The organism is Frateuria sp. (genome assembly GCF_035695185.1).
Taxonomy (GTDB): Bacteria; Pseudomonadota; Gammaproteobacteria; order Xanthomonadales; family Rhodanobacteraceae; genus Frateuria_A.
Map to the genome: position 1 here is coordinate 1 of NZ_DASSES010000178.1, position 53913 is coordinate 53913.

The following is a 53913-nucleotide window of genomic DNA, read 5'->3' on the forward strand; positions in this document are numbered from 1 at the left end:
GGCGCACGACTTCAACAACCTGCTGCAGGGCATCATCGGCTCGCTCGAAGTGGTCGAGATGCGCCTGGCCAGCGGTCGCCAGGACGTGGGTCGCTTCCTCGGCAACGCGCTGGATTCGGCCAAGCGCGCCGCCACGCTCACCCACCGCCTGCTCGCCTTCGCGCGGCGCCAGCCGCTGGCGCCCAAGAGCGTGAGCCTGAACGAGCTGGTCGCGCAGATCGCCGAGCTGCTGCCGGCCACGCTCGGCGAGCGGGTCGAGCTCAAGCTCGAGCTGGCGCCCGCACTGGTGCCGGTGTTGTGCGATCCCAACCTGCTGGAAAGCGCGATCCTCAACCTGGCGATCAACGCGCGCGACGCGATGCCCGACGGCGGCCGGCTGACCATCCGCACCGGCTCGGTGCCGCCGGGCGAGGGGCCGCTGCGCCGGCCACACAGCCTGCGCGACGCACCCACGCTGCTGCTGCAGGTGATCGATACCGGCGCCGGCATGTCGCCGGAGGTGCGTGCGCGCGCCTTCGACCCGTTTTTCACCACCAAACCGAAGGGTCGCGGCACCGGCCTGGGGCTGTCGATGATCCACGGCTTCGTCAGCCAGTCGCGCGGTGCCATCGAACTGGACAGCGAGCCCGGGCGCGGCACCACCGTGTCGATCTACCTGCCCAGCGGCGAGCGGCGCAGCGTGCGCGCGCTGGAGGAGCGCGGTAGCGGCGCGCGCTGGGAGCCGAGCGCCGGCGAGACCATCCTGCTGGTCGAGGACGAGGACGTGGTGCGCGACCTGGTCGCCGGCAAGCTGCGCGAACTGCGCTACCGCGTGCTGGAGGCGCGCGACGGCCACGCCGGGCTCGCCGTCATCGAGTCGACCGAGCAGATCGACCTGGTCGTCTCCGACATCGGCTTGCCCGGCCTCACCGGTCTGCAGATGGTCGAGGTCGGGCGGCACCACCGGCCCGAGATGAAGGTGCTCTTCATGACCGGCTATGCCGAGACCATGCCGGAGGACTGGACGCTGGACGCCCATACCGACCTGCTGACCAAGCCGTTCGAATTCGACGCGCTGGTGCAGCGCATGCGCGCGCTGCTGCCCGGCCCGCTGAAGCAGGCAAGCTCTCCGTAGGGCGTCCCCCGCACGGGCAGGCGCCCCACGCCCAACCGCCTGTAAAAACTGCCGCGACCGGTAAAACCTGCAAGCATTTCCCGCACGGCCGCGCTCGCCCGGGCTTGCGGGCAGGGTTGGCACGTCGCTTGTATGACCCGGGATGTCCCTCCTCCACGAGGCATCCCATGCACCAGTTCCTGCCCTGCCCGCCGCTCGTCAATCCGATCCGCGTGCCGCGCATGCCGCCGCCAGGCTGCATGGTGCCGTCCAAGCCGGTCGGCGATCCCGAATCGCTCCCGCCCGACCCCACCCCGCCACAGCCCTACGATCCGGGCGATCCGGTGCGCGCGCCCAGGCCGCGCGAGCCGGACCTGCCCGCGATCGACCCGCATGAGCCGGGCATCCCCGTGCCACGCATTGGCGAGCCGGGCATCCCGCTGTGCCGCTGGCTGAACTGACGCAAAACTTGGCACGGCCGCTGCAAATTTTTCGCCGAACCTTCCCAGACGGAGTCCCCATGAGCCGACACGACGACCGTTACGACGACCGCTCACGCTACCGCACCCGCGACGACCGCATTCGCGAGCGCAACCAGCGCGCTCCCTACGAAGCCGACCGCCAGGTCCGCACCTACGGCAGCGACGACGACTACGCCGCCGCGCACCCCTGGCAGGCGGCGCATCCGCGCAGCGACTTCGAGGGAAACCGGCCGCCCGACTGGCGCGAACAGCCGGTTCGCTACGGCGGCGGCTACCGCGACGACGAGGAACTGTGGTCGCGCCCGCGGGGAACGCGCGGCGATGCCCGCTACGGCCTGGACACGGATGCGGAACGGCATTTCGTGGAGGGCTACCAGGACGAAGACAACCGCCACCGCGCGCACGGCTACGGCCGCCACGCCGACACCTGGCGGAACGAGCCGCGCCACGGCCAGAGCAACAGCGGCTACGACACCGCCCGCGCCTACGGCGAGGGCAACCGGCAGGACGATGCGCGCAGCGACCGCATGCACGCCAGCTGGACCCAGGAGCACGACTACGAAGGCCCGCGCTACGGTGCCGGGGAGCGGCGCGGCGGCCCCGGCAGGGGCGCGATGGGCAGCCAGTATGCGCATACCGATACTTACGGCGGCGCCGGCTTCCGCCAGCAGGGCAAACGCTACTGGTTCGACGAGGGCGACCAGCGCGGGCAGTTCCGCGGCACCCGGCCGCGCGGCTACGAACGAAGCGACGAACGCCTGCGTGAACTCGCCTGTGAGCACCTGACGGAGGCGGATCTGGACGCCAGCGACATCGAGGTCAAGGTGAGCCAGGGCACCGTCACGCTCGAGGGCAGCGTTCCTGCGCGCTGGATGAAGCACTCGGCGGAAGACATCATCGACGACCTCGGCGGGGTGCAGGACGTCCAGAACCACCTGCGCGTGCGCCGCGGCGACATCGGCACGGGTCCCCAGCAGTCTGCGGGGACAAGCGCCACCCCATCGCCAGGCAGCAGCACCGGCGCCGCGCCTGGTAGCGGATCGACGACCGCCGCCTCGAACACCGGCCCGGCGGAGGGTCTGGCCGGCCAGGGCAACGGCGATATCGGTGGACGCAGCAGGCACTGATCCGGCGCGGATGCAGGCACGCGTGCGGCATCGGCCACACGCGTGTCGGGCATCCCTTACAACTTGGAACATCTCTTCGACGCTACTTGCACTTCGCATGCGGCATCGTCGGTTTCGTCCACGCCGACCTGCCGAGCGCTACACAGCGCCACTTGTCGCGGTGGATGCACGGGCGCACCAGCGACCCGCTCCCTCCACGAGACAGCCTGGGGTCGATGACCCCTCCCCGGTGAAATTGTGCCGACGACCGCTTCCATCCTGCTCGTTGACGACGATCCTCAATTCCTAGACGTGGTAACCGCCTTCGCCGAATCGAAAGACTGCCTGGTCACCGGTGCCGCTAGCCTGGCGCATGCGCTGAAGCTCACCGCCGAACAGCGTTTCGACCTGCTCCTGCTCGATCTGTCGCTGCCGGACGGCAACGGCCTGGAATTGATCGGCCACCTGGACCCGCAGCAGACCGGGCAGGCCGTCGTGGTGACCGGACACCCTACGGTGGAGACCGCCGTGCGTGCGTTGCAACTGCCCGTGCTCGACTACCTGATCAAGCCGATCGAGGGCGCACAGCTGAACCGCCTGCTCGATCAGGCGGTCGCCGCGGCCAAGTTGCGTGCGGCCTCGCAGCAGGAGTCCGAGCGCTGCGGCGAGCTGATCGGCGCCAGTGCGGTAATGCAACGCCTGTTCGACAAGATCCGCCGGGTCGCGCCGCTGGACGTGACCGTGCTGATCCACGGTGAAAGCGGTACCGGCAAGGAACTGGCCGCGCGCGCGCTGCACCAGTACAGCGAACGCAGCGGCCGCTTCGTCGCGGTCAACTGCGGCGCCATCGCGCCGGATCTGCTCACCAGCCAGCTGTTCGGCCACGAGCGCGGCAGCTTCACCGGCGCGGTGAAGGACCACGCGGGCTTCTTCGAGCAGGCGCAGGGCGGCACGCTGTTCCTGGACGAGTGCACCGAGATGCCGCTGCAACTGCAGACGCACCTGCTGCGCGTGCTGGAGGAGCGCGACGTCACCCGCGTCGGCGCCAGCGCCAGCAAGCCGGTCGACGTGCGCGTGATCGCGGCGACCAACCGCGATCCGCTGCAGGCGGTGCGCGATGGGGTGCTGCGCGCGGATCTCTACTACCGGCTGATGGATTTCCCGCTCGCGATGCCGCCCCTGCGCGAGCATGCCAGCGACATCCCGCTGCTGGCCCAACGCTTCCTCGACCGGCTCAACGAGCGCTACGGCACCAGCCGCCGCTTCGCACCGGACGCGATGCGCCGGCTGCTCACCTACGACTGGCCGGGCAACGCACGCGAACTCAAGCACGCCGTACAACGCGCCTGGGTGATGTCCGGCGACGAACTGGACATGCACATCGCGCAACAGCCGCAGCACCCGCTGCACCAGGCGCACGACCACGGCAGCATGCCCTTCCGCGTCGGCATGACCATCGAGGAGATGGAAAAGCAGATGCTCCTGCGCACGCTTGCGCATTTCGACAACGACAAGACGCGAACGGCCGAGGCGCTGGGGGTCAGCCTCAAGACGATCTACAACAAGCTGTCGCGCTACCAGCACGAAGACCGCGAATGAAATGAACGCACGACCGGCCAGCTCAGCCATCACCCCCATCCCCCTCCCGCTGCCGACCACGTTGCAAGCGCTCGACGCCTCCTCCGCGGAGGAGGCGATCACCCGCCTGCTGCAACACGTGAGCCTGCAATGGCATGCCGAAGTCTGCCTGCTGGTGGCGCCACACCGGCCCAGCGGGCAGGGTCGCTATTGCTGGCAGTTGCCGGCGCCACCGGTCTCGCGGCGCGAGGCGCGCGCGCTGGCCGGGCAGGTCGCCGCGCAATCGCTGCGTTCGGCGCTCACCGTCGAGCGTAGCGATGCACGCGAGCGCGCCGGCAGCCCGCGCCTGCGCGCGATCGCCCTGCCATGCCGCCGCGCGCGCCGCCCCGCCGCCGCGCTCGGGCTGGCGCTGTATCGCCCGCGCATGCTCGATGCCGAGGAACGCGCCGCGCTGGCCCACGTCGGCGCCTGGCTGGCGGTGCTGCTGCAACGCGAACGGCGCGAAGCCGTCGAACAGGAACAGAGCGCCGACCCGGTGCCCGTCGTGGACGCCATCAACAACGCGCTCAACGTCATCCTGATGCGCACCGACCTGGCGGCGCTCATGCTCGAGCGCAAGGAACACGCCGGCGTGCTCGCCGTGCTCAACCAGATCGGCAGCGGCTGCCTGCGCTGTGCCGAACTCGCCCGCGGCCTGCTCGCGGACCCGCGCCCGCTGCGTCGCTCCGAGCTCAACTGACCTGCACGGATCTTGCGCTCCTGCCGCAGGGACCGGCCCCTGGCGGGACGCCGGCAGCCCCGGGATGAAGACGCTGGCGACGCAACGTTTGCACCGCCGCCACGCAACGTCTAGCCCCATTCCACGCGGTCGTCACCGCACCTAGCTGCCCACCTCGGCAACTTTTCCAAGCGGCTTTGTAGTTTTGCCGCGACCGCTTGCGAGCAGGCGCGACAGCACCCTACCTGTCGACGACGTTGGCCGCGGAACGGCGGCGTTCGGCGCACTTCCAGACTGGCATGGATGTTGCCACCGCACGGCAGCCGCCGCGCAACGCGGCGCGCCGTCGAGCCCCACTGCTCGACGTCCCCCCGAACGCACATGAAGAGAGCATCGACATGTCCAGCAAGAACCCAGGCAGCGGTACCAGCAAGCGCGGATTCGCCAGCATGGACGAGGAGCGCCAGCGGGAGATCGCCAGCGAGGGCGGTCGCGCGGCGCACGCCAGCGGCCATGCCCATCAGTTCACGTCCGAGGAAGCGCGCCGTGCCGGCCAGAAAGGCGGCGAGGCGGTGAGCGCCAACCGCGAACACATGGCCGCCATCGGCCGCAAGGGTGGCGAGGCCAGCCACGGCCGTCGCGGCGAGGGCGCGCAGCAGGCCAGGGCCAGCCGCCCGGCCCAGCGGAGCGAGGAAGAGGACTGAGCGACCGACGCCCGCGCAAGGCCCGCAAACCATCCACGAGGAAACCGACATGAACGCACGACGTATCGGTCGGATGCTCGGCACCTTGTTGCTGGCCGGTGTGTCCTGCGCGACGTTCGCGCAGGACACGGCCGGCCAGGGCGCCGGTGACCGCATGGGCCACGGCATGAGCCCGAGCAGCGAGCACGACGCCATGTTCATGCGCCACGCCGCCGCCGACTCGCTCGCCGAGATCCGGCTCGGCCGCATCGCGCTGGACAAGTCGTCCTCGGCGCGGATCCGGCGGCTGGCGCAACGCATCATCGATGACCACACCAAGGCCAACAACCAGCTCATCAGCATCGCCCAGCGCAAGCAGGTCACCCTACCCACCGAGCCGATGCCGATGCAGAAGCAGGAGGCCGACCACCTGCGGACGCTCAGCGGCAGCGCATTCGACCGGGCCTATGCCGACAGCCTCGTCAAGGACCATCGCAAGGCGATAAAGATGTTCGGCATCGAGGGCCAGCGCGCCGCCGACCCGGACCTGAAACAGTTCGCCCGCACCACCCTGCCGGTGCTCAAGCAGCATCTGCAGATGGCCCAGCAGGCCGCCAGCGGCAAGGGTTCGATGAGCCTGCCGGTGTCGGCCAGAAGCACGCCCTGACCCATGAACGCGACCGCCAGCCAACGCTGCGCCCATCCGGCCTGCCGCTGCAGCGTGCCCGTCGGCGACACCTACTGTTCGGAACACTGCCGCCAGGCCGTGGACGAACCTGCCGAGGGTCCCTGCGGTTGCGGGCATGCCCCGTGCGAGCCAAGGAATCCGCCGGGGCAACCGCCGGCCTGACGGCGGACGGCAGCGGAATCCCCCTACGCGCCCGCGCCTGGCAGGGTGCGTCCCAGCCACGCCTCCAGGTCCGCCAGGACGTGGCCGCGCGCCGGTTCCGCCTCGTTGAACAGCTCGTGGAAGAGGGTCTCGTACACCCGGGTCGTGAGCTGGCCACTGGGCTGGGCGGCCGCCGCGAAGGCGCGGCTGCCGCGCGCATCCACCAGCCGGTCGGCGCCCGCCACCAACAGCAGCGTGGGTAGCGGCAACGATGCCGCCCGGGCGATGCAATGCCGCCCGCTCTCGAAGATGAAGCGCGCCAGCCGCGGGGTGATCCAGCCCGAGCGCAGTGGATCGCTGCGATACGCCGCCACCACCGCCGACTCGTGCGACAGCGCCTCGAACGGCAGCCCGCTGCGCAAGGGAAGGTTCGGCAGCACGCGCACGAGCCGCGCGGCGAGCGCCTGCTCCCACGCCGGCGTCCAGGCGCGCAGCGCCGGCGAGGAAAGCACCAGCGCGCGGGGGTCCACGCGCCGATCCAGTACCGCGCGCAGCGCGACCAGTCCGCCCATGCTGTGGCCCAGCAGCACCGGCGGCGCCGGCAGCCCGGCCGCGAACCGGGCGTGGACCTCGGCCAGGTCGTCGAGCAGTTCGAGCGGACGCGACAGCGCGCCGCGCCGGCCGGGGGAACGGCCGTGCCCGCGCTGGTCGTAGCTGCGTACCGCGTAGCCACGCGCGTTGAACCAGGCAGCCAGGCGGCCGTAGCGACCGGCATGTTCGCCCAGGCCATGCACGATCAGCACGCCGGCGCGGGCGTCGGCCAGTGGCCAGTCGTGCACGCACAGCCGGCGGCCATCGGCCAGGGCCAGCCAGTCGAACGTTCCCCCGCTTGCCTGCACCATTGCGTCCACGCCTTTTCCCCGCCGTTCCAACCCTAGCCCGCCGGCGACTTCCTGAACAGGCTCGAAGTATGAGACGGGCGCCCCTATATCATCGGGACACGCCGCACCCGCCGCCGCCATGCCGCTCGAACATTTCCATCCCGCCGTCGCGCGCTGGTTCCAGCGCAGCTTCCCGGCGCCCACTGCGGCGCAGGCAGGCGCGTGGCCGAATATCCACGCCGGTCGGCACACGCTGGTGGCCGCGCCGACCGGTTCCGGCAAGACGCTGACCGCTTTCCTCGCCGCCATCGACGCACTGGTGCGCGAGGGCCTGGCGCACGGCGGCGCGTTGCCGGACGAAACGCGGGTGGTCTACGTCTCGCCGCTGAAGGCGCTGTCGAACGACATCCACATCAACCTCGAGGCGCCGCTGGAAGGCATCCGCGCCGAACTGGCCGCCGAAGACCTGCCCGACGTGGCGATCCGCACCGCGGTGCGCACCGGCGACACGCCGCAGGCCGAGCGCGCGCTGATGCGCAAGGTCAGCCCGCACATCCTGGTGACCACGCCGGAGTCGCTGTACGTGCTGCTGGGCTCGGCTTCCGGCCGCGAGATGCTCAAGAGCACGCGCACGGTGATCGTGGACGAGATCCACGCGCTGGCCAATTCCAAGCGCGGCACCCACCTGGCGCTGTCGCTGGAGCGGCTGGAGTCGCTCTGCCAGCGGCCGCTGCAGCGGATCGGGCTGTCGGCGACGCAGAAGCCGATCGAGGAAGTGGCGCGGTTCCTGGTCGGTGCGAGGGACCAGGCGCCCTCTCCCCTCCGGGGAGAGGGCTGGGGTGAGGGGCGGGGCTTGCCCGAGACTTTCCAAGAGCGGACTGCAGGCAACTTCCCCGCGAGCCCCGGCCCCTCATCCGACCCTTCGGGCCACCTTCTTCCCCTGCTCTTATCAAGTCCGGGGGAGAAGGAAGCAGCGCGCTGTGCGATCGTGGATGTTGGCCACACCCGCCCGCGCGACCTCGCCATCGAAGTCCCGCCGGTCCCGCTCGAAGCGGTGATGTCCAACGACAGCTGGGACACCGTCTACGACCGCCTGGCCCAGCTCGCCCGCGAGCACCGCACCACGCTGGTGTTCGTCAACACCCGCCGCATGGCCGAGCGTGCCGCACGCCACCTGGCCGAACGACTGGGCAGGGAGGCGGTCGCCGCGCACCACGGCAGCCTGGCCAAGGAACTGCGGCTGGACGCCGAACAGCGGCTCAAGCGCGGCGAGCTGAAGCTGCTGGTCGCCACCGCCTCGCTGGAACTGGGCATCGACATCGGCGACGTCGACCTGGTCTGCCAGCTCGCCTCGCCGCGTTCGATCGCCGCGTTCCTGCAACGCGCCGGCCGCTCCGGCCATGCGGTCAACGGCACCCCCAAGGCGCGCCTGTTCCCGACCAGCCGCGATGACCTGCTCGAGTGCGCCGCGCTGCTCGACTGCGTGCGCCGCGGCGAACTCGACGCGCTGGTCCAGCCGGTGCAGCCGCTGGACGTGCTGGCCCAGCAGCTCGTCGCCGAGGTGGCCTGCCAGGAATGGGACGAGGACGCGCTGTATGCGCTGGTGCGCGGCGCGCATCCCTACCGCGAGCTGCCGCGCGAGCAGTTCGACGCGATCGTGCGCATGCTTGCCGAGGGCTTCAGCACCCGCCGCGGCGCGCGCGCGGCGTACATCCATCGCGATGCCGTGCATCGCCAGCTGCGTGCGCGCCGCAATGCGCGGCTGACCGCGGTGACCTCCGGCGGCACGATCCCGGATACCGCCGACTACCTGGTCGTGATGGAGCCGCAGAACACCATCATCGGCTCGGTCAACGAGGACTTCGCGGTCGAGAGCCTGGCCGGCGACGTGTTCCAGCTGGGCAACACCAGCTACCGCATCCTGCGCGTGGAGCGTGATCGCCTGCGCGTGGAAGACGCGCACGGCGCGCCGCCGAGCATTCCGTTCTGGCTGGGCGAGGCGCCCGGACGCAGCGACGAGCTGTCCATCGGCGTGGCACGCCTGCGCGAGGAGGTCGGTGCCTTGCTCGAGGCCGGTGGCGTGGCCGCGGCGCTGGCGTGGCTGCGCTCGACACTTGGCATGGGCGAGGCCGCCGCGCAGCAACTGGCCGATTACCTGCACAGGGCCAAGGTCGCGCTCGGCGTCTTGCCGACCCAGCACACCATCGTGTTCGAGCGCTTCTTCGACGAATCGGGTGGCACCCAGCTGGTGATCCACACGCCGTTCGGCAGCCGCATCAACCGCGCCTGGGGCCTGGCCCTGCGCAAGCGTTTCTGCCGCCAGTTCAACTTCGAGCTGCAGGCGGCGGCGACCGAGGACGCCATCGTGCTGTCGCTCTCGACCAGCCACAGTTTCCCGCTGGAGGAGGTCGCGCGCTACCTGCACTCGAACTCGGCCGAGCACGTGCTGGTGCAGGCGCTGCTGGACGCGCCGCTGTTTCCCGCGCGCTGGCGCTGGAACGCGGTCACCGCGCTGGCGCTGCCGCGCTACACCGGCGGCAAGAAGACGCCGCCGCAGATCCAGCGCATGAAGAGCGAGGACCTGCTCGCCACCGTGTTCCCCGACCAGGTCGCCTGCCTGGAGAACATCGTCGGCGAGCGGCAGATTCCCGACCATCCGCTGGTCAACCAGACCCTGCACGACTGCCTGCGCGAGGCGATGGACGTCGATGGCCTGCTGCGCATCCTGCGCGGCTTCGAGACCGGCGCCATCGCCGTGGTCGCGCGCGACCTCACCGGCCCCAGCCCGCTCGCCTCCGAAGTGCTCTCCGCCGCGCCCTACGCCTACCTCGACGACGCACCGCTGGAGGAGCGCCGCACGCAGGCGGTGCAGAACCGGCGCTGGAACGCCGAGGACGCGGACGACCTCGGCCGGCTCGATCCGGAGGCGATCGCCGCCGTGCGCGAGGAGGCCTGGCCGCAGGTGCGCAGCGGCGACGAGATGCACGAGGCGCTGACGTTGCTGGGGTTCGTCACGAGCGACGAAGTCGCCGGCAACGCCGGTTGGCAGGAACGCCTGAAGGCGCTCGCCAGGCACCACCGCGCCACGCGCCTGGCCTTTGCTCCCCCTCCCGGGGGAGAGGGCCGGGGCGAGGGGCCGAGCGTGCGGGGGACCTCCCAACAGCGATCCGCAGGGGACCTCCCCGCCAGCCCCGGCCCCTCATCCGACCCCTTCGGGGCCACCTTCTCCCCCCTCTTTGATCAAAGCCGGGGGAGAAGCAGCGCAAGCGTGTGGGTCGCGGCGGAGGTGTTGCCGCTATGGCAGGCGATCCATGCCGACGCCACGCCGCATCCGCCGATCAGCGCCCCGCCCGACTATGCCGCCCAACCCTGGACCCGCGACGACGCCGTGCTCGAACTGGTCCGCCGGCGCCTCGGCGGCCTGGGCCCGACCACGCCGTCGGTGCTCGCCGACTCGCTCGGGGTCGACCCGGGGGATGTCGAGCCCGCCCTGCTGCGCCTGCAGTCGGAGGGCTACGTCATGCAGGGCCGCTTCACCCCCGACGCGCCGGCCACCGAGTGGTGCGAGCGCCACCTGCTCGCGCGCATCCACCGCTACACCATCGGCCGCCTGCGGCGCGAGATCGAGCCGGTCAGCCGTCGGGACCTGATGCGCTTCCTGGCCGACTGGCAGCACCTGACCCCGGACACGCGGCTGGAGGGCCCGGACGGCCTGATCGCCACGCTGCACCAGCTCGAAGGCTACGAAGCCGCCGCTGGCGCCTGGGAGACCGAACTGCTCCCTGCGCGCGTGGGCGACTACACCAGCCGCTGGCTGGACGAACTGTGCCGTGCCGGCCGCTTCGGCTGGAGCCGCCTGCGCGCCGGCGGCGGCAGCGCCGGCCCCGTGCGCGCCACCCCGATCGTGCTGCTGCCGCGCCGGCAGATGGCCATCTGGACGGCCGTGGCCGCCGACGAGCTGCCGCAGGAATCGCTGCTGTCTTCGCGCGCCCAGGCGGTGGCCGACGCACTGGCCGACCATGGCGCGCTGTTCTTCGACGAGCTGCTCGACGCCACGCGCCTGCTGCGCACCGAACTCGAGAACGCGATCGGCGAACTGGTCGCGGCCGGCCGCGTCACCGCCGACAGCTTCGCCGGCCTGCGCGCGCTGCTGCTGCCCGCGGCCAAGCGCGACTCGCGCCCGCACCGGCGGGCAAGGCGGCATGCGTTGAGCGAGATCGAGGATGCCGGGCGCTGGTCGCTGAGCCGCTCCTTCCTTCCCTCCACCGGGGAGAAGGTGACTGTGGGCGGGTCGGACGGGGGGGCGGGGCACGCGGGAGCATCTGCCGGTGGTTCGAGGCAAGAGCGGCCCCTCCACGCGATCCCCTTCGACAAGCTGGGGCCGGGACTCCCCCCGGCGGCGGGAGGAAGCAAGGGAGGCGCTTCGCGCCGGCCTGACGCCGATGAAGTGGAGCACGTTGCACGTGTCCTGCTTCGCCGCTACGGCGTGGTGTTCTGGAAGCTGCTCGAGCGCGAAGCGCCGTGGCTGCCCTCCTGGCGCGAGTTGCTGCGCGTCTACCACCGGCTGGAAGCGCGTGGCGAGATCCGCGGCGGCCGTTTCGTGGAGGGCCTGGTCGGTGAGCAGTTCGCCCTGCCGGAGGCGATCGGCGCCCTGCGGGCGGTGCGCCAGCGGCCGCCCGCACAGCAAGTGGTCTGCGTAAGCGGCAGCGATCCGCTCAACCTGGTCGGCACCGTGCTGGCGGGCGACAAGCTGCCGGCGCTGGCCGGCACCCGCGTGCTGTACGAGGACGGCGTGCCGGTGGCCGCGCTGGTCGCCAACAAGCCGCAGTTCCTGCAGGAAGCCGATGGCGCCACCCAGCAGCGCTGGCGCAACGCACTGCTGCGCCGCGCCGGCAGCGAAGCGCACGGGATCGGCCTGGCCGTGTGAGGGCACGGTCGACTGGCGCGCCTTGTTGCGGCCCCCGCTGCGGCTTCGGCCGGCCGTCGGCTTTCAGTCGCTGATGTCGGCGATGTGGATCAGCAGGCCGTCGTGCACCCGGAACTCGCTGCGCCCGTTCAGCGCAATCGCCTGTCCGGCACGCGCACCGTTGGGCAGGTCCATGGCAAACACGCCCTCGAAGGCGATATCCACATGCGCTATGCCGTTGCTCTCGGCGTAGCGGGTGATCGTCTGCCGCCGCCGCGCGAACAGCGGCAGCGTGCTCTGCGCCAGCCGGCGGAAGGCCTCGATGCCTTGCGTGTGCACCGTGGTGACGCCCGCGGTGACGTTTTCGAACGTCACCTGCGGGTGCAGCGTGGCCAGCATGCCGTCCACATCCAGTCGGTTGTAGGCGTCTATGTAGCGGTCGATCAGGGCGCGCATGGGACTTCACCGGAAGGGACGCCGGGAGCATAGCAAGCGCGCCACGCAAAGCCCTTCTACGGTCGGGGAGGGAACGCAGGTCCGGCGGCGCGGGATCGCCCGCACCGCCGGGACCTGCCGTCCTCGTGGGCGCCCTCTCCGGGGAGAGGGACGACCCTTACTTCACGTTGTCGGTCTGCTCGATGAAGCGCGCCACGTTGTCGTGCAGCAGCTTCAGCGACGCCTCGTGCGCATAGACCATGTGACCCGACGGGTACCAGGCGTAGGAGATGTTCTTCTGCAGTGCGTCCGGGATCGGCAGATGGCTCATCTCGTACTGCGCCGCGAAATAGGGCGTGGCCAGGTCGTAGTAGCCGCCGTTGAGGAACACCTTGAGATCCGGATTGGTCTTCATCGCGACCGCCAGGTCCGGCATCACGTTGGTCGACTGCTGCAGCGCGCCGCCGTGCACACCCGGCGCCTTGTGCGAGAAGTCCCAGTGGTCGATGTCGGCGAACAGGCGGTACTGCATGTTCTGGCCGAACTTGAGCTGACGGCGCACGTAGTCGTTGAACGCCGAAACGTACGCCGAGCTGATCGCCGAGGACTGCGGGTCGTACTCCGAATCCTTGCCCAGCGGGTCGAGCGCGGGGCCGGAGAAGCGGCTGTCCAGGCGGCCGGTGGCGAGGCCGTTGTCGAACTGCAGTTCGTGCTCGAACATGCCGCCGGTCACGCGCAGGTTGGCCTTGACCAGGTAGTCGACCGGCAGGCCGGTGTACTGGTGGAGCTTCTCGGCCACGGCGCGCTTGCGCGCCGGATCCAGGTGCGAGCCCTGCATCAGCGCGCTGGCGTAGTCACCCAGCGCGTACTGCTCCACCTCGTGCAGGAACGGCTCCAGCTGTGCCGGCGCCTGCGGCAGCTTGTGGTGGTAGTACGCGGTGGCGGCGAAGGTCGGCAGCGCCAGCGCGTAGGGCAGGTCCACGCCCGGGTTGAACTCGGGACCGTCGATGCTGGTGTCGAAGGAGAGGATCTGCGAGAGCAGCACCACGCCGTTGAGGTCGACGCTGTCCTCGTTCTCCAGGATGTTGGCCAGCACCGCCGAGCGGGTGGTGCCGTAGCTCTCGCCGAACAGGTACTTGGGCGAGTTCCAGCGACCGTACTTGGACAGGAACTGAGTGACGAACTGGGCAAAGGCATGGCCGTCGCCGTCGACGCCGTAGGTGGCCTTCTTGCGCGCCTTCATCTGCTCGTCGCGCTTGGACTTGTCCTTGTCGCCGGCCACCAGCCGCGAGAAGCCCGCGCCGGGCGCATCGATGAACACCAGGTCGGAGGCATCGAGCAGGCTGTAGTCGTTGTTGACCAGCCCGTAGGGCGCCGCCGGCGTGTGGCTGTCGTCGCTGGTGACCACGCGCTTGGGCCCGAACGCGCCCATGTGCAGCCATACCGTGGCCGAACCGGGACCGCCGTTGTAGATGAAGGTGATCGGGCGATGCCCCGCCTCCGCGCCCTGCTTGAAGTAGGCGGTGTAGAACATGCTCACCGTCGGCTCGTCGCTCGGGTCGCCGTGCTCGTGCAGCACCAGGGTCCCGGCCACCGCCTTGTAGTCGATGCGCTTGCCCTCGACGCTGACCGACCCGGTGGTCTCGGAACTGTGGGGCTGCGCCAGCGCGGCATCGGGTCCGGCCTCGCCGGAGGCCTTGTCCTTGTCGGCGGCGAACGCGCCGGGGGCGATGAGCAATGCGGTCAATGCCGCGACGAGGGGGAGCTTGCGCATGGAACGACCTCACGTAACACACGGAAAGCCTCGAGCATAGGCGTGCCCGACCGCCCGTTCATACCCCCCAGAAGTCACACTCATCCCCGCGCGAGCAGGACCACCGCCAGGACGCTCAGGGCCAGCCCGACGAGGTTGATCCGCGAAAGCCGCTCGCGGAATACCGCCAGGCCCGCCACCGCGCCGAGCGCGACCACGCCCAGGTTCATGCCGGCAAACACCAGCGCCGGCCGCCCTGGCAACGCCTGGTGCGCACGCAGGTAGAACAGGATGTTGCCGAAATTGAGCAGGCCGAGCAGCAGCCCGGCGGCGGCACTGCGGCCACCGGGCCGCACCGTCCCGCGCGCCAGCCGCCAGCCCTGCAGGGCCAACGACACCAGCAGCGCCAGCATGAACATGGCCAGCAGCGCGGCACCCAGCGGCACGCCGGCCTGGGCCACGCGCTTGAACAGCACGTCGATCAGGCCGAAGCCCAGGAACACCAGCAGCGGGTAGGTCCAGCGCGCGGCACCGGCGGACGTTTCGCCGGAACCGCCGGGTGGGCGCCACACGAGGGCACCCAGCGCCACGAAGCCGGCCACCATGCCCCATCCCTTGGTGGCGCCGAGCGGCTCGCCGAACAGTACGAACGCGGCCGTCAGCGAGATGAGCAGCGACAGCCGCTGGGCCACCTCCGAGCGCACGATGCCGGCGTGGCGGACCGAGCTGGCCAGCGCCAGGAAGATGGTCGGCAGCAGCAGGCCCAGGCCGAGCAACGCCGGCCACACGGCGAGGGCGGCCTGCATCGCCGGCAGCGGCGGTGCGAATGCCAACGCACTGGCCGTGGCCGCGACCACGTAGTTCCAGGCGATCGCCTGCCCCACGTCGACCGCCAGCCGGCGCGCGAGCTTGAGCAGCACCGAGACCAGCACGCTGCACAGCGCGGCCGCCAGGAGGAAGTGCATGGTGGGTATCCGAGGGGCAAAACCCGAAGGATAAACGCATGCGCGGGACAGCCGGCGGGGCCTCCCCGCGGGAGAGGGCGCCAAGGTGGCACGGCTGGGCGCATCATGTGCCTCTTTGACCGGAGCCTCCCATGCTCGAGCTGCGCCCGACCTGCGAACACTGCAACAAGTCACTGCCGCCCGCCTCGACCGAGGCACGCATCTGCTCGTTCGAATGCACCTTCTGCCACGAGTGCGTCGAGCGCGTGCTGCAGGGCGTGTGCCCCAACTGCGGCGGCGGCTTCACGCCGCGACCGGTGCGGCCGGCCCGCGACTGGAAGAACGGGCACTCCCTGGCGCGTTATCCGGCCACGTCGAAGATCACGCACAAGCCGGTGGACGGGACGGCCCACGCCGCGCTGGTGGCGCAGCTGGACGGCCTGCCCGCCGAGGCGCGCTGAACCGCCGCGGGCGCCGCGACTAGGGCCGGAGGCTTGCCGCGGCGCAAGCCAGTGCTTCGATCCCGGCCCAGTCGCCGGCGGCCAGCTTGTCCGCCGGCGTAAGCCAGGAGCCACCCACGCACAGCACGTTGGGCAGGGCCAGGAATTCGCCCGCACTGGCGGCACTTATGCCGCCGGTGGGGCAGAAACGCAGTTGCGGCAACGGCCCGGCCCAGGCCGCCAGCAACCTGGCGCCGCCCGCCGGCACGGCCGGGAAGAACTTCAGGTGGCGGTAACCACGCTCGAGCAGCAGCATCGCCTCGCTGGCGGTGGCCGCGCCAGGCAGCAGGGGCAGGGGCATGTCCTCGGCGGCATCCAGCAGCCGCGACGTGGCACCGGGCGATACGGCGAAGCGGGCGCCCGCCTCGTAGGCCGCACGCAGGTCGGCTTCGGCCAGCACCGTGCCGACCCCGACCACCGCGCCCTCGACCTCGGCGGCGATCGCCCGCACGGCCTCGAGTGCGGCGGCGGTGCGCAGGGTCACTTCGATCGCCGGCACGCCGCCGGCGACCAGGGCGCGCGCCATCGGCACGGCGGCGCTGGCGTCCTCGATCACCACCACCGGAATCACCGGGGCGAGGCGCATGATGCGTTCGATCTGCTGCTGCCGGTCCATCAGGTTCATCAGAGCACTCCGGCGCCGAGGTCGGCGTTCATGGCGTTGCGACGGAACATCTCGAAGAGCTCGCGGCCGGTGCCGGCCTGATGGGAGCCCTGGCTGCCGGCAGCAGGCTCGCGCGTGGCCAGCTCGGCGGCATCCACCAGCAGCTCCAGGCGGCCGCCGGTGCAGTCCAGGCGGATCATGTCGCCGTCGCGCACGCGCGCCAGCGGACCGCCGGCGGCCGCTTCGGGCGTCACGTGGATCGCCGCCGGCACGCGGCCGGATGCTCCGGACATGCGGCCGTCGGTCACCAGTGCGATGCGGTGGCCGCGGTCCTGCAGCAGCGCCAGCGTCGGCGTGAGCTTGTGCAGTTCCGGCATGCCGATGGCCTGCGGTCCCTGGAAGCGCACCACCGCCACGAAATCCCGGTTGAGCTCGCCGCGTGCGAAGGCGGCGCCGACCGCATCCTGGTCATCGAACACGATGGCTGGCGCCTCGATCAGCAGGCGATCCTCGGGCACCGCCGAAATCTTGATCACCGCCCGCCCCAGGTTGCCCTTGAGCAGGCGCAGGCCACCGTCGGGGCGGAACGGCTCGCCGGCGCCGCGCAGCACGCCGCGGTTGCCGCTTTCCTTGGCGACCGGGCGCCAGGCCAGCCGGCCGTCCCCGTCGAGCTCCGGCACGAAGGTGTAGGCGGCCAGGCCCTTGCCGGCCAGGGTCCGCACGTCGGCATGCAGCAGGCCGGCGTCGAGCAGCTGATCGATCAGGAACGCCATGCCGCCGGCCTCGTGGAACTGGTTCACGTCGGCGTAGCCGTTGGGATACACGCGGGCCAGCAGCGGCACGACCGGGGAGAGCGCGTCGAAGTCGTCCCAGCTGAGCTGGATGCCGGCGGCACGCGCCATCGCGACCAGGTGCAGCAGGTGGTTGGTCGAGCCGCCGGTGGCATGCAGGCCGACCACGCCGTTGACGATCGCGCGCTCGTCGACGATGTGCCCCAGTGGCAGGCGCGAGGCCGGATCCGCGTGGGCCACTACCGCCTGCACGGCCGCGCGGGTCAATGCGTCCCGCAGCGGCGTGTCCGGCGCGACGAAGCTGGAGCCGGGCAACTGCAGGCCCATGATCTCCATCAGCATCTGGTTGGAGTTGGCGGTGCCGTAGAAGGTGCAGGTGCCGGGGCTGTGATAGGACGCCGCCTCGGCTTCCAGCAGCTCCTCGCGCGTGGCCTTGCCCTCGGCGTAGGCCTGGCGCACCTTGGATTTCTGTTCGTTCGGGATGCCGCTGGGCATCGGCCCGGACGGCACGAAGGCGCCCGGCAGGTGGCCGAAGCCGAGCGCACCGATCAACAGGCCCGGCACGATCTTGTCGCAGATGCCCAGGTACAACGCGCCGTCGAACATGTCGTGCGACAGCGCCACGGCGGTGGCCATGGCGATCACGTCGCGCGAGAACAGCGACAGCTCCATGCCGGCGCGCCCCTGGGTGACGCCGTCGCACATCGCCGGCACGCCGCCGGCGACCTGGGCGGTGGCACCGAACTGGTGGGCGAGCTCGCGGATCAGCGCCGGGTAGCGCTCGTAGGGCCGATGTGCCGAGAGCATGTCGTTGTAGGCGGTGACGATGCCCAGGTTCGGCGCGCGCCCCTCGCGCAGCGCGGCCTTGTCCGGCGCGCTGCAGCCGGCGAAACCGTGGGCGAGGTTGCCGCAGGACAGCTGCGCGCGGTGCGGGCCGTCGCCGCCCGCGGCCGCCTCGATGCGCGCGAGGTAGGCCGCGCGGGTTTCGCGGCTGCGCTCGATCAGGCGCGCGGTGACTTCGGCGACGACGGGATGCAGCGGACTCATTTGCAGATCACTCCAACGGACGGGCCGGACGGACGTGCCGGCGATGACGATCGATCAGGGACACCAGTACACGGCCACCGGCACCGGTGAGCGCACCAGCACCGCACGCACCGGATAGTGGGCGGCCTCGCCCAGGCCCAGCCGGGCCTGCGCCAGCACCTCGCGCTTGGCCTCGCCCTCGATGTGCAGGAACAGGTGGCGGGCCTGGAGCAGGGTGGGCAGGGTCAGGGTGATGCGCGGCTCGCCGGCAGCGGGCGCGCGCATCGGCAGCACGCCGCTCGGCTGGTTCGGATCCAGCGCCGCGGCCAGCTGGTCGCCACCGGGGAAGAACGAGGCCGTATGGCCGTCCTGGCCCATGCCCAGCACGACCGCTTCGAACGGCAGCGGCAGCGCATGGATGCGCCGACCGGCTTCGGCCTGGCCCTCTTCCGGCGTGGCGGCACCGGTGTACAGCGGCACGAATTGGGCGGCGGCGGCGTTGTGCTGCAGCAGGTGCGCGCGCACCAGGCGTGCATTGGAGCGCGGGTCGCCCTCGTCCACCCAGCGCTCGTCGACCAGCGTCACCTGCACCCGGGACCAGTCCAGCACCGCCTGCGACAGCAGTTCGAAAAAGCGCACCGGCGTGCGCCCGCCGGACACCGCCAGCAGCGCGAAGTCGCGCTCGAGCAGACCCGCGCGCAGGCGGTCGGCGACGCGCTCGGCGAGGGCGCTGGCGAGGGCCTGGCAGTCGGTGAAGCTGTGGGTGGTCACGTTGAGCGAAGTGGTCATGGGCACGCTGGCGGTGGAAGGTTCGACAGTGTCGGCAGCACGTTGCCGGCGTCGGGTGAAGCGATTACTCGCTGTCCTCGTTCCAGGTACGCCCATCGCGCTCGATCAGCGCCACCGCCGCACTCGGTCCCCAACTGCCGGCCGCATACGGCCGTGGCGGCTCGCCGACGCCACCCCAGGCGGCCAGGATCGGGTCGATCCAGCGCCAGGCCGCTTCGACCTCGTCGCGACGCATGAACAGCGTGGGATTGCCGCGCACCACGTCCAGCAGCAGCCGTTCGTAGGCGTCCGGCTGCTGCACGCCGAAGGCCTCGACGAAGCTCATGTCCAGCGGCACGTGGCGCAGGCGCAGGCCACCCGGGCCCGGATGCTTGATGGTCAGCCACAGCTTGACGCCCTCGTCCGGCTGCAGCCGCAGCACCAGCCGGTTCTGCGCCAGCGGACCGGCGGAGGCGTCGAAGATCGAATGCGGTACCGACTTGAACGCCACCACGATCTCGGACAGGCGCGTGGCCAGGCGCTTGCCGGTGCGCAGGTAGAACGGCACGCCCGCCCAGCGCCAGTTGGCGATCTCCGCCTTCAGCGCGACAAACGTCTCGGTGCCGGACTGGCCGTCGTCCAGTTCCTCCAGGTAGCCCGGCACGCGCTCGCCGTCGATCGCGCCGGCCTTGTACTGGCCGCGCACGGTCAGCTGCGTGGCGTTGCGCATGTCGATCGGCTTCAGGGCATGCAGCACCTTGAGCTTCTCGTCGCGCACCGCGTCGGGCGAAAGCGAGGCCGGCGGCTCCATCGCCACCATGCACAGCAGCTGCAGCATGTGAGTCTGCACCATGTCGCGCAGCGCGCCGGCGCGGTCGTAGTAGCCGGCGCGCCGGCCCAGGCCCAGCGTCTCGGCCACGGTGATCTGCACGTGGTCGATGTGGCCGGCGTTCCACAGCGGCTCGAACAGCGCGTTGCCGAAGCGCAGCGCGAGCAGGTTCTGCACCGTCTCCTTGCCGAGGTAGTGGTCGATGCGGAAGGTCTGCGCCTCGGAGAACACGCGCCCGACCGCCTCGATGATGCACATGGCGCTGGCCAGGTCGCGGCCGATCGGCTTCTCCAGCACCACGCGCGAGTTCGGGCCGTTCAGGCCATTGGCACCCAGCCGGTCGCAGATGTCGACGAACAACTCCGGCGAGGTGGAGAGGTAGAACACGCGGATGTGCCCGGGCTGCTCGTTCACCAGCGCGGCGAAGGCGTCCCAGCCCTCGTCCTTGCGCGCATCCAGCGGCAGATAGTAGAGCTGCGGCAGGAACTCCTCGATGCGGTCGGCCGCGGCGCCGCCGTCGGCCAGCACATCGCGCACCAGGCCACGGTAGCCGGCATCGTCCAGACCTTCGCGCGCCACGCCGATGATCCGGCTGGCGGGGGGCACCTGGCCGTCGACGAACCGGTGGAACAGCGCCGGCAGCAGCTTGCGCAGGGCCAGGTCGCCGGTGCCGCCGAAAATCACCAGGTCGAACGGGTCGACGGGCGGGGGGGAAGCCGTCACGGTTCACCTCGATTGCGTGTTGGGCAGACGGAATGGGCCATCCCGCCTAGGCGCCGGGGATGGTACCAGTGAAATACCAGATTACGCAGCATGGCGTGGAGGCTATGCATACGTTTTCATGGCGGCTTGCCGCAAATGGTGTGAGATTGGTATGGTTTCGGCATGGAGACCGCGCTCGCCACCGAATACCGCCGCCTCTGCGAAAGCCCCGATACGCGCCAGCCCCTGGCCTATCTCAGGCTGCGCCGGGCCATCCGCACCGTGGTCGAGCATCGCGACATCGAGCCGGGCCAGGCGCTGCCCAGCGAACGCGACCTTTCGCAGGCGCTGGGGCTCTCGCGCGTGACCGTGCGCAAGGCGATCGCCGGCCTGGTCGAGGAAGGCCTGCTGACCCAGCGCCACGGCGCCGGCACCTTCGTCGCCGAGCGCATCGTCAAGCCGATGTCGCGGCTGACCAGCTTCACCGAAGACCTGCGCGCGCGCGGCCTGAACCCGCGCTCGGAGTTCTTCGAACGCGGCATCGGCGAGGTCACGCCGGAGGAGGCGATGGCGATGAACCTCTCGCCCGGCGCGGCGGTGGTGCGCCTGCACCGCGTGCGCTATGCCGGCGACGAGCCGCTGGCGATCGAGCGCAGCGTGGTCCCGGCCAGCGTGCTGCCCGACCCGATGCTGGTGCGCGATTCGCTCTACGAGGCGCTGGAGCAACGCCATGCCCGGCCCCGCCGCGCGCTGCAGCGACTGCGCGCGGTCTCGCTGAGCGCCCAGCACGCCCGGCTGCTGCACGTGGCCACCGGCAGCGCCGGCCTGAGCATCGAGCGGCGCAGCTTTCTCGACGATGGCCGCGTGGTGGAGTTCACCAGTTCCTGGTACCGCGGCGACATCTACGACTTCGTGGCGGAATTGCACACCGACTGAGTGACTGCGGCGGCAGCCTGCGCAAGGGCTCTACAATCTCCGGATGAATTCCGACGCCAGCGTTTCGCCCGCCCCGTCGCCCTGCAGGCAGGCCCAGCGGCTGATCGCCGAAAAACAACCGGCGCAGGCGCGCGTGGTGCTGGAAGCCCACCTCGCGCTGCAGCCACGCGATGTCGAGGCACGGGTGCTGCTGTCCGGTGTGCTGCTCGACCTCGGTGACCTGCGGGCCGCGACGGCGCAGTTGCTCGAGGCCGTACCGGCGCTGCCTGACGAGCCGGCGCTGATCGCCAAGCTGGCCCGTTATCTGTTCCTCGCCGGCGAATCGGTCGCGGCCCGCGCCTGTTTCGACCATCCGACAGTCGCGGCGACCCGTTCGGGACCGGCGCTGGCCAACCTCGGCTACGTGCGACAGATGCTGGGCGAGTCGGCCCCCGCGCTCGAACTGATGGAGCGCGCCCATGCGGCCGGTGTGGACAGCGCCGACTTGCATTACTACCTGGGGCTGCTCTGCGATTTCAACGGTCGGCCGGAACAGGCCGCCGATCACTTCCTGACCTGCCTGGCGAAGGATCCGTCCGACGGCAGGGCCATGCTCCAGTGGGCGCGCACGCAGCGGGTCACCCCGGCGACCCAGCACCTGGAGGCGATCCGCCTGGCCCTGCGCTCGGTGGAGCCGGGTAGCGTCCGGCATGCCTCGTTCGAGTTCGCCCTGTACAAGGAGCTGGAAGACCTGGGCGAATACGACGAAGCCTGGCGCGCGCTGCATCGCGCCAACGGCATCATGCGCACGCGCAACCCCTACAATCCGCGCTACGAGGCGGCCTTGACGGATGCCATCGTGGCGCTGCCGCTGGGCGAAGCGGGCGGCGCCGATCGCCCGCCGCCGCCCGGCCCGACGCCGATCTTCATCGTGGGCCTGCCGCGCTCGGGGACCACGCTGCTGGAGCGGGTGCTGGGCAACCACTCCAGCATCCACCCCGCCGGCGAGCTCACCGACTTCTACCGGCAGCTGCGCTGGATGACCAACCGGCATGGCCACCGCACGATCGACCCGGGCGTACTCGGGCGCTGCACGGAAATCGACTTTGCCGAGCTGGGCCGGCGCTACCTGCAGCAGACGCAATGGCGTGCCCAGGGCAGGGCGTATTACGTGGACAAGATGCCGGTCAATTTCCAGCTTGTCGGCCTCATCCGTCGCGCCCTGCCGCATGCGCCGATCCTGCACATGAAGAGGGAGCCGGTCGAGGCCTGCTTTTCGAACTACAAGGCCATGTTCAACGACGCGTGCGCCTACAGCTATGACCTGCCGGGGCTGGCCGATTACCACCATCATTACCAGCGCCTGATGGACCATTGGCACGCCGCCTGTCCGGGCGCCGTGCTCGACGTTTCCTACACCGCGCTGGTGCGGCAACCGGAGGTGACCGTGCGCCGCATCCTCGCGTTCTGCGGGCTGCCCTTCGAAGCGCGCTGCATCGACACCTCGCGCAACGACCAGCCGGTCTCGACGCTGAGCAGCGCCCAGGTGCGTGAGCCGATCCACGCGCGTGGGCTGGAGGACTGGAAGCGCTACGCGGCGCAACTGGAACCCTTGCGCGAAGCGCTCGCCGGCACGGGCGATCCCGGGGGCGCCTGACAGGCGCTGAGCGAGAGCCATCGAAAAAAAGAGGCCGCCTCGCGGCGGCCTCGTCCCGACTTTCCGGGGGCCCGGCCCAAGCGGCCGGACCCCCGGTTGCCAGGTCGGATCACGCCTCCCGTCAGAGCGAGAAGTCGTACTCCGCCGTGATGCGCACGTAGCGCGGCGGCTGGAAATCCCTCGGGATGCCGAAGGTGCTGCCGTAGCGGGTGAACTTCACGTACTGCTGGTTCGGATCGTTCGGATCGTAGTTGGCGCCGGGGACGCCCTGGCCGACCTTGCGGGCGTACTCGCCGCGCTCGTCGCGCTTGACCACCGTGTGGCGGTTGAACACGTTCATGATGTCCAGACCGAAGGTGAGCCCCTTCATCCAGTCCGGCCGGTACTGCGCGCCGATGTCCAGGTTCCACAGCCACGGCTCGTTGCCCACCGAGCCACGCGGCACCACCTGGCCATTGCAGGCGAAGAAGCTGCTGCCGCCCAGGTAGGACGACACGCCACCCTGCTGTGAATAGGCCGCGGGGTTGACGCCCAGGCAGTTCTCCGGGCGGCCGCTCTGCACCAGCAGGTTGCCGCTGAGCGTCCATTCGCTCGCCGGTTCCCACGCGCCGTACACCTTGAAGGTGTGCCGGCGGTCGTTCGGCAGGTTGCCGTTGGCGCCGATCATCAGCTCGGGGAAGTCGAAGTCCTGCGTCACGCCCGTGTCGGACTGGGCGTTGTTGAAGTCGGACTTGACCAGGCCCTCGGTGTTGCCATGGTTGTGTGCCCACACGTAGGAGGCCTTGAAGTACCAGTGATCGGCCCACTGCTTCTCCAGGCTGAACTCGACGCCGTCATACTTGCGCTTGGCCTCGGGCAGGCCGAGTTCCTCCTTGGACAGGTGCACCTCGTCCAGCGTGCCGTCGCCGTTGACGTCGATCGAGAAGTCGGCGGCATGACCCGGGTTGACGATCCAGCAGCCCGGCATGGTCTCCGGCGGCGCGCTCGGATCGGCGCCGTCCAGGCCATGGGCGACCGCATAGTTGTAGAACGGGGTCCAGTTGCAGAAATCGTCGATCGTGTTCTTCAGGTCGCGGTGGATGTAGCGCACGCCGGCGGTCCAGTTTTCCGACAGCTTCTTGTCCACGCCCAGGATGAATTCCTGCTGCTTGATCGGCGAGAGGCTCTTGTCGGCGACGGCGCCGGCCGGCGGGGTCAGGCCGCTTTCGCCGTTGACGACGCCCGACAGCAGCAACTGGTCGAGGACCGGTGCGTCCGTACCGTCATCACGCACGCCGGTGTAGCTGTAGACGTCGTAGCGGTAGAGCGAGGCGGAGGCGCCGCGCAGCGCCACCGTGGCGGCGATCGGCAGCGAGTAGAGCCCGGCCGAGCCGTAGACCTTGAACGAGGAATCGCCGTTCACGTCCCACGAGAAGCCGACGCGGGGCTGCCAGATGTTGTTCTGCTTGACGAACGGTTCGCCGTCGCCGTTGAGGTTCTTGAACGAGTCGTTGCGCACGCCCAGGTAGGCGAGGAAGTTGTTGCTGATGTGCCAGGTGTCCTGCAGGTAATAGGACTTCTGGCGGACATCCACCTGTGCGCCGGTGTTGAAGTAGTAGCCGATCACGTAGCCATCGGCCGGGTTGGTGGTATCGCCCACGTACTCCCACAGCACGCCGCCCTCGTAACCCTGCGAGCCGGTATCGGAGGTCCACCGGTCGTCGACGTAGCCTGCGGCGAGGTCGTGGTCGCCCAGCACCCATTCCAGGTCGACGCGGCCCTCCTTGCGCTCGTCGCCGCCGCCACGCTTGTCCAGGCCGCCCGCGAAGGAGCAGCCGGACAGCGGGGCGACCTCGCCGTTCAGGGCGGGGGTGCGGGCGTCGACGATGTCCGGGCAGCCGGGCTGGTCGAGGTTGAGCGGGTTGCCGTCGTACTGGAAGTAGGCACCGTCGCTGCGGATGGCGAACTGGTCGCGCGAGTACTTCAGGCGCCCGTACTGGGCGCTGAGGGTGAAGTCGTCGGTCAGGTAGCCGGTGTACTTCAGGATGTGGGTCTGGCCGCCGCTCTTGGAGTAGACCGAGCCCTGGTAGTCGCCGCGCTGGCCATCGAAGTCGCCGAAGGAGGCGTAGTAGATGTTCTCCTTCTGGTTTTCGGTGTCGTTGAAGCCGGTGTACTCGAGGATGTTGCTGTCGTTGATGTTCCAGTCCAGCTTCACCAGCCAGTAGGGGTTCTTGTAGTTGCGGGTGTTGGCCTTGGCGGAGACCGACTCGCCGCCCGGCACCCAGGTGCCGTAGGACTGGGTGTCGGTCCGGGTCTCCTGGTACAGGCCGTAGATGAACAGGCGATCCTTGATCAGCGGGCCGCCGAACCATCCGGCATAGGTCTTCTGCGTTTTGTCGTACTGGTCGTTGCCGTACTGCAGGACGCCGCTGTTGAGATAGACGGCCGGGTCATGCCCGCGCAGGGCGTTCGGGACCCAGTCCACGCGCGCACCGCCCTTCCACTCGTTGGTACCGCGCTTGGTCACCACCGAGATCACGCCGCCGGTGGCGTAGCCGTACTTCGCACCGTAGCCGCCGCTCTTGACTTCTTCCTGGTCCACCGCCTCGAACGGCACCTCGGAGTAGGTCAGGCTCTGGAACTGGTTGGTGACCGGGAAGCCGTTGACGTAATAGCTGTTCTCGGCCGCGGAGGCGCCATTGAACACGGCGATGTTGCCCAGGCTCTGGTCCGCCGAGCTCACGCCGGGGGCCAGCAGGGCGACCGCGGTTTCGTTGCGTGCCACCGGCAGCCGCTTGAGCTGCTCGGCGGTGAACACGGTGGTCGCCTCGACCGAACTGATGTCGATCGCCGGCAGCGTGTTCGCGGTGACCTGGATGGTGCCCAGGCTCTGGGCGTTGCGGCCGGCGGCCGACACCAGGTTGAAGTTCGAGCCCTGGCCGGCGACCACGGTCAGGTCGCGCGCGTTGGAGGCGCCATTCTCGGTGACGGTGACCCGGTACGTGCCCGGGACCAGGTTGCCGAACGCGAACCGCCCGCTGTCATCGGCGACCGTGGCGCGGGTTGCGCCGTTGCTGAGGTTCTGTACCTGTACGGAGGCACCGGAATCGACGGTGCCGAATACCGAGCCCATGGTGCTCTGGGCAATGGCGCCGCCCGAGATGCAAAGTCCCATTGCCATGGCAAGCGCCGAACGCTTCAGGCGCAGCTTGTGCGTAGATGTCATGCTGATTGGATCTCCCCAGATAGGTCCGAACGGACCAAACCAGGCCGACGGAAATGCTCCGCAGCCCTCCAAGCCGGAGACGAGCAACCAGCGCAAGAAGTTACGTTCACCCCGCGTAGGCAGGCGAGACGCCCTCTCGTCTCCGAGTGATCGCCGGCAGGCCCCCACCTGCTTAATAAACTAGGCAATCAACCCAAACCTATCGGCGGGCTCGGCGGCTTGTCAACAATTTCTTAGCAGTTGCCTCTTGCGTCCGGCATGACGGCCGACACGCTCCGCGCGTGTCGCCGGTCGCATTCCGCTCGCCCGCGTGCCCGGCGGAGCGCACCGGCGTGCCGTGTGCTAAGTTGATCGCAATCCAAGGTTTCCCCGCGGCGACGCGGGGATGAAACGGGAAGCCGGTGACCCGCCCAGTGCGGCCAGGCCGGCGCTGCCCCCGCAACGGTAGGTGAGACAAGCCGGCGGCCTTACGCCACTGTGCCTCGTGCACGGGAAGGCGCCGTCCGGCGGTCGCGCATGACGCGGCACTCACGAGCCCGGAGACCGGCCTGGACCATTGTCTGGTGACCTGCGGAGGGCGGGCCGGAAGATCGTGCCGCCTGCCCCGGGGCCGCTTCGCCGTCATTCGCATGCCTCCAGCCCATCCAGCCATGGGCCGTGCGCGGGTGCGCGGCGAAGGACCCCAATGAAGAAGACCCTGCTTGCCGCCACCCTGTGCGGCAGTTCGTTCGCCGCCCTCGCGGCCGATGCCACCAAGCCGGCCGCGCTCCCGCCGGTGATCGTCACCGCCACGCGCACCGCAATCACGGTGGACGATGCGCTCTCCTCCGTCACCGTGCTCACCCGCGAGGACATCGACCGGCTGCAGCCGGTGTCGCTGATCGACCTGCTCCAGGGCCTGCCCGGGGTGACGTTCGCCCAGTCCGGCGGGCTGGGCCAGCAGAGTTCGCTGTTCCTGCGCGGCACCAACTCCTCGCACACGCTGTTGCTGATCGACGGCGTGCGCGTGGGCACGGTGAGCGCGGGCATTCCGGCGTTCGACCAGCTGCCGCTGGACCAGGTCGAGCGGATCGAGGTGGTGCGCGGACCGCGCTCGAGCCTTTACGGCGCCGATGCGATCGGCGGCGTCATCCAGATCTTCACCCGGCATGGGCCGCGCAACGGCGGACTGGCGCCCTCGCTGCGGCTGGGCACCGGCAGCCGCGGGTACGCCGATGGCCAGGTCGGCCTGGCCGGCGGCGACACGCACGCCTGGTACAACCTGAGCCTCGGTGGCCAGTACACCCGCGGCATCAACGCCTGCCGTGTCGGCGCGGCCACCGCCTTCGCCGGCTGCTTCACCGACGAGCCGGACGCCGATGCCTACCGCAACCGCAACGCGCTGGCCAACGCCGGCTACCGCTGGGGCGACGGCACGGAGCTGGCCGCCACCTGGCTGCGCAGCGACAGCCGCGTGGAGTTCGACGGCGCCCCCTACGGCAACCAGCACCACAACCGGCAGCAGGTCGCCGGTGTGCGGCTGGGCTTCGACCCGCTTGCGCCCTGGAAGGTCACCCTGGCCGCGGGGCAGAGCCTGGACGAGCAGCGCACCGACAACGACGGCGTATTCGTGGGCTACGGCAACTCGCGGCGCGACCAGGCCTCCTGGCAGAACGACCTGAGCCTGGCCGGCGACCAGCTGCTCACGCTCGGCATCGACTGGCAGCGCGAGCACCTGTCCAGCGATACCGGCTACCTGGACGACAGCCGCAGGGATACCGGCGGCTACGCGCAGTACCAGGCCGGTTTCGGTCGCCACGAAGTGCAGCTGTCGTTGCGCCATGACGACAACCAGCAGTTCGGCGGCCACACCACCGGGGCGGCGGCCTGGGGCTACGGCTTCGACCACGGCCTCAAGTTGTCGGCCAGCTGGGGCAGCGCCTTCCACGCGCCGACCTTCAACGATCTGTACTACCCCTACGGCAGCGGCAACCCGGATCTCAAGCCGGAGACCTCGCGCAGTGCCGAGCTCGGCCTGGCGCAGCAGCAGGCTGGCTGGCACTGGGCGCTCAACGCCTACCGGACCACCATCGACCAGTTGATCTCGCTCGACGCCAACTACTTTCCGCGCAACATCAGCCGCGCACGCATCCGCGGGCTGGAGGCCCAGGCCGGTACCGGGCTGGCGGGCTGGCGGGTGGAGGGCTACCTGACGCTGCAGCGCCCGGAGAACCGCGACGGCGGCGCCAACGATGGCCACCTGCTGCCGCGCCGTCCCGAGCGCACCGCGCGGGTGGAGCTGGACCGTCGTTTCGGGGCGTTCGGCGTGGGCGCCACCGTACTTGTCGCCGGCGCACGCTACGACGACCTGGCCAACCAGCACCGGCTGGGCGGCTATGCGACCACCGACCTGCGCGCCAGCGTCGCCGTCGCCACCGGCTGGCAGCTGGAGGCGCGGCTGGCCAACGCCTTCGACCGGCACTATGAGACCGTCTACTACTTCAACCAGCCGGGGCGGAGCTGGTACCTGACGCTGCGCTACACGCCCGGGGGCTGAACGACACCCTGGCACCCGCAACGGGCCCTGCCTTTCGGCAGGGTCCGGACTTCAGGCACATCCTCCGCCGCAGCCGGCCGGGCATAACGGACGGCATGACCTTGCCCATCCTCTGGCCCACGAACCACGCTGCGCCCTCGCGCTACGCTAGGCACTCCCGCGCGGCTCCCGCCACGCGCCTTCCCCGCGGTACGGACGCCCCGTGAACATCTTCGCTCCCCTGATCCGCCGTCCGATCGGCACCTCGCTGCTGGCCGTGGGCCTGACCCTGGCCGGCTTGTGGGCCTACCTGCTGCTGGGCGTGGCGGCGCTGCCGTCGCTGGATTTTCCCGGCGTCTACGTGGTGGCGAGCCAGCCGGGTGCCAGCGCGCAGACCATGGCCAGCACGATCCTGGCGCCGCTGGAACGGCACCTGGGCCGCATCCCGGGTGTCGACGAGATGTACGGCAATGCCGCCGAGGGCCAGGCCTCGGTCATGGTGCGCTTCACCTTCGACCGCACCGCCGACAGCGCCGCCCGCGACGTGCAGGCGGCGATCAATGCGGCCGCGCCGGACCTCCCCTCGGGCATGCCCGCCCCGCCGCAGTATTTCAAGTTCGACACGTCGCAGATCCCGATCCTGTTCATCACGCTGACCTCCTCGGGGATGCCGCAGGACCAGCTGTTCGACCTGGCCGATACGCTGCTCAAGCCGGCGGTCTCGCAGATCCCCGGCGTCGCGCAGGTGCAGGTGTTCGGCGGCACCCCGCACGCGGTGCGCATCGAGCTGGATACCGATGCCTTGGCCGCCAAGGGCCTGACCGCTAACGACGTGGCCAACGCGCTGCGGGCGGCCAATGTCACCTCGCCGCAGGGCACGCTGAGCGACGGCCGCACGCAGATGACCGTCACCGCCAGCGACGGTCTGCAGAGCCCCGACGAATTCGCCCACCTGCTGATCGCGACGAAGCATGGCGTGCCGGTGCGCCTGGCCGACGTGGCCCGCGTCTACGGCGGCCAGCAGGACAAGTACCAGGGCGCCTGGTTCGCCGACGCCAGCGGCAGCGCGCGCACGGTCGGCCTGCAGATCACCAAGCGGCCGGAAGCCAACGCGGTGGCCACGGTGGAGGCGATCCGCGCCAAGCTGCCGCAGCTGCGCGCCTCGCTGCCGGCCAGCCTGCAGATGCACGCGGTGTTCGATCTCACCCAGACCACCAAGTCGGCCCTGCACGAAGTCGAGGTGGCGCTGCTGATCTCGATCGTGATGGTGGTGCTGGTGATGCTGGTGTTCCTGCGCCGGCTACGGCCGACACTGATCGCCACGCTGAGCGTGCCGCTCTCGCTGGCCGGCGCGTTCGTGGCGATGTGGGCGCTGGGCTACACCCTGAATACCCTGTCCCTGGTGGCGCTGGTGCTGTGCATCGGCTTCGTCGTCGACGACGCCATCGTGGTGATCGAGAACATCGTGCGCCACATGGAGCACGGCATGCCCCCGCTGCAGGCGGCGCTGACGGGCGTCCGCGAGATCGGCTTCACGGTGGTGTCGATCACGCTGTCACTGGTGGCGGTGTTCGCGCCGTTGCTGTTCGGCAACAACATGCTGGTCATGCTGCTGCGCGAGTTCTCGGTGACGCTGACCGCCGCGGTGGTGATCTCGGCGATCGTCTCGCTGACCCTCACGCCGGCGCTATGCGGGCGGCTGCTGACCGCCGAGCCGGCCGACCCGCCGCCGCCCGGGCGGATCGAACGGGCGGTGGAGAACTTCGACCGCGCCCTGCTGAAGCGCTACGAGCGCGCGCTGGACTGGGCCATGCACCATCGCCGGCTGATGCGCTGGCAGCCGCTGCTGCTGCTGGTCCTGACCGTGCTGCTGGGCATTGCCGTGGGCAAAACCGCCGGCGGCACCTTCATGCCGGACGAGGACACCGGCCAGCTGCAGGCGCAGATCACCGCCGACGCCAACGTCTCGCCCGAGCTGCTCACCGAGCGCGTGCTGCAGGTGGCGAAGATCATCAAGGAGGACCCGGCCGTCGAGGACATGCTGACCATGCTGGGCGGCAACGGCGGCGACGGCGGGGCGGTCGGCAATTCGGCACAGATGTTCATGGACCTGAAGCCGCGCGGCGACGCCCCGGGCGACCGCCAGATCGGCGCCAAGGAGGTGGTCGAACGCCTGTCCAAGCGGCTGGACAAGCTGGCCGGCGTGCAGGTCGAGATCAGCATCGCGCAGTTCCTGGGCGGCGGCGGCAGCGGCGACCGCGGTGGCCAGTACGAGTTCCAGCTGGTCAGCGACAACGGCGGCGACCTGCAGCCGTGGACGCTCAAGATGGTCCGCCAGCTGCGGGGCGTGAAGGAGTTCCGCGACGTCGGCAGCGACTTCGACCAGGCCGGCAAGCAGCAATTGCTGAAGGTGGACCGCGAGGCCGCCGGCCGCCTGCACGTGAGCATGGGCGACATCGATTCGGCGTTGTACAACTCGTTCGGGCAGAACCCGGTCTCGGTGATCTACTCGGACATCAACCAGTACCGCGTGGTACTGACCTCGGCCGGCGCCGAGTCGATCAGCCCGCAGTCGCTGCTCAACATCCACGTGCGCAACGGCAGCGGGCGGATGATCCCGCTGTCGGCGGTGGCCCACATCGAGCCGAACATCGCGCCGATGCGCATCCGCCACCACAACCAGCTGGAGGCCGCGACGGTCACCTACAACCTGGCCAAGGGCGTGGACCAGCAGCGTGGCGTCAAGCTGGTCGAGCAGGCGGCCTTTGCGGTACACCTGCCCGACGGGATCCGCGTGGACTTCACCGGTTCCAACCAGCGCCTGCAACAGGCCAAGTCCAACGGCATGATCCTGCTGCTGGCCTCGATCGTGGCGATGTACATCGTGCTGGGCATCCTCTACGAAAGCCTGGGCCACCCGCTGACCATCCTTTCCACGCTGCCCGCCGCGGGCATGGGCGCGTTCCTGGCCATGCTGGTCACGCAGACGCAGCTCTCGCTGATGGCGATCATCGCGATCCTGATGCTGATCGGTATCGTCAAGAAAAACGCGATCCTGATGGTCGACTTCGCACTGGTCGCCCAGCGCGAGCGCTCGCTGCCGCCACCCGAGGCGATCCGCGAGGCGGCGCTGGTGCGCTTTCGTCCGATCACCATGACCACCCTGGTGGCGATGGGGGCGGCGCTGCCGCTGGCGATCGGCTTCGGCATCGGCTCGGAGATGCGCCAGCCGCTGGGCATCGCGATCGTCGGCGGCCTGCTGGTCTCCCAGCTGCTGACGCTGCTCAGCACGCCGGCGATCTACCTGTGGGGCTACGACCGCAAGATCCGCAAGGCCGCCCGCCGCCAGCGACGCGAGGAGAAGAAGCGGCTCAAGGCGCTGGGCAAGCAGCAGACGGCGAGCTGAGATTCCCGGGTTCAGGCCGGCGCGCCGTCCGGGCGCGCCGTGCCGATACCACGCAGGGCCGGGTTGGCGAGGCACCCCAGCGCGATCGCGCTGAGGATCAGGCCGGCACCGGCGAACAGCGCACCCAGCGACACCAGCTTGAGCAGGCTCCCGGCCAGGGCTGCGGAGACCGGCCCGATACCCATGAAGGTGAACATCAGCAGGCTCATGGTGCGGCCCATCATGGCCGGCGGCACACGCTGCTGGATCCAGGTGACGATCGCGATCTGCGCGATGCCGGCCAGCACGCCGACGCCGGCCAGCAGCAGCGCGCCGTACACGGTGCTGTGCACCAGCGCCAGCGTGGCGAGCGCGAGGCCGGCCAGGGTATCCATGCACAGCACCAGCATGCCCAGCCGGTTGCCCACCGCACGCGCCACCCTTCGCGAGAGGAAGCCGCCCACCAGCATGCCGCCGCCGTTGGCCGTCATGAGGATGCCCAATGACGCGGCGCCCAGGTCCATGCGGCTGTTCGCCAGTACCGGCAGGCCGACCTGCATCGGTCCGCCGACGAAGGCGGTGACCACCGCGGCGTAGAGCATGAACGCGCGCAGCGGCAGATCGGCCCAGACCTGGCGCACCCCGGCCGCCACGTCGGCCAGCACCCCACGGCCCATGGCGCGCGACTGGCCGTCGGCCGGGGTGCGGATCAGCCAGAGCGAGGCCAGCGAGGCCAGGAAGCTGGCCGCATCGATCACGAACGCCAGGCCCAGCCCTCGGGCCTCGGCCGCGCCATGGCCGGCATGGGTGCCGATCACCAGACCGGCCAGGGCCGGCCCGACGAACAGGCTCAGCTGGCGCATGCCCATGAAGAAGGCATTGGCCGGGGCCAGCTGGGCCGGCGCCACCAGCTGCGGCAACAGGGCCGAACCGGCCGGGTAGGCGAAGGCGGTGGCCAGGCCGATGCCCAGGGCGATCACGTAGATGGCCGGCATGGCGATTGCGCCGGTCAGCACCAGGCCGGCGAGCAGCGCCACCAGCAGTGCGTTGGCGCCGCGCGCCAGCAGCAGGATCCGTCGCGCGGACAGCCGGTCGACCATCGCCCCGCCGATCAGCATGAAGATCGCCCGCGGCAGGGCCATGGCCGCCAGCACCAGGCCGAGCGCGGCGGGGCTGCCGGTCAGTCGCAGGACCAGCCATGGCAGCGCGACCAGGGTGAACTGGTCGCCCAGCGCCGAGACCGAACTGCCGCCGAACAGGAGGCGAAAGTCGCGGTTGGCGAACAGCGGCGCAGGGGTGGTGTCGTTTTCCATCGAGCGGTTGTCCATGCGGTCGTCCTGGGTGATGGGGAAAGCGGTCTTGCTTCAGGGGGCCGGCGCGCGACCGGAGCGGGCCGTGTCGGCGGCGTCCCAGGCGAGGGTCGCCAGGTGACGGAGATGCCTGCGCACGTCGGGCGGCCAGCGCCGGGTCAGTTCGTCCAGACGCGCGCGCTCACCGCGCCAGAACGCCCGGCTGGCTTCCTCGTAGCCGGGCAGGTTGCCGGCCATCGCCAGCATGAAACGGTCGACCGCTTCAGCCGACTCGCGCGCCCGCTGCGCCCCGCCGCCGTCACGGCTGGCGTGCTCGACCAACCGGCGCAGCGCCGCCGAGGCGCCGCCGGGCTGGCTCCCGAGCCAGTCCCAATGGCGCGGCAACAGGGTCACTTCCCGCGCGATGACGCCCAGCCGCGGGCGACCGGGTCGACGCGGCGCGGGCGGCGCGGGCTGCAGGCGCGCCCGTACCTCCGCCTCGCTGCCGCGCAGATCGAATTCGACCGGGTGGCCAGTGTGGTCGTCGAATGCCAGCAGCGGTCCGGCCGACCCGGCCTCGTGCGCGCGCTTGACCGCCAGCGCCACCTCGGCGCATGGGCCGGAAGCGAGCAGGCGGTCGCCGTCGAAGGCGGTGCAGGGGGCCTCGGGAGGAGGGTGCATGGCCGGAAGGGGCAAGGCGGAGGGCCTCTAATTTACCCGGGTTCAAATGGCCGTCAAGCCTGACCGTGCCGCAGTACCGCCGTGCCCATGGCGTCGGCGCGACACGGCGTTGACGGCCATGGACGAAAGCTACACCCGGCGGAAGGTAGATATTAAACTAGGCAGTACACAAACCTTCCCTCCCCAAAGAAAGGTCTCCCATGCCCTTCTCATCTCCCCGCCTGCTCCGCGGCGTCCTGGCGCTGCTGCCCGCCGGTATCGCCCTGCCCGCCACCGCCGCCCACTTCGAGGTGCAGGGTGGGCGCAGCTACATGGACTCGCACGGCGCCAATGCCGCCTTCGTCGAGGCCACCTTCGCGCCGCATGCGATCGGCCAAAGTGGACGATTGGAATGGTCGCCCGACGTGTCGGCGGGCTGGATCGATCGCCGGGACCTGCCCCGCTATCGCAACGCGGACTACCCCACCGATCGTTCCGTCGCCCTGCTGGCTGCCGGTGCACGCTTCCACTACGGCGCGCCCGATGCCTGGTATCGCCCGCTGTTCTTCAGCTTCCAGCTGGCGGGCACCAACCGCACCACGCAGGGGCTGTCCAGCCACTACCAGTTCGTCAGCACGCTGGGCTGGCAGGGCAAGCACCTGAGCCTGCAGATCCGCCATATTTCCAACGGCGGCTTCAACGGGCCCAACCACGGCGAAACCATGGCCCTGGTCGGCGTCGGGTTCGACTTCTGAGAAACGAAGAAGGCGCCCGCGGGCGCCTTCTCTTTCAGTGCCCGCCGCCCGCCGCGGGGCCGGCCTTGGCGATGAACGGCGGCCGGGTCAGCCAGATCACCAGCACCAGGCTGAGGAAGACCCAGCCGAGCACGTGGAAGACCTCGTTGAAGGAGATCTGGTAACCCTGCTGCGTCGCCATCTGGTTGATCATCGCGGCGGCCGTCTGCGGATCGCCCATGTGCTCCATCGCCGCGCGCGTGGTCGGGTCGTACGCGGTGACGTGCTCGACCAGCTGCGCGTGGTGGGCCACCGCACGGCGCTCCCAGAACAGCGTGGTGATCGAAGCCGAAAAGCTGCCGCCCAGCGTGCGCAGGAAGGTGGCCAGGCCCGAGCCCGAGGCGATCTCGTTCTGCTGCAGGTCCGAAAGCAGGATGGTCAGGATCGGCATGAAGAACAACGCCACGCCCAGGCCCTGGATCAGCTGCACCAGCGCCACGTGGTAGAAGTCGACGCCGATGTAGAAGTCCGAGCGCATGAAGCAGGTCACGCCCAGCACGATGAATGCCACCGAGGCGACCGCGCGCAGGTCGAACTTGGGCGCGAACTTGCCGACGAAGAAAGTCAGCAGTACCGGCAGCACGCCGATCGGCGCGGTGGCGAAGCCGGCCCAGGTCGAGGTGTAGCCGAGGTTGCGCTGCAGCCACAGCGGCATCAGCAGGCTCATCGCGAAGAACGCGGCATAGGCCAGGATCAGTGCGATCGTGCCGTAGGTGAAGTTGCGGTGGCGGAACAGGCGCAGGTCGACGATCGGATCCTTGTCGGTCAACTCCCAGATCAGGAAGATCGCGATGGAGATCGCCGAGACGATGCTGGTGACGATGATGAAGGTGGAGTTGAACCAGTCCTCGTCGTTGCCCTTGTCCAGCACCACCTGCAGCGCGCCAACGCCGATGATCAGGGTGATCAGCCCGACGTAGTCGATCTTGGGCCGCTGGGTCTGGTCCACCCGCCCGCGCATCTGGTTGGCCACCACCATGCTGGCGAAGATGCCGATCGGCACGTTGATGAAGAAGATCCACGGCCAGGAGTAGTTGTCGGTGATCCAGCCGCCCAGGATCGGGCCGGCAATCGGCGCCACCACCGTGACCATCGCCAGCAGCGCCAGCGCCATGCCGCGCTTGGCCGGCGGGTAGATCGAGATCAGCAGGCTCTGCGTGATCGGATACATGGGACCGGCCACCGCGCCCTGGATCGCGCGGAACAGGATCAGCATGCCCATGCTCTGCGACACGCCGCACATGAACGAGGTCAGCGCGAACAGCAGGGTCGACCAGATGAACAGCTTCACCTCGCCGAAGCGGCGGGTGAGGAAGCCGGTCAGCGGCAGCGAGATGGCCATGCTGACCGCGAACGAGGTGATCACCCAGGTGCTCTGGTTCACGCTCACGCCGAGGTTGCCGGCGATGGTCGGCAGCGACACGTTGGCGATGGTGGTGTCCAGCACCTGCATGAAGGTGGCCAGCGACAGCCCGATCGTGGTGATCGCCATGCTGGGTGGACGGTATTGGGTGGTCATGGGCTGCGCCGGTGTCGATGGTTGCCGCCTCCCCCCTGCGCACAGGAGGAAGGCCGGGAGGGGGTTGGTCGGGGTCGCCGTGAGGCTGCCCCCTCCCCAACCCTCCCCTGCAGGCAGGGGAGGGAGCTGCCCCGCCTACTTGCCGTTGCCGGCCATGTTGGCGTGGATGATCTGCGCGATCAGGTCATCGGCCTGGTGCAGCTGCCGCTGGTAGACATCGGTGCTGAAGGCCGGCTTGGACGGTGGCTGCTGTGCCAGCATCGGACCCTGCTGGTTGTGCAGGTCGACCGTCACGTCGGTGGACAGGCCGATGCGCAGCGGATGCTTGTCCAGCTGGCCCGGGTCGGCGAACACCACGCGTACCGGCACGCGCTGCACGATCTTGATCCAGTTGCCGGTGGCGTTCTGCGCCGGCAGCAGCGAGAAGGCGCTGCCGGTGCCCACGCCCAGGCTCTGCACCATGCCCTTGTAAGCCACGTCGCCACCATAGACGTCGGCGTGGATTTCGACCGGCTGGCCGATGCGCATGTCGGTGAGCTGGGTTTCCTTGAAGTTGGCGTCGATCCACACCTCGTTGAGCGGCACCACCGCCATCAGCGGCGTGCCCGGCGCCACGCGCTGGCCGAGCTGCACCGAGCGCTTGGCGACATAGCCGTCGACCGGCGCCACGATGGTGGTGCGCAAGGCGTCGAGATACGCGGCGCGCAGCTTCGCGGCGGCCGTCTGGACGTCTGGGTGCGAGGCCACCACGGTGGCGTCGACCAGCACCTTGCTGGTCTGGTACTGCTGGGTGGCCGCGGTCAATGCGCTCTCGGCCGCGGTCAGCTCGTCACGGGCGTGCGCCAGTTCCTCGGCCGAGATCGCCCCGGACTTGGCCAGGTCGCGACGGCGGTTGAAGTCGGCGCGCGCCTTCTCCACCGCGACCTTGCGCGCGGCGACGTCCGCCTGTGCGCCGCTCACGGTGCTGTACAGGCCGCGCACCTTGCGCACGGTGCTGGCGAGGTTGGCCTTGGCTTCGGCCAGCGCGACGTCGGTGTTGCTCGGGTCGAGCTTGATCAGCACCTGTCCCGCCTTGACCCGGTCGCCATCGTCGGCGCCGATGGACACCACCGTGCCCGGCAATTGCGGCGTGATCTGCACGACGTTGCCGTTGACGTAGGCATCGTCGGTGCCTTCGTACCAGCGGCCGTCGAAGTAGTACCACAGGGCCCATCCGATCAGGGCGAGCAGCACCACCACGCCGAGTGCGCGCAGCAGGAAGCCGCGCTTGTTCTTCGCGGCCGGCCGGCTCTGGTCGGGCTTGGTCGCGTCGTGGGGTTGGGAAGCAGGCTGGCTGGACATGGAGAAGCCTTAGGAATGAGCGGGGATGGAGGGAGTGGAGGCGGTCTGCCGGCCGGCCGGGGCCTCGGGGCGGTAACCCCCGCCCAGGGCCTCGATCAGCTGCACCGAAAGGTCGACCTGCTGCGCCTTGAGCGCGGCCATGCGCTGCTCGGCGAGCAGCAACTGCTGGCGCACGCTGAGCGCCTCCAGGTAGCTGCCGACGCCAGCGCGATAGCGCTGCTCGGCCAGGCGCCAGGCCTCGTTGGCGGCATCCAGCGCGCGCTGCTGCGCCGCGACCTGGGTCGCCAGCGACTGCTGCGCGGCGTAATCGTCGGCAACCTCGTTGAGCGCGCCGACCAGGGTCTGGTTGTACTGCGCTACCGCCAGGTCGTACTGCGCGTCCTTGCCGGCGAGGTTGGCGCGCAGCCGTCCGCCGTCGAAGATCGGCAGGCTGAGCGACGGCCCCACCTGATAGAACAGCGAGGAGGCCCGCAGCAGCGGGTTGCCACCCATGGCGAGCAGGCCTGCCATGGCGCCGAGCTTCACGTTCGGCAGGAACTCGGTCTTGGCGACGGCGATGTCGTGGCCGGCCGCCTCGACCCGCCACCGCGCCGCGACCAGGTCGGCGCGATGGCCAACCAGCTCGACCGGCAGGTCGGCTGGCACCGCCAGGGCGTCGGGCGTCAGCGGCTGCGGACGGTCGATGTCCAGGCCACGGTCCGGACCCTTGCCGAGCAGCACCGACAGCGCCGAGCGGGACGCGTCGATGGCGCGCTGGGCGACCGCCAGCTGCTGCTCGGCGGTCGCCACTTCGGCGTCGCCCTGCTTGAGCTGCAGCTGGCTGTCCAGGCCGGCATGGACGCGCTGCGCGGTCAGCTCGCGCGCCTTGCCGGCGCGGTCGAGCTCGGCCTGCGCCAGGTCGTGCTGGGCGAAGGCGTAGCCGAGCTGTGCGTAGGCGCGGGCGACGTTGCCCGACAGCGCGATGCGTGCAGCGCGCGCCTCCACTTCGGCGGCACGGGCCTGGCCCAGTGTGGCTTCCCACGCGGCGCGCTGGCCGCCCCACAGGTCCAGCCCCCAGTCGAAGCTGAGGTAGCCGAACTTGGCGACGGAGAAATGCGCGTTCTCGCCGAGCAGGCCGGACGGCGGCTTGGCACCGGCCACGCTGGCGCCCAGGCCCAGTTGCGGCTTGCGAGCGGCATCGGCGAGGCCGGCGGCCGCCTGCGCGGCGCGCGCACGCGCGTCGGCCGCGGCCAGGCCAGGGTTGCCGGCCAGCGCCTCGTCGATCAGGGCGTCCAGTTGCGGATCGCCCAGGCCGCTCCACCAGGCGTGGTCCGGCCAGGCGGCCGGCGTGAGGGTGGCGTCGGCCAGGCTGCGCTGGGTCTTCAGCGCGGACGGATCGAACAGCTTGCCGTCCGGATGCAGGCCGCCGCTGCTGGCGCAGCCGGCCAGAACGAGGGTCAGTGCGGTGGCCGCCGCAAGGAGTTGCAGACGCATGGTGTGGGGATTCCGGGTGAGGGTCAGTCTTTGTCGCGCAACGCGTGCAACACACGCGTCAGGTAGTCGTGCAGGCGCCGCCGCTCGGTCTCGCCGAGCGAGCGCTGCGCGGCTTCCAGGACACGCTCGTTGCAATCGGTCAGCTGCTGCCACAGCGCGTCGCCTTCGGCGGTCAGCTCGATGCGCAACGCGCGCCGGTCCTGTTCATGCGGGCAGCGGCGCAGGTAACCGCGGCCCTCGAGATGGTCCAGCTGCCGGGTCATCGCGCCGCCATCGAGCTCGACCGCGCGGGCCAGTTCCGAGGCCGTCATGGGGCCCAGCCGGGCCAGCCGCTTGAGGATCAGGAACTGGGTGAACCGCAGCTCCACGCCGAGCGCGGCCAGCTCCGCCTCCATCGCGCGCACGATCTCCGAGCGCACCAGGCCGAGCAGGACGCCCAGGCTCTCTTCAGGCGCAGGATGCGCGAGGGATTCTGTAACCATGCCGTGCATTCTATTGCCGAAAGGATATTTGTCAAGGCAAATATAGCGGCAACGGCATTTGTTCGGGCAAGCGTCAGGCCGCGCGTACCTGGCGTGACGCCAGCTCGTCGCGCACCAAGGTGGCCAGTGCCGGGTCGCGGATGGCGAACAGCTCGAACACGCCCAGCGCCTGCAGCGTCGGCAGCAGTGCCAGCAGCCGCGGCTCGGCCTGGCGCCGCGCCGGCTCCGGCGTGGCCGGGTCGAGCATGAGTTGGGCGTGCACCACGAAATCGACGAGGGCGTCGGTGTCGGGCGTGGCGGACGGCGGAGTGATGAGCGACATGCCGATCTCCTGGGTCTGGGGCGTCGTCGGGTCGGCCACGGTCGCGCACTTGAACCGAGGGGCTGACCCTCCTCCACGAAGGACGCTGCAACAGGCAGGGGCGTGACAGCGTCCGCGCGGCGGGCGGAGGGGGAGGTCCGCGACGGACCCGCGCGTCGTGCACGCGGGTCGGCAACCAACCTTAGCCGGCGGCAGTTACCATGGGCAGGCAGTCGACACTGCTGGTACCCCCACTACCACCCGTTTCCCCCCGGGGCTCACGATGAGCACGCACATGCAACGCACCGAGCTGAAGACCTTCCTGCGCGCGCGCCGCGCGGCGCTGGCGCCCGAGGTCGTGGGCCTGCCGCGGGGACAACGGCGGCTGACGCCGGGCCTGCGCCGGGAGGAAGTGGCCGCGCTCGCCGACGTCGGGCTCACCTGGTACACGTGGCTGGAGCAGGGCCGGCAGATCAACGTGTCGGCCGCCGCGCTTGCGCGCATCGCCCGCGCCCTGGCGTTGTCCTCCAGCGACGAGGCGTACCTGTTCGCGCTGGCCGGGCTCACCCGGCCCGAACCCGCCCCCGCGCGCATCCAGGTACCCGCGCCGATCCTGGGCATGCTCGAGTGCTACCAGGGGCCGGCGTTCGTGCTCGACCCGCTGTTCGACCTGCTCGCCTACAACCGCTACGCCGACTTCCTGTTCGACTTCGAGGCGGTGCGCGGGCCGTTCGCGCGCAACCACGTGTGGAACGCCTTCATGCATCCGCCACGGCGGGTGCTCTACCAGCCGCACTTCATGCGCAGCGCGGCCAACCTGGTGGCGATCTTCCGCATGAGCCACGCCGCGCACCCGGACGATGCGCGGTTCGACGCACTCGTCGAGGCCCTGGTGCAGACCAGTGCCGAGTTCGCCGGCCTGTGGGAGCAGCAGGAGACCGCGCCGCTGTCGGCGCTGGAACTGCCGCTGTACGACGCGCGCCTGGGCCATTTCTGCGTGCATTCGACGCGCCTGCCGATCCGCGATGGCCAGGCCGACGGCGCGATGGTGTTCTGCTTCGTCCCGGTCGACGCCGCTTCCACGGCCTGCTTCGCGCGCATGGTCGCGCTGGTCGACGGGGCGCCCGTGCCGGCGTGAACGGCTGGCGCCGCTACCACGCGCACGGGGACCCGTGCCCCTCTCCCCGGCGGGGAGAGGGGCACCGGCCTTACCTCACCGGCCTGACGTAGGTGTCGAACAATTCGTCGATGCGCCGGTATTCGTCGAACCACGAGTCCGGATGGACGAAGCCGTGCCGTTCCATCGGGTACAGCGACATCCAGAAGTTCTTCTTGTGCAGCTCGATGAAGCGCTGGTACAGGCGGATGGAATCGGCGGTGAGCACGTTGTTGTCGATCAGGCCGTGCTCGATCAGCAGCGGATCGGCCAGCTTGTCGGCATAGCTGATCGGCGAGCTGATCTCGTAGGCGTGCGGGTCGAGCTCGGGCGTGTTGAGGATGTTGGCGGTGTATTCGTGGTTGTACAGCCGCCAGTCGCTGACCGGGCGCAGCGCGGCGCCGGCGGCGAACTGGCCCGGCGCGCGCAGCAGGGCCATCTCGGTCATGAAGCCGCCGTAGCTGCCGCCGTAGATGCCCACGCGCTTCGGGTCGACGTGGTGGTGCTTCACCAGCCAGGCCTTGCCGTCGAGCAGGTCCTCCAGCTCCGGGTGGCCCATCTGGCGGTAGATCGCGTCGCGCCAGTCGCGTCCGTAACCCTCCGAGGCGCGGTAATCCATGTCCAGCACGACATAACCCTTGCGCACGAGCAGGTTGTGGAACATCTGCTCGCGGAAGTAGTAGGTCCAGGACAGGTCGACGTTCTGCGTGTAGCCGGCGCCGTGCACGAAGATGACCGCCGGTTTCGCCGCGGCGCTCTCGTCGGCAGGGCCGTAGAACTTGGCGTAGATGGTGCCGGCACCGTGGCTGGAGGGCACCTGGACGATCGCGGGCTGGATCCAGTCGTGCGCGGTGAAGGCCGGCTTCATGGTCTGGGTGAGCTCGCGCGGCGTACCGCCATCGACCGGCTGCACGGCCAGCTGGTCGAGCATGTAGGGCGCGGAGTGCAGTACCGCCAGGCGGCTGCCGTCGGGTGACAGCGCGAATTCGTCCATGCCCTGGTAACGGGTAATGCGGGCAAGCTCGCCACCGCTGCTCGGCACGCGGTAGACGTCATAGCTGTAAGGCGCGACCTGGTTGGTGCGCAGGTAGAACCACTTGCCATCCTCGGACAGCTGCGGATGGCTCACCTCGAACCGGCCGCGGGTCAGCGCCCTGGCCTTGCCGTCCAGCGGCTTGACGTAGAGCTGCGACCAGCCGCTCTCCTCGGACAGGTACCACAGCGTCCGGCCGTCCTTGAGCCAGCCGAAATCGTTGAAGTTCCAGTTGATCCAGGCGTCGTCGTGCAGGCGGTGCTGGTTGACCAGGGCGTGGTCGGCGAAATCCACGCTGGCGATCCAGCGGTCCTTGTTGTCGATCGCGCGCAGCTGGATCGCCAGGTTGCGGCCGTCCGCGCTCCACTCGATGCCGCCGCCACCGCCGTCCTCGCTACTGGCGACGATGCGCACCGGACGCACGTCGGGCGCCTTGAGCGCCTTGGCCTGGTCGCCCTTGCCCGCCTTTTCGAGCGCCGCGACGGTCCTGGCGCGGATCGCGGCGAGCGGGTCGTCCTTGATGCCGGGCAGGGTATCGGTCGGCAGCGCGTACTGCCGGTGCTGACGCAGGTCCAGCAGCAGCAGGGATTGCGGCGCCGGCGCGTTGCGGCCGACATAGACGCGCGCATCCTCTTCCTCGGCGTAGCCGGAGTCGCTGACGTAGTGGATGACTTTGGGCTGGCGACCGGGTGTGTAGTCCTTCGCGTGCGTGACGACGAGCAGCCAGCGACCGTCCGGCGAGAGTTCCGTATCGACCGCCACGATCTTGTCGCCCAGCCAGAACGGCTCCGGCGCGCGGCCCGGGTCGGCGGCGGCCAGTGCCTTCGCGTTGGCCTTCTCGGCCTCCTTGTCGGCCTTGAGCTGGCGCAGGGTGGAGAAGAGCTTCAGCTGCTCGGCCTCCAGTGCGTCGGTCTTGGGCTTGTCCGGGTCGTCGGAGAACTTCAGCACCGCCACCGGCGCACTGACGCCGCGGGCCAGGTCGTAGCTGTACCAGTCCTCGCCGACGCGGTACTGCAGCGCGCGGCTGTCGGCGGAAAACTGTGGCGCCGATTCCTTCTCGACGGTCTGCGTCACCTGCACCGTGTGGCCGTCGGCCAGCGTGCGCAGGAACAGGTCGCCGTGGCGGATGAACGCGGCGTAGCGGTGGCTGCGGTCGAACACCGCCGGACCGTCGGCCTTCGCCACCGCCGCCGGGTCGAGCTTCTCGCTGCGCCCGGACACCGGATCCACGCGGTAGAGGTCGCGCACCTCGCTGCCGTCGCGCTTGAGCTGGTAGTAGATCGCCTGCCCGTCGACGCTCCAGTACGGCGACTCCACCGCCTGCCCGATCCAGTCGGGGTTGGCCATGATGGTTTCCAGGTCCAGCGGCGCGGCGGACGAAGCCGCCAGCGCCGGCAGCGCGGTGAAGGCGGCCAGACCCGCCAGGAGAAGTCGACGCATGAGTGCTCCGCTTGTCGCAAAGCACCCGAGCATAGCCAAGCCTGTGCGTGCCGCAAGCGCCACAAGTCCCGGCGCGCGCGGTCGCCGGCGCCGCTGCCGCCCGCGCTAGCGCCCGCGGAACTCGCGCCGGTAGCGCGAGGGGGTGGTATCGAGCGCAGCGGCGAAATGTTGCCGGAGCGACAGCGGGGTGCCGAAACCGGCGCACTCGGCGATGCGCTCGACCGGCTGGTCGGTCGTCTCCAGCAGGCGCCGGGCGAGCGCGAGCCGCTGGCCGGCCAGCCACTGGCCGACCGTGGTGCCGGTGTGCCGCCGGAAATGACGGGTGAAGCTGCGCCGGCTCATCGCCGCGCGCGTGGCCAGCGAGTCCAGGCTGTGCGGCCGATCGAGGTGGCGCACGGCCCAGTCCAGGGTCCGGGTCAGCGGCGTGTCGTGCGCGTGCGCCAGCACCGGCTGCTCGAGGTACTGCGCCTGGCTGCCTTGCCGGTGCGGCGGCACCACCAGGATGCGCGCGATGCGGCTGGCCGCCTCGGCCCCATGGCGGCGGCGCACCACGTGCAGGCAGCAGTCGATGCCGGCGGCGGTACCGGCCGAGGTGACCACGTCGCCCTCGTCCACGTACAGCACCCCCGGTTCCAGGCGCACCCGCGGATGGAGCTCGGCAAAACGCGCGGCCCAGCGCCAGTGGGTGGTGGCGCGGCGACCCTCGAGCAGGCCCGCGGCGGCCAGCACGAAAGCCCCGAGGCACAGGCCCACGATCAGCGCGCCGCGGGCATGGGCACGCCGGAGCGCCGCCAGCAGCGGCGCCGGCGGCGTCTCGTCCGGATCGCGCCAGGACGGCACCACCACGATGTCGGCCCAGGCCAGCGTGCGCAGGCCGTGCCGCGCAGCGATGCCGAAGCCGGCGTGCGCGCGCAGTTCACCCGGTTCGGCCGCGCATACCCGCACCTCGAACAGCGGCACCTCCTCGCCCGCCGTTTCGCCGAACACCGCGCACGGCACCGAGAGGTGGAACGGACGGATCCGGTCGAACGCCACCACCGCCACGCGTGTCCCGGCCATGCCTGTCTTGATCGGACCCAAGATGGCCCGATTCTAGCCTTTAATGGCAATCAGGCCACTCCCGGCCGGACGCGCCGGCCTCGATCATGGCGGCCGCCGGGCATCCGCCCTCCCCGTCAGGAGTCCACCGTGGCCAACCCTTCCATTCCCCGCCGCGCCCTCGTGGTGGTCGACGTGCAGAACGAGTACGAAACCGGCGGCCTGCGTATCGAATATCCGCCGGTCGCCGAGTCGCTGGACAACATCGGCCGGGCGATGGACGCGGCGCACGCGGCCGGCATCCCGGTGATCGTGGTGCAGCAGATGGCGCCAGCGAGTGCGCCGCTGTTCGCCGCCGGCTCCCGCGGCGGGGCCCTGCACGAGGTCGTCGCCGGTCGCCCGCGCGACCACCACGTACCCAAGACCCTGCCCAGCGCCTTCGCTGGCACCGACCTGGCCGAGTGGCTCGCGGCACGCGGCATCGACACGCTCGCGGTCGCCGGCTACATGACGCACAACTGCAACGACACCACGATCAAGCACGCCTTCGACCGGGGGCTGCAGGTCGAATTCCTGCACGATGCCTCCGGCAGCGTGCCCTACGCCAACCGCGCGGGCGTCGCCACGGCGGAGGAGATCCACCGCGTCTTCGCCGTGGTGGAGCAGTCGCGCTACGCGGCGGTGATGCGCACGCAGGAGTGGATCGGCCACCTCGCGCTGGGCACCGTGCCCGAGCGCGACACCATCCATGCGTCCCACCAGCGCGCACTGGCCGCCAGGGCGCGCGCGGCCTGAGCACCGCCCCGCCGGGATCGCCCGTGCCGGCAACGTGCCGTGGCCGTGGATGCACGGGATCGTCGCGCAGCCGGCCCAGCTGGCGGCGGACTCGCGCATGGGCGAGACTGCAGGGCCCACCCCGTACCGGTACCAGCATGAGCCCGCTTTCCACCGTCGAACACGAAACGGGTCCCGACCCCCGTCACAGCGTGATCTGGCTGCATGGGCTGGGCGCCGACGGCAACGACTTCGCGCCGATCGTGCCGGAGCTGGTTGACCGGAGCTGGCCGGCGTTGCGCTTCGTGTTCCCGCATGCACCCGTGCAGCCGGTCAGCGTCAACGGCGGCGTGCCGATGCGCGCCTGGTACGACATCTTCGGGTTCGACGCACGCGCGCCGCAGGACGAGGCGGGCATCCGCCGTGCGATCGGCGCGGTCGAGGCGCTGATCGTGCGCGAACAGGAGCGCGGCGTGCCGAGCGAGCGGATCGTGCTGGCCGGCTTTTCGCAGGGCGGCGCCGTCGCACTGGCCGCCGGGCTGCGTCATGCACATCCGCTGGCCGGCATCGTGGCGCTGTCCACTTACCTGCCGATCGGCGCCACGCTCGCCCCCGAGCGCAGCGCCGCCAACGCGCGGGTGCCGATCTTCTGGGGTCATGGCAGCGCCGACCCGGTGGTGGTGCTGCAGCGTGGGCTCGATTCGCGTCTGTTGCTGGAGGAACTGGGCTACGCGATCGACTGGCATACCTATCCGATGCCGCACTCGGTGTGCGCCGAGGAGATCGCCGACCTGCGTCACTGGCTGGCCGGGCGCTTCGACTAGCCTGCGCCCCGGGACCGCTCCACGACGGCCCGACAGCGCTGGAGCCTCGCGTCGCGCGGTTCGTGCCGGAACCGGCAGCGGCGCGCGGCCGGTTGCCGGCATACTGCCCGGCATGAGCGCCCCGTCCGCCCGTCCGACCACGCCGCTGCCGGAGTTCTGCCGCCTGCCGGCAGTCGCCGCCCTGTTCGCGGTAGGCGCACTCACCGTCACGCTGATGTGGCTGGCGCCGGACCATGCCCGCGGCTGGCGCGGCTACAGCGTCGGCATGCTGTTCGTGACCTGGCTGTCGATGCTGATCGCGCTGGCGCTGTGCTACGCGCGGCCCTGGCTGCAGCGGCTGGGCGGCTGGATGCCCTATGCGGGGGTGTGGCTGCTGATCGAGCTGGTGGTGGCGCTGGCCAGCGCGGTGGCGCGCTGGATGGATGTCGCTCTGCGGCTGGAGCTGGTCCGGGCCGCCCCCTTGGCCTTCGTGCGCGACAACCTGCTGATCGCCGCGCTGCTGGGCGCGGCGATGCTGCGCTACTTCTACGTGCTGGCGCAGTGGCAGGCGCGCCTGGCCGCGGTGGCGCATGCACAGGTCGATGCGCTGCAGGCACGCATCCGTCCGCACTTCCTGTTCAACAGCATGAACACCGTAGCGGCGCTGGTGCGGGTCGATCCGGCCGCTGCCGAACGCACCATCGAGGACCTGTCCGAGTTGTTCCGCGCGGCGCTCGGCCAGTCCGGCAGCCGCGACGGCACGCTGGGCGAGGAACTGGCGCTCGTCGAGCGCTACCTGGCGATCGAACAGCTGCGCCTGGGCGAGCGCCTGCGCGTCCGGCGTGCACTCGATGCCCTGCCGATGGACTACCCGCTGCCGCGCCTGTTGCTGCAGCCGCTGGTCGAGAACGCCGTGCGCCATGGCATACAGCCCCGCCGCGACGGCGGCGAAGTGGTGCTGCGCGGTGCCGTGGAGGGGGCCATGCTGTTGATCGAGGTCGGCAACCCGCTGCCGACGGCGCCGACGGCGCCCGGCCACGGCCATGGGCTGACCAACGTGCGCCAGCGCGTGGCCTACCGCTACGGCACGCGCGCCACGGTCGTGGCCGGGCCGGACGAGGACCGCTTCGTGGTGCGCCTGCGCCTGCCGCTCGATCCCCCACCCGCGGAGCAGGACTGATGCGCGTGCTGATCGTCGACGACGAGCCGCTGGCGCGCGCCCGCCTGGCCGCGCTGCTGGAGGAGTGCGAGGACGTGGCGGTCGCCGGCAGCGTGGCCGACGGCGAGGCGGCGCTGGCAGCCATCGGCGGGACCCGGCCGGACCTGGTGCTGCTGGACATCAACATGCCGGGCCTGGATGGCGCCGCGCTGGCCGCGCGGCTGGCCGGCCAGGCGCGCCCGCAGGTGATCTTCTGCACTGCCTATGAGAACCACGCGCTGACCGCGTTCGAGCTGGGCGCGGTCGACTACCTGCTCAAGCCGGTCCGGCTGGAACGCCTGCGCGAGGCCCTGCAACGCGCCCGCCAGCGCCTGACCGCGATGCCGGCCGAACCGGTCGGCTACCTGCACGGCCGGCTGCGCGGCGAACAGGTGCGCATCGCGCTCACCGAGGTGGTCTGCCTGCTCGCGGAGGAGAAGTACGTGATCGTGCGCCACGCCGGCGGCGAGCTGCTCATCGAAGAATCGCTGCGCCAGCTGGAGGAGGCCTACCCCGCCCAGCTGGTGCGCCTGCACCGCAATTGCCTGGTGCCGGCGCCACGGCTGCTGGGTCTCAGGACCCTGGCCGACGGCCGCGTGCTGGCGCGACTGGCCGGCACCGACTTCAGCCCCGAGGTCAGCCGCCGCAACCTGCCGGCGGTGCGCAAGCTGCTGCGCGCGGGCTAGGCGCCCGGGCCGGGAAGCGCTCGCTGCGCCCCCCCTTGCGGCCCCCGGGCGGCCCTGCCGGCAGGACCCTGGGGCGCCACGCCGCACGCGCGGCGCGGCGATTGCGGCGACAATGGGCGCTTGAGCGTCATTGCCGGAGATCCCATGCAGCCGTCCATCCTGCGCATCGCCACCCGCAAGAGCGCGCTCGCGCTGTGGCAGGCCGAACACGTCGCCGCGCGACTGCGCAACGTGCACCCGGGGCTCGCCGTCGAGCTGGTGCCGATGACCACGCGTGGTGACGAGATCGCCGACCGCCCGCTGGCTACCATCGGTGGCAAGGGGTTGTTCCTGAAGGAGCTGGAGGTGGCGATGCTCGAAGGCCGCGCGGACCTGGCGGTGCACTCGCTCAAGGACGTGCCGGCCGAGCTGGAGCCGGGCTTCGTGCTGCCGGCCATGCTGCCGCGCGCGGATGCGGCCGATGCCTTCGTCAGCGGCACGTACGCGACCCTGGAGGCGCTGCCCGAGGGCGCGCGCGTGGGCACCTCCTCGCTGCGCCGGCAGGCGCAGCTGCGCGCGGCGCGGCCGGACCTCGCCCTGCTGGACCTGCGCGGCAACGTCAACACCCGGCTGGCCAAGCTGGACGCCGGCGACTACGACGCCATCGTGCTGGCCTGCGCCGGGCTCGAACGCTTGGGCCTGGCCGCACGCATCCGCCAGCGGCTGGCCGCCCCGGACTGGCTGCCGGCTCCGGGGCAGGCGGCGATCGCGATCGAGGCACGCGCGGACCAGCCCTCCGTGCTGGGCCTGCTGGCGGCGCTGGACGATGCCGAAACGCGCGTGACGGTGAGCGCCGAGCGGGCCATGAACCATGCACTGGGCGGCAGCTGCACGGTACCGGTGGCGGCGTGGTGCGTGCTGGGCGAGCGTGGCCTGCACTTGCACGGGCTGGTCGGCGATGCGGCGAGCGGTCGATTGGTGCGGGCGGAGGCGGGTGGTCCGGTCGAGCAGCCGGAGGCGCTCGGCCGCGCCGTGGCCGACGCGCTGCTGGCGCAGGGCGCGGGCGAGATGCTCGGCTGAACTGCCGGCGCCTTCTCCCCGCCAGGTAGAGGCCGGGATAAGCGCTCGGGGGCTCGCGCAAGTGCTGCACGTGCCCCGTCCCGTGGCCGGTTCAACGCAAGGGCGGACCCTCCTCCCCCCGGCGGGGCGAGGGAGCTTGCCCGGGCGCTTGCGCGGTCCTCAGAAGTTGTAGACCAGGTTGGTGGTGGTCAGTGTGTCGGTGCTCTGCGTACCCGGCTGGGTATCGGAGTTGTAACGCACCTGGAAGCCGAGCTTGAGCGCAAGCTTCTTGGTCATGCTGACCGAGAGGCCGGCGTCGTTCTGGTAGTACTTGTTCTTCGAGCCCGCTTCGATCAGCAGCGTGTCCTCGAACGCGGTGTTGTCGGTCAGGCGGTACTTGAAGTTGACCAGGCCGCGACCGACCACTTCGCTTTCGGTGGGCTGGCGCACCTCGACCGTCTGGTCGCCCACCAGCATGGTGGTATTGGACGGACGGTACCGCTTGTAACCGGGACCGATTTCGAAAGACAGCTCGGTACGCTCGTTCTTCAGCGCGATATAGCCGTAGCCGAGCGAAACCACGCCCTGCCACAGGTTGGCGCCGAAGTCGTCATGCTCGTAGCGGCCCGCACCGACGATGTAGCTGCGCGGGTCGAGCTTGTAGCCGACCGAGGCGCCGGCGTCGTAACGGTTGGCGGTGGTGCTGAAGCGGTCGACCGTCTGCCCGGTGTCGGCGTCCACCACGCTGACCTCGCCCTTGGAACGCATGCCGTTGAGGAAGAAGTTGTTCTTCCAGTACTCGTTTTCCTGGTTCAGGCCCAGCTTGGCATTGATGTTTTCGGTGCGCGAGTTGCCCCGCGCCGAGGCGAAGCCGAATTCACCCGAGCCGGTCCAGCCGCCGTTGTCGGTGACGGAGGCGGTGTCCTGCGCCTGCGCCACGCCAGCGAAGGCGAGCAGGCACACGGCAGCGATCAGGGTCTTGTTCATCAGGCGATCCAGTGGGTGGGGGTCAACGGAAAGGCCGCCACCTTAATGCGGCGGATTGAACTAGCAGTGAACATGCGCGGGCCATGCGCGCCCGTTACGGCCCCCGGGCCGGGGTCGGGTCGGCGCGGCACAGCCGCGCCAGCGCCGCTTCGTAGGCGCGTTGCTCGATGGTGCGGCCCAGCAGGCAACTTACCGCAGCCAGCGCCACCAGCGTCACGCCGGCATCGGACAGGTCCACCACCAGCAAGGCCAGGCTCGGCACCGCGTAGGTGAGCAGCGCCGCGACGAAGCGCGCGCTGCGCCCGCGCATGCGATGCGCCGGCGCACGCCCTTCCGGCGGGCTGAGGGCCTGCCAGCGCAGGCCTTCGATCAGGCCGAGCAGCAGGGCCAGTGCCAGCAACACCATGATCCATGGCCGCGTGCCGGCCGCGTGGACGGCGCCGTCCTGTGCGGCCAGGCAAAGCCACAGCCACAATCCGCCGGTGTACCAGGACGCCACCACCCGGCTCACCGGCAGCTGCACCGAGCTGCGCAGCACGCTGGCGGACAGCCGGCGACGGTAGTTGTGCACGGTGTAGACCAGGCTGGCGGCGCTGCACAGCGCCAGCGCCGCACCGGCGGCGCGGGTCGCCCAGAACGTGTTCTCGCCCCGCACCAGGCCGGCCACTGCCAGCATCGGCAGGTACGCCGCCAGCGCGAGCAGTGCCTCGCGCGTGGGCCGGCTGCGCCGCGCCGGGAACCAGCCGTGCCATTCGGACAGGCCCGGCAGGTGCAGGCAGGCAACCACCAGGCCCGCACTGACGAACGCGGCGCCCAGTGCCAGCGGGAGCAGTGCCTCGCTGCGCCCGCCACGGTAGATGCCCAGCGCCAGCGCCAGGCCCAGCAGCATCCACAGGCCATACCCGGACAGCGCCAGCATGCGCAGCAGCGCGGCCGGATAGGCCGGGGGCAGCGGGTGCTCGCCCGCCGCAGCGGGGACACAGGCCTGCATGTCGCTGGGTGGATGCATCACATCGAGGCTCGGCTGGAAAAAAACCGCAGCCCGGTTCCGTGCCGGGCCGTGCGGCGGACTTGCGGCCGTCGCGGGCCGTACCCATGCTACACAAAGCTCCCAGCCCTGCGGTATGACATGGATCGCTACGAACGCATTCTCACCCTCCACCGGGTTCTCAAGTCGGCGCACTACCCGGTACCGCTGGCCCGGCTGATGGACGACCTGGAGTGTTCGCGCGCCACGCTCTACCGCGACATCGCGTTCCTGCGCGACGGCCTCGGCGCGCCGATCGAGAGCGCCGGCACCGACCAGGCCGCGTTCCGCTACGAAGTGGGCGAGGGCGAGCGCTTCGAGCTGCCGGGCCTGTGGCTGACTTCCGACGAACTGGCCGCGCTGCTGGCGCTCAACGAACTGATCGGCCGCTCCGGCCCCGGCGTGCTGGCCGGCGCACTGGCGCCGTTCAAGGCGCGCATCGAGCGCCTGCTGACCGGCCAGGAAAAAGAGAAAGCACTGCCGATCGAGCGCATCCGGGTGATTCCCTGGGGCGAGCGCAAGCTCGACCAGCAGGTATTCCGCGTGACCGCCGGCGCGGTACTGGAGCGCAGCCGCCTGCGCTTTTCCTACCGCGCGCGCACCACCGATTCGGACAGCAGGCGCACCGTCTCGCCGCAGCGGCTGACCCACTACCGCGACAACTGGTACCTGGACGTGTGGGACCACGACCGCGAGGCACTGCGCAGCTTCGCGGTGGACCGTATCCGCGACGCGCATGCACTGGACGAACCGGCGGTGGACGTGCCCGAGGCGGACCTCAACGAGCTGCTCGCCTCCAGCTACGGCATCTTCGCCGGCAAGCCCAAGGCGTGGGCCACCCTCCGCTTCTCCGCGCACGCCGCGCGCTGGGTCGCCGACGAGCACTGGCATTCGCAGCAGAAGGGCGAGTGGCTGCCCGATGGGCGGTACGAACTTAAAGTGCCTTATTCGAAGTCGCGCGAGCTGTTGATGGACGTGCTCAAGTACGGGCCGGACGCCGAAGTGGTGGCGCCGCTGCCGTTGCGCGAGGAGATGAAAAGCCTGCTGCACATGGCGCTGGGCGGGTACCAGTAGGCCGGCAGGGGAACGGAAGGCCACGGCGCGCTGCTGCGCTTTCGCGCTCCTGTTGCCCCGGAGCGGGCCGCCCGGTCCTTGATGCTCCCCGTTTCGCGCGTCCGCTGCCCTACGGGTGGAACGGCCAGAGCTGCGGTATCAGCCACATCGACAGGGTGCAGAACAGCGCGATCAGCGGGATTCCCACCTTCATGAAGTCGGTGAAGCGGTAACCGCCGGCGTAATAGACCATCGTGTTGGTGGGATAACCGACCGGAGTGGCGAACGACGTGGCCGCGGCAAAGGCCACCGCCACCACGAACGGGCGCGGATCGGCATGCGCCGCGTGCGCCACCGTCACCGCGATGCTCACCATCAGCACCACCGAAGGATTGTGGCCCATCAACTCGGTGAGCAACGCGGTCAACAGGTACACCATCAGCAGCGCGGCGAGCGGGCCGTGGCTGCCGACCAGCCCCATCGCGCCCTGCACCACCACGGTGGACAGGCCGGTCTTTTCGATCGCCAGTCCCAGCGGCAGGATTGCGCCGAGCAGGATGATGATCTTCCAGTCCATCCCCTCGTAGACGTCCTTGCGGCCGAAGCAACCGGTCAGCGCCATCGCGGTGGCGCCGCACAGTGCGGCAATCGGGATCGGCAGCCAGTGCAGCCCGGAGGCGATCACCACCAGCGCCATGATCGCTGCGGCCAGCCACGCCTTGCGCATGTTGCCGCGCGCGTCGTCGCGCTCGCTGAGCACGATGAACGCATCGTCGGTGCGCAGCTTGGGCATGCCACCCTCGTCGACCAGCGCCAGCAGCACATCGCCCACCGCCAGGTCGGTGTTGCTCAGCTTGTCGCGCCGCACCTGGCCGCGGCGATGCACCGCCAGCACGGTGGCCCGGTAGCGCCAGTCCAGGCCCAGTTCGGCCAGGCGCCGGCCCTCCGCGGGACTGCCCGGCGCGACCATCAGCTCGGCCAGCACGCGGGAGCGGTCGTCCTCGCGCGCGTAGTGCTGCTCGGGCGCGTTGCGCAGGCGCGTGCGACGCTGGAAGTCCTCGATCTTCTCCCAGTCGCCGCGCACCAGCAGCACGTCGCCCACGGCCAGCTGCTGCTCGCGCGGCGACCACATGCGCCGCTCGCCGCGCAGCAGCTCCAGCGGGTAAACGCCGTATTTGTCGCCCAGCTGGGCATCGGCGATGCGCGTGCCGAGCAAGGGCGAGTCCTCGCCGACCACCAGCTCGGTGACGTACTTGCCGACCTCGCCGCCGTCCGGCAGCGCCGCGTCGATGTGCTTGGGCAGCAGCTTGCGCCCGACCAGCATCAGGTAGGCCATGCCGGCCACGGCCAGCAGCGCGCCCAGTTTGGTGAACTCGAACACGCCGAACGGCGGCAGGCCATGCTTCTGCGCCAGGCTGTCGGCGAGCAGGTTGGAGGACGTGCCGATCAGCGTGCACACGCCGCCCATCTGCGCGGCATAGGCCATCGGCATCAGCACGCGCGCCGGCGAGGTGCC

42 protein-coding genes and 1 riboswitch are annotated in these 53913 nt (G+C 70.3%); of the genes, 21 read left to right on the plus strand and 21 right to left on the minus strand.

Annotation, left to right across the window (positions count from 1 at the left end; all coding sequences use genetic code 11):
* The 7 genes from VFH59_RS14220 to VFH59_RS14250 form a co-directional block, all read left to right on the plus strand.
* A partial coding sequence (locus VFH59_RS14220; protein WP_325165565.1) for an ATP-binding protein occupies window positions 1-1114 on the plus strand: 1114 nt, incomplete at its 5' end.
* Between the two features lie 167 nt (window positions 1115-1281).
* The gene (locus VFH59_RS14225) at window positions 1282-1554 is read left to right on the plus strand and encodes a hypothetical protein (RefSeq protein WP_325165566.1); all 273 of its coding nucleotides are present in this window, start codon (window positions 1282-1284) and stop codon (window positions 1552-1554) included.
* A 59-nt stretch (window positions 1555-1613) separates the two neighbouring features.
* A complete protein-coding gene (locus VFH59_RS14230) occupies window positions 1614-2702 on the plus strand; it encodes a BON domain-containing protein (RefSeq protein ID WP_325165567.1) in 1089 nt (362 codons plus the stop codon).
* Window positions 2703-2939: 237 nt separating this feature from the next.
* Window positions 2940-4280: a sigma-54 dependent transcriptional regulator gene (locus VFH59_RS14235; protein ID WP_325165568.1), complete on the plus strand. Its 1341-nt coding sequence runs from the start codon at window positions 2940-2942 to the stop codon at window positions 4278-4280.
* A gap of 1 nt (window position 4281) precedes the next feature.
* Window positions 4282-4998 (plus strand): hypothetical protein, encoded by a 717-nt coding sequence (locus VFH59_RS14240; RefSeq protein WP_325165569.1) that lies wholly within the window; start codon window positions 4282-4284, stop codon window positions 4996-4998.
* Between the two features lie 377 nt (window positions 4999-5375).
* Window positions 5376-5681: a KGG domain-containing protein gene (locus tag VFH59_RS14245; protein WP_325165570.1), complete on the plus strand. Its 306-nt coding sequence runs from the start codon at window positions 5376-5378 to the stop codon at window positions 5679-5681.
* Window positions 5682-5730: 49 nt separating this feature from the next.
* Window positions 5731-6327, plus strand: a complete 597-nt coding sequence (locus VFH59_RS14250; RefSeq protein WP_325165571.1) for a DUF4142 domain-containing protein — start codon at window positions 5731-5733, stop codon at window positions 6325-6327.
* 206 nt (window positions 6328-6533) lie between these two features.
* Here the strand turns inward: VFH59_RS14250 and VFH59_RS14255 are convergent, their stop codons facing one another.
* Window positions 6534-7391, minus strand: coding sequence for a lysophospholipase (locus tag VFH59_RS14255; RefSeq protein ID WP_325165572.1), 858 nt, complete (start codon window positions 7389-7391; stop codon window positions 6534-6536).
* A gap of 118 nt (window positions 7392-7509) precedes the next feature.
* On the opposite strand from VFH59_RS14255, the gene VFH59_RS14265 reads away from it, so the two are divergent.
* On the plus strand, window positions 7510-12297 hold the full coding sequence (locus VFH59_RS14265) for a DEAD/DEAH box helicase (protein WP_414655900.1): 4788 nt from the start codon (window positions 7510-7512) through the stop codon (window positions 12295-12297).
* A 63-nt stretch (window positions 12298-12360) separates the two neighbouring features.
* Here the strand turns inward: VFH59_RS14265 and VFH59_RS14270 are convergent, their stop codons facing one another.
* The 3 genes from VFH59_RS14270 to VFH59_RS14280 all read right to left on the minus strand — a co-directional run bounded on the left by VFH59_RS14270 (window position 12361) and on the right by VFH59_RS14280 (window position 15429).
* The gene (locus tag VFH59_RS14270) at window positions 12361-12732 is read right to left on the minus strand and encodes a nuclear transport factor 2 family protein (protein ID WP_325165573.1); all 372 of its coding nucleotides are present in this window, start codon (window positions 12730-12732) and stop codon (window positions 12361-12363) included.
* Between the two features lie 157 nt (window positions 12733-12889).
* The gene (locus tag VFH59_RS14275; RefSeq protein ID WP_325165574.1) at window positions 12890-14485 is read right to left on the minus strand and encodes a S10 family peptidase; all 1596 of its coding nucleotides are present in this window, start codon (window positions 14483-14485) and stop codon (window positions 12890-12892) included.
* Between the two features lie 80 nt (window positions 14486-14565).
* A complete protein-coding gene (locus VFH59_RS14280) occupies window positions 14566-15429 on the minus strand; it encodes an EamA/RhaT family transporter (protein ID WP_325165575.1) in 864 nt (287 codons plus the stop codon).
* A 131-nt stretch (window positions 15430-15560) separates the two neighbouring features.
* Between VFH59_RS14280 and VFH59_RS14285 the strand changes: the two genes are divergently transcribed.
* Window positions 15561-15869 carry a DUF1272 domain-containing protein gene (locus VFH59_RS14285; protein WP_325165576.1) on the plus strand — a complete coding sequence of 103 codons (309 nt, stop codon included), beginning with the start codon at window positions 15561-15563 and terminating at the stop codon, window positions 15867-15869.
* Between the two features lie 19 nt (window positions 15870-15888).
* On the opposite strand, the gene eda is transcribed toward VFH59_RS14285, so the two are convergent.
* The 4 genes from eda to zwf form a co-directional block, all read right to left on the minus strand.
* The gene (gene eda, locus VFH59_RS14290; RefSeq protein WP_325165577.1) at window positions 15889-16533 is read right to left on the minus strand and encodes a bifunctional 4-hydroxy-2-oxoglutarate aldolase/2-dehydro-3-deoxy-phosphogluconate aldolase; all 645 of its coding nucleotides are present in this window, start codon (window positions 16531-16533) and stop codon (window positions 15889-15891) included.
* Complete coding sequence (gene edd / locus VFH59_RS14295) at window positions 16533-18350, minus strand: phosphogluconate dehydratase (protein ID WP_325165578.1); 1818 nt, start codon at window positions 18348-18350, stop codon at window positions 16533-16535. The genes eda and edd overlap by 1 nt, the downstream gene beginning before the upstream one ends.
* A gap of 54 nt (window positions 18351-18404) precedes the next feature.
* Window positions 18405-19118 (minus strand): 6-phosphogluconolactonase, encoded by a 714-nt coding sequence (pgl, locus tag VFH59_RS14300; protein WP_325165579.1) that lies wholly within the window; start codon window positions 19116-19118, stop codon window positions 18405-18407.
* A gap of 64 nt (window positions 19119-19182) precedes the next feature.
* Window positions 19183-20649: a glucose-6-phosphate dehydrogenase gene (zwf, locus tag VFH59_RS14305; RefSeq protein ID WP_325165580.1), complete on the minus strand. Its 1467-nt coding sequence runs from the start codon at window positions 20647-20649 to the stop codon at window positions 19183-19185.
* 162 nt (window positions 20650-20811) lie between these two features.
* Here zwf and VFH59_RS14310 point away from each other — a divergent pair, with 162 nt between their 5' ends.
* Together VFH59_RS14310 and VFH59_RS14315 are read left to right on the plus strand one after the other, a co-directional pair.
* Window positions 20812-21564 carry a GntR family transcriptional regulator gene (locus VFH59_RS14310; RefSeq protein ID WP_325165581.1) on the plus strand — a complete coding sequence of 251 codons (753 nt, stop codon included), beginning with the start codon at window positions 20812-20814 and terminating at the stop codon, window positions 21562-21564.
* 43 nt (window positions 21565-21607) lie between these two features.
* Window positions 21608-23200: a tetratricopeptide repeat-containing sulfotransferase family protein gene (locus tag VFH59_RS14315; RefSeq protein ID WP_325165582.1), complete on the plus strand. Its 1593-nt coding sequence runs from the start codon at window positions 21608-21610 to the stop codon at window positions 23198-23200.
* Window positions 23201-23321: 121 nt separating this feature from the next.
* On the opposite strand, the gene VFH59_RS14320 is transcribed toward VFH59_RS14315, so the two are convergent.
* The gene (locus VFH59_RS14320; protein WP_325165583.1) at window positions 23322-26405 is read right to left on the minus strand and encodes a TonB-dependent receptor; all 3084 of its coding nucleotides are present in this window, start codon (window positions 26403-26405) and stop codon (window positions 23322-23324) included.
* Between the two features lie 343 nt (window positions 26406-26748).
* A riboswitch (cobalamin riboswitch) is annotated at window positions 26749-26971 on the plus strand.
* Between the two features lie 119 nt (window positions 26972-27090).
* On the opposite strand from VFH59_RS14320, the gene btuB reads away from it, so the two are divergent.
* Together btuB and VFH59_RS14330 are read left to right on the plus strand one after the other, a co-directional pair.
* Window positions 27091-28941 (plus strand): TonB-dependent vitamin B12 receptor, encoded by a 1851-nt coding sequence (gene btuB / locus VFH59_RS14325; RefSeq protein ID WP_325165584.1) that lies wholly within the window; start codon window positions 27091-27093, stop codon window positions 28939-28941.
* A gap of 202 nt (window positions 28942-29143) precedes the next feature.
* The gene (locus tag VFH59_RS14330) at window positions 29144-32326 is read left to right on the plus strand and encodes an efflux RND transporter permease subunit (protein WP_325165585.1); all 3183 of its coding nucleotides are present in this window, start codon (window positions 29144-29146) and stop codon (window positions 32324-32326) included.
* Window positions 32327-32337: 11 nt separating this feature from the next.
* Here VFH59_RS14330 and VFH59_RS14335 read toward each other — a convergent pair whose 3' ends face one another.
* Entirely contained in the window at window positions 32338-33633 is a 1296-nt protein-coding gene (locus VFH59_RS14335) for an MFS transporter (RefSeq protein WP_325165586.1), read from the minus strand.
* 36 nt (window positions 33634-33669) lie between these two features.
* Window positions 33670-34275, minus strand: coding sequence for a DUF2239 family protein (locus tag VFH59_RS14340; RefSeq protein ID WP_325165587.1), 606 nt, complete (start codon window positions 34273-34275; stop codon window positions 33670-33672).
* A gap of 200 nt (window positions 34276-34475) precedes the next feature.
* Here VFH59_RS14340 and VFH59_RS14345 point away from each other — a divergent pair, with 200 nt between their 5' ends.
* Window positions 34476-35009 carry an acyloxyacyl hydrolase gene (locus VFH59_RS14345; RefSeq protein ID WP_325165588.1) on the plus strand — a complete coding sequence of 178 codons (534 nt, stop codon included), beginning with the start codon at window positions 34476-34478 and terminating at the stop codon, window positions 35007-35009.
* Between the two features lie 34 nt (window positions 35010-35043).
* On the opposite strand, the gene VFH59_RS14350 is transcribed toward VFH59_RS14345, so the two are convergent.
* The 5 genes from VFH59_RS14350 to VFH59_RS14370 form a co-directional block, all read right to left on the minus strand.
* Window positions 35044-36567, minus strand: a complete 1524-nt coding sequence (locus VFH59_RS14350; RefSeq protein ID WP_325165589.1) for a DHA2 family efflux MFS transporter permease subunit — start codon at window positions 36565-36567, stop codon at window positions 35044-35046.
* A 135-nt stretch (window positions 36568-36702) separates the two neighbouring features.
* Window positions 36703-37908 carry an efflux RND transporter periplasmic adaptor subunit gene (locus tag VFH59_RS14355; RefSeq protein ID WP_325165590.1) on the minus strand — a complete coding sequence of 402 codons (1206 nt, stop codon included), beginning with the start codon at window positions 37906-37908 and terminating at the stop codon, window positions 36703-36705.
* 9 nt (window positions 37909-37917) lie between these two features.
* Window positions 37918-39381, minus strand: a complete 1464-nt coding sequence (locus VFH59_RS14360) for an efflux transporter outer membrane subunit (RefSeq protein WP_325165591.1) — start codon at window positions 39379-39381, stop codon at window positions 37918-37920.
* A gap of 23 nt (window positions 39382-39404) precedes the next feature.
* Window positions 39405-39863 (minus strand): MarR family transcriptional regulator, encoded by a 459-nt coding sequence (locus VFH59_RS14365; RefSeq protein ID WP_325165592.1) that lies wholly within the window; start codon window positions 39861-39863, stop codon window positions 39405-39407.
* 73 nt (window positions 39864-39936) lie between these two features.
* Window positions 39937-40185: a hypothetical protein gene (locus VFH59_RS14370; protein WP_325165593.1), complete on the minus strand. Its 249-nt coding sequence runs from the start codon at window positions 40183-40185 to the stop codon at window positions 39937-39939.
* A gap of 274 nt (window positions 40186-40459) precedes the next feature.
* Between VFH59_RS14370 and VFH59_RS14375 the strand changes: the two genes are divergently transcribed.
* Window positions 40460-41302 carry a helix-turn-helix transcriptional regulator gene (locus VFH59_RS14375; protein ID WP_325165594.1) on the plus strand — a complete coding sequence of 281 codons (843 nt, stop codon included), beginning with the start codon at window positions 40460-40462 and terminating at the stop codon, window positions 41300-41302.
* A gap of 70 nt (window positions 41303-41372) precedes the next feature.
* On the opposite strand, the gene VFH59_RS14380 is transcribed toward VFH59_RS14375, so the two are convergent.
* Window positions 41373-43793 carry a S9 family peptidase gene (locus VFH59_RS14380; RefSeq protein WP_325165595.1) on the minus strand — a complete coding sequence of 807 codons (2421 nt, stop codon included), beginning with the start codon at window positions 43791-43793 and terminating at the stop codon, window positions 41373-41375.
* Window positions 43794-43898: 105 nt separating this feature from the next.
* Window positions 43899-44852, minus strand: coding sequence for a GlxA family transcriptional regulator (locus VFH59_RS14385; RefSeq protein WP_325165596.1), 954 nt, complete (start codon window positions 44850-44852; stop codon window positions 43899-43901).
* A gap of 129 nt (window positions 44853-44981) precedes the next feature.
* Between VFH59_RS14385 and VFH59_RS14390 the strand changes: the two genes are divergently transcribed.
* From VFH59_RS14390 to hemC, 5 genes are all read left to right on the plus strand, one after another.
* On the plus strand, window positions 44982-45626 hold the full coding sequence (locus VFH59_RS14390) for a cysteine hydrolase family protein (RefSeq protein WP_325165597.1): 645 nt from the start codon (window positions 44982-44984) through the stop codon (window positions 45624-45626).
* Between the two features lie 137 nt (window positions 45627-45763).
* Window positions 45764-46429 carry a carboxylesterase gene (locus tag VFH59_RS14395; protein WP_325165598.1) on the plus strand — a complete coding sequence of 222 codons (666 nt, stop codon included), beginning with the start codon at window positions 45764-45766 and terminating at the stop codon, window positions 46427-46429.
* A 112-nt stretch (window positions 46430-46541) separates the two neighbouring features.
* Entirely contained in the window at window positions 46542-47588 is a 1047-nt protein-coding gene (locus tag VFH59_RS14400) for a sensor histidine kinase (protein WP_325165599.1), read from the plus strand.
* A complete protein-coding gene (locus tag VFH59_RS14405; protein ID WP_325165600.1) occupies window positions 47588-48292 on the plus strand; it encodes a LytTR family DNA-binding domain-containing protein in 705 nt (234 codons plus the stop codon). The genes VFH59_RS14400 and VFH59_RS14405 overlap by 1 nt, the downstream gene beginning before the upstream one ends.
* A gap of 144 nt (window positions 48293-48436) precedes the next feature.
* Window positions 48437-49351 (plus strand): hydroxymethylbilane synthase, encoded by a 915-nt coding sequence (gene hemC, locus VFH59_RS14410; RefSeq protein WP_325165601.1) that lies wholly within the window; start codon window positions 48437-48439, stop codon window positions 49349-49351.
* A gap of 159 nt (window positions 49352-49510) precedes the next feature.
* On the opposite strand, the gene VFH59_RS14415 is transcribed toward hemC, so the two are convergent.
* Both VFH59_RS14415 and VFH59_RS14420 read right to left on the minus strand, forming a co-directional pair.
* The gene (locus tag VFH59_RS14415; protein ID WP_325165602.1) at window positions 49511-50317 is read right to left on the minus strand and encodes a DUF481 domain-containing protein; all 807 of its coding nucleotides are present in this window, start codon (window positions 50315-50317) and stop codon (window positions 49511-49513) included.
* A gap of 94 nt (window positions 50318-50411) precedes the next feature.
* A complete protein-coding gene (locus tag VFH59_RS14420; RefSeq protein ID WP_325165603.1) occupies window positions 50412-51326 on the minus strand; it encodes a hypothetical protein in 915 nt (304 codons plus the stop codon).
* Window positions 51327-51446: 120 nt separating this feature from the next.
* Here VFH59_RS14420 and VFH59_RS14425 point away from each other — a divergent pair, with 120 nt between their 5' ends.
* The gene (locus tag VFH59_RS14425; protein ID WP_325165604.1) at window positions 51447-52418 is read left to right on the plus strand and encodes a YafY family protein; all 972 of its coding nucleotides are present in this window, start codon (window positions 51447-51449) and stop codon (window positions 52416-52418) included.
* A 109-nt stretch (window positions 52419-52527) separates the two neighbouring features.
* On the opposite strand, the gene VFH59_RS14430 is transcribed toward VFH59_RS14425, so the two are convergent.
* Window positions 52528-53913 (minus strand): SLC13 family permease (locus tag VFH59_RS14430; protein WP_325165605.1); only part of this gene is annotated, 1386 nt, incomplete at its 5' end.

Bases quoted from the DNA above. Each gene is read 5' to 3' on its own strand.
- VFH59_RS14280 (WP_325165575.1), bottom strand. From the start codon at position 15,429: ATGCACTTCCTCCTGGCGGCCGCGCTGTGCAGCGTGCTGGTCTCGGTG.
- VFH59_RS14420 (WP_325165603.1), bottom strand. From the start codon at position 51,326: ATGCATCCACCCAGCGACATGCAGGCCTGTGTCCCCGCTGCGGCGGGC.
- VFH59_RS14370 (WP_325165593.1), bottom strand. From the start codon at position 40,185: ATGTCGCTCATCACTCCGCCGTCCGCCACGCCCGACACCGACGCCCTC.
- VFH59_RS14245 (WP_325165570.1), top strand. From the start codon at position 5,376: ATGTCCAGCAAGAACCCAGGCAGCGGTACCAGCAAGCGCGGATTCGCC.
- VFH59_RS14365 (WP_325165592.1), bottom strand. From the start codon at position 39,863: ATGGTTACAGAATCCCTCGCGCATCCTGCGCCTGAAGAGAGCCTGGGC.
- VFH59_RS14340 (WP_325165587.1), bottom strand. From the start codon at position 34,275: ATGCACCCTCCTCCCGAGGCCCCCTGCACCGCCTTCGACGGCGACCGC.
- VFH59_RS14355 (WP_325165590.1), bottom strand. From the start codon at position 37,908: ATGTCCAGCCAGCCTGCTTCCCAACCCCACGACGCGACCAAGCCCGAC.
- VFH59_RS14265 (WP_414655900.1), top strand. From the start codon at position 7,510: ATGCCGCTCGAACATTTCCATCCCGCCGTCGCGCGCTGGTTCCAGCGC.
- VFH59_RS14250 (WP_325165571.1), top strand. From the start codon at position 5,731: ATGAACGCACGACGTATCGGTCGGATGCTCGGCACCTTGTTGCTGGCC.
- VFH59_RS14375 (WP_325165594.1), top strand. From the start codon at position 40,460: ATGCAACGCACCGAGCTGAAGACCTTCCTGCGCGCGCGCCGCGCGGCG.
- VFH59_RS14240 (WP_325165569.1), top strand. From the start codon at position 4,282: ATGAACGCACGACCGGCCAGCTCAGCCATCACCCCCATCCCCCTCCCG.
- VFH59_RS14320 (WP_325165583.1), bottom strand. From the start codon at position 26,405: ATGACATCTACGCACAAGCTGCGCCTGAAGCGTTCGGCGCTTGCCATG.
- hemC (WP_325165601.1), top strand. From the start codon at position 48,437: ATGCAGCCGTCCATCCTGCGCATCGCCACCCGCAAGAGCGCGCTCGCG.
- VFH59_RS14395 (WP_325165598.1), top strand. From the start codon at position 45,764: ATGAGCCCGCTTTCCACCGTCGAACACGAAACGGGTCCCGACCCCCGT.
- VFH59_RS14275 (WP_325165574.1), bottom strand. From the start codon at position 14,485: ATGCGCAAGCTCCCCCTCGTCGCGGCATTGACCGCATTGCTCATCGCC.
- VFH59_RS14315 (WP_325165582.1), top strand. From the start codon at position 21,608: ATGAATTCCGACGCCAGCGTTTCGCCCGCCCCGTCGCCCTGCAGGCAG.
- VFH59_RS14345 (WP_325165588.1), top strand. From the start codon at position 34,476: ATGCCCTTCTCATCTCCCCGCCTGCTCCGCGGCGTCCTGGCGCTGCTG.
- VFH59_RS14230 (WP_325165567.1), top strand. From the start codon at position 1,614: ATGAGCCGACACGACGACCGTTACGACGACCGCTCACGCTACCGCACC.
- edd (WP_325165578.1), bottom strand. From the start codon at position 18,350: ATGAGTCCGCTGCATCCCGTCGTCGCCGAAGTCACCGCGCGCCTGATC.
- VFH59_RS14360 (WP_325165591.1), bottom strand. From the start codon at position 39,381: ATGCGTCTGCAACTCCTTGCGGCGGCCACCGCACTGACCCTCGTTCTG.
- VFH59_RS14400 (WP_325165599.1), top strand. From the start codon at position 46,542: ATGAGCGCCCCGTCCGCCCGTCCGACCACGCCGCTGCCGGAGTTCTGC.
- VFH59_RS14225 (WP_325165566.1), top strand. From the start codon at position 1,282: ATGCACCAGTTCCTGCCCTGCCCGCCGCTCGTCAATCCGATCCGCGTG.
- VFH59_RS14415 (WP_325165602.1), bottom strand. From the start codon at position 50,317: ATGAACAAGACCCTGATCGCTGCCGTGTGCCTGCTCGCCTTCGCTGGC.
- VFH59_RS14350 (WP_325165589.1), bottom strand. From the start codon at position 36,567: ATGACCACCCAATACCGTCCACCCAGCATGGCGATCACCACGATCGGG.
- VFH59_RS14310 (WP_325165581.1), top strand. From the start codon at position 20,812: ATGGAGACCGCGCTCGCCACCGAATACCGCCGCCTCTGCGAAAGCCCC.
- VFH59_RS14335 (WP_325165586.1), bottom strand. From the start codon at position 33,633: ATGGACAACCGCTCGATGGAAAACGACACCACCCCTGCGCCGCTGTTC.
- VFH59_RS14285 (WP_325165576.1), top strand. From the start codon at position 15,561: ATGCTCGAGCTGCGCCCGACCTGCGAACACTGCAACAAGTCACTGCCG.
- VFH59_RS14425 (WP_325165604.1), top strand. From the start codon at position 51,447: ATGGATCGCTACGAACGCATTCTCACCCTCCACCGGGTTCTCAAGTCG.
- eda (WP_325165577.1), bottom strand. From the start codon at position 16,533: ATGAACCTGATGGACCGGCAGCAGCAGATCGAACGCATCATGCGCCTC.
- btuB (WP_325165584.1), top strand. From the start codon at position 27,091: ATGAAGAAGACCCTGCTTGCCGCCACCCTGTGCGGCAGTTCGTTCGCC.
- VFH59_RS14385 (WP_325165596.1), bottom strand. From the start codon at position 44,852: ATGGCCGGGACACGCGTGGCGGTGGTGGCGTTCGACCGGATCCGTCCG.
- VFH59_RS14405 (WP_325165600.1), top strand. From the start codon at position 47,588: ATGCGCGTGCTGATCGTCGACGACGAGCCGCTGGCGCGCGCCCGCCTG.
- VFH59_RS14380 (WP_325165595.1), bottom strand. From the start codon at position 43,793: ATGCGTCGACTTCTCCTGGCGGGTCTGGCCGCCTTCACCGCGCTGCCG.
- pgl (WP_325165579.1), bottom strand. From the start codon at position 19,118: ATGACCACTTCGCTCAACGTGACCACCCACAGCTTCACCGACTGCCAG.
- VFH59_RS14270 (WP_325165573.1), bottom strand. From the start codon at position 12,732: ATGCGCGCCCTGATCGACCGCTACATAGACGCCTACAACCGACTGGAT.
- VFH59_RS14255 (WP_325165572.1), bottom strand. From the start codon at position 7,391: ATGGTGCAGGCAAGCGGGGGAACGTTCGACTGGCTGGCCCTGGCCGAT.